Here is a 57,671-nt window from a genome sequence, read left to right on the forward strand (position 1 = left end):
CCTTGGTCTTGCAGATGACACCACACAAGTGAATCCGAATGGTGGTGCGATTGCGATTGGTCATCCACTCGGTGCTTCAGGTGCACGTTTGGTGACAACGGCTCTCAATCAATTAGAACAAACGGGTGGTACTTATGCCCTGTGTTCAATGTGTATTGGTGTCGGTCAAGGCATTGCGCTGATTATTCAGCGCGTGGAAGGCTGATTCAAAAAGTTAAATGAGTTAAATAAAAAATACATGAAGGAATAACATATGCCCATTTTAACCACGCCTGAGCTGCAACTACATTATCAAACCTTTGGTGATGCCAGCAATCCTGCTTTGGTATTTTCCAATTCTTTAGGCACCAACTATGGCATGTGGCAGCAGCAATTTAATGCATTAAAGGATCAGTTCTTTGTGGTGTGTTATGACACCCGTGGTCATGGTGCTTCATCGACGCCAACAGGTCCGTATAGCCTGCAACAGTTAGGTGAAGATGTGATTCAGTTGCTGGATCATTTACAGATTGCAAAAGCGGCCTTCTGTGGGATTTCTATGGGAGGCTTAACTGGTCAATGGCTGGCGATTCATTATCCTGAGCGTTTTAGTCATGTGGTGGTGTGCAATACCGCAGCCAAAATTGGTCAGGAACAGGCGTGGCTAGATCGTGCAGCCTTAGTCAAAGCCCAAGGTTTACAACCGATCGCGGATACAGCAGCATCGCGATGGTTTACAGCTCCCTTTATCCAAAGTCATGCTGCAGTGGTGTCTAATCTTCAAAACGACTTGGCAGCTGGCAGCGCCGAAGGTTATGCCAACTGTTGTGCGGCTTTGGCTAAAGCGGATGTGCGGGAGCAACTGAAAGATATTAGCGTACCGATGTTGATTGTTGCGGGGCAACAAGACCCTGTGACGACGGTTGCGGATGCAGAGTTTATGCAAAATCAGATTCCGAACAGTCAGCTGGTGGAAATTGATGCTTCGCATATTTCTAATGTGGAACAGCCAATAGCATTTAATCAGGCCTTACAGCAGTTTCTTACATAAGATTAACCTATGTAAAAAGCCTCACTGCTAGAGGCTTTTTGACTCGTCAGTTTTAAATTGAATAGATCACTTACAAAATTAGGATTTGCAGAAAAGTGAGTGAATCTTGTCTCTTTTCTATCAGCACTCAAGCTTTAATCTTAAGAAAACAGCCATTATGCTTAGGCTATTTTAGCTTCAATCACACCGATTGCCTTTAACAACTGTAATTCATGTTCCGATTTAAATTGAGACAATACGGACATGGTATGTTCTCCTAATTGCGGCGGTGCATGATGATATTCCACAGGTGTTTCTGACAATTTAATCGGCGAACCAATCATCTGAAACTCTGGATTGAGCGAATGTTGAATATTGACCAGCATTTCCCGATGTTGAATCTGAGGCTCTTGTAAAGCTTCAGCAACAGAATTGATTAACCCAACAGGCACTTTAAAGGCATGAATCGCACTCACCCACGATTCTGCATTCTGCTGTAAAAAATGAGTGGATAATAATTGAATCAATATTCCACGGTGCTGTATTCGATCCTGATTTTGATTGAAACGACCATCTTCCAACAATGAGGTATAACCAATTGCAATACAAAAATCTTTAAATTGCTTATCGTTACCACAAGCCACAATAAATTCTTTATCTTTTGCTTTAAATGTTTGATACGGGACAATATTGGGATGACTATTCCCCATTCGTTGTGGAGATACGCCCGTGGTGAGGTAATTCATGCCTTGATTGGCTAAGCCTGCTACCTGCACATCCAATAATGACAAATCAATATGTTGCCCTCGTCCAATCTGCTGACGAGCCAATAACGCAGCCTGAATAGCAATTGTGGCATATAAGCCAGTTTGAATATCCACCACGGCAACACCCACTTTTTGAACCCCTCTCCCTGAGCTTTCTTCTTCACCCGTGATACTCATCAATCCAGACATGCCCTGAATGATAAAGTCATAGCCGGGTTCGGCCGCACGCGGTCCTGTTTGCCCAAAGCCTGTAATCGAGCAATACACCAGATTTGGATTAAGCACACTCAAAGTCTCATAATCCAGCCCATATTTTTGCAATGAACCTGCTTTATAGTTTTCTATGACGACATCAGCAGTTTGCACCATTTCATGCAGGATTGCTTGTCCTTCCGAGCGTGTGATATCAATCGCAACTGAATATTTATTGCGATTGGCTGACTGGTAATAGCCTGACTCACGGGTAGGCTGACCTTGAGCATCACGCATCCACGGCGGTCCCCACATACGCGTATCATCACCACATTGCGGACGCTCTATTTTAATCACTTCGGCACCCAAATCTGCCAGAATTTGCCCACACCATGGGCCCGCCAAAACTCGACTCAAATCCAAAACACGGATTCCCTTTAACGCACCCATTATTCGCTCCTCAATCTTGCATCTTTATATTATTTCTAATTTTTTAGACAAACTTTCCCTCAAGATGCTCTTGCGAGCATCCTGTTTTTGAGCAAAAGGAATTGTTTAAATTAGAATGCCGCAATCCCTGTCTGTGCTCGACCTAAAATTAGTGCGTGCACATCATGAGTTCCTTCATAGGTATTTACAACTTCCAGATTGACCAAATGACGTGCGACACCAAACTCATCACTGATGCCATTCCCCCCCATCATGTCACGGGCTAAACGTGCGATATCTAAGGCTTTACCGCAGTTATTACGCTTGATGAGAGAAGTTCCTTCAACCGACGCAATGCCTTCGTCTTTCATACGTCCAAAACGTAATGCCACCTGTAAACCTAAGGCAATTTCGGTTTGCATATCGGCAAGTTTCTTTTGAATCAATTGATTCGCAGCCAAAGGGCGACCAAACTGTTTACGATCCATCGTGTATTGATGTGCAGTATGCCAGCAGAACTCTGCTGCGCCCATTGCACCCCAAGCAATCCCGTAACGGGCACTATTCAAACAAGTAAATGGACCTTTTAATCCGCGCACTTCTGGAAAAGCATTCTCTTCTGGCACAAATACGTTATCCATGACAATTTCACCTGTGATAGATGCACGTAAGCCAACTTTGCCATGAATTGCTGGTGCTGAAAGCCCTTCCCAGCCTTTTTCTAAAATAAAGCCGCGGATGTCACCCACATTGCCCTCTTCAGATACTTCTTTTGCCCACACCACAAACACATCGGCAATTGGGCTATTGGTAATCCACATTTTGGCACCCGATAAGCGATAGCCACCTGCAACTTTTTTAGCGCGTGTGATCATACTTCCTGGGTCTGAACCATGATCAGGCTCGGTCAAACCAAAGCAACCAATGTATTCGCCTGATGCAAGCTTAGGCAGGTATTGCTGCTTTTGCTGCTCTGTACCAAATTCCTCAATAGGTACCATCACCAATGAACTTTGTACGCTCGCCATAGAGCGATAGCCTGAATCCACACGTTCAATTTCACGCGCAATTAAGCCATAACTGACATAATTCAAACCCGCACCACCATATTGTTCCGAAATAGTCGGACCCAATAGACCAAGCTCACCCATCTCGCGGAAAATATGAGGATCCGTTTTTTCATGTCTAAACTGTTCCAGCACACGTGGCATCAACTGTTCCTGACAATACGAATGTGCAGCATCACGAATCATACGTTCTTCTTCAGTGAGTTGCTGCTCAATTAAAAATGGATCTTTCCAATCGAATTGTACACGTGCCGATTTTTTATTCACCATTTGGTTCATTGCATCCTCTGCTTTATGTTTTTATCTAAAACAATGTTATGTGTGAAAAGGAAATAATTCAAACGATGAATTCGCATACAGATATGCAGAAAACGCATATCTTATTTCTTGTTCACATCTTTATAAGCGCATAAAGTGGTAAAAATTAGATTCATGCGCTATTTTGAGATTATCTGAACAGCATGTTTTATGCTGTTTTTAAATATCACAATAATCTAGTCATGAGTATGAGAAGAAAAATTCCATCCATGCAGAGTCTGCTCTGCTTCGAATCTGCGGCCAAACATGCCAGTTACACGCATGCCTCGCAAGAACTATCGATGACCCAAAGTGCCATCTCGCGCCAAATCCAGCAATTGGAAGAATTTTTAGACATTCAACTGTTTACCCGTACCCGACATGGCATGGAACTGACTGTTGCCGGAACGCAATACTATGACGCGATAAAGCCCTATTTAATTGGCTTAGAAAAAGCAACACAAGAAGTCATGTCGCATAAAGGTTTAGGCGGTACGCTCAAGCTTGGGGTCGTCCCAACCTTTGCGACACGTTGGTTACTCCCGAAATTGCACGTCTTTAATGCACGTCATCCCGAAATCACCATTAATTTAGAGACCAGCACCAAACCTTTTTTGTTTAATGAACAGATGTTTGATGCAGCCATATATGCAGGTACCGAGCAACAAATTCATCATTGGCCAGGCATCCAAACCCATTTTTTAATGCAGGAAGATGTCGTTGCCGTTTGTTCTCCAAAGCTGATTGAGAAATACTTTCCCAATGCAAAAAAACTGAGTCCGTACAGTTATGATTTAACTCCAGAGCAAATTGCACAACTGCCCTTATTACAGCAAACCACACGCCCGACGATCTGGCAGGAATGGTTTGAAGCTCATCACATCCAGCATGCGAAAGCCGATGCTGGTCAGCGCCATGAATTGTTCTCCATGCTCGCTGTTGCAGCATCGCATTCCATGGGCGTTGCTTTAATTCCTCAGATGTTGATTGAACAGGAACTGAATAACCAAGTACTGGTTATTGCCAGCAATAGTCTATTACCGAGCAATCGTGATTATTATTTGGTTCATTCGAGTCAGCAACCTTCATCAATTTTGAATAAATTTGTTGATTGGATACAACATGAAGTAAAGTCAATTTCAGTCATGAATGCTGATACGGCTCAAGCAACACGATGAGGGAATGCTATGCAAAACTTAGTGATATTTTCAGGTGCAGGTATGAGTGCAGAAAGTGGCATTCAAACCTTTCGCGATCATGATGGTCTTTGGGAAAATTATAATATTGAGGATGTTGCCACGCCTGAAGCATGGGCAAGAAACCCACAATTGGTTCAAGACTTTTATAATCAACGTCGCAAGCATATTTTACAAGCTCAGCCAAATCCTGCACATCAGTTGATAGCTCAATTACAGCAGCACTATCATGTCAATGTCATTACACAAAACATTGATGATTTGCATGAGCGTGCAGGGAGTGACAATGTCTTGCATTTACATGGCAATATTCGTCTCGCCAAGAGTTCGGGACCCCATGCTGAATATTCAACAGAATTTTATCCAATACAAGGTTGGGAACTTAATTTAGAAAAAGATCTTTGCCCCGAGGGCTATCCACTCCGCCCACATGTGGTCTGGTTTGGTGAGGCCGTACCCGCCTATGCAGAAGCACAAGAAATTGTGCAACAAGCAGATATTTTTATTGTGATTGGTTCCAGCTTGGAAGTTTATCCTGTTGCAGGATTAATTCATGAAATTCCACAGCACTGTCAGGCATATTATATTGACCCCAAAGCGCATCGACCAAGTATGCCCACACAGTATCAACTGATTGCAAAAACGGCGACAGAGGGCATCCAACAAGTATTTGATGTGTTAACCGCTTAAATAAGCACTCGGAATACATTTAAATAATTCCGAGGCTTGTTTTAATTCAATCCTACGCACCGTATTGCTGTTTCAGATATTTCACAATTTTTGCCGATTCAAACATCTTCACTTGGGTATTCGGATCGACCAAATATGGCACTTGAATGTCACGTCCCATCAATTCGACCACCTTTTCACGCTTGCCTTCTTTAATTGGAATATATTTGCCGGGTTTCAAGCGTAATACCGCAGGTCCCATATCTTGCCAGCGCTCTTTGGCAACATTATGAAAGACAAATGGCAATTCGAGTTCAGTCAGTACCCCACGCACCACACGTGTAAATGGACTGGCTTCAAAGCCCCATAATTCAAGCATTTGTTCAGGTGCTGCACGATCAATAATTCTTTTATCAATCCAAACACCCCGCGCGCCATTAATCAACGTTCCTGCCAAAGCCACCACAGGCAACTTTGGATAATGTGCAAATTTTTTCGGAGTCTTGCCTGTACGCCCATAATGTTTAAACAGATGATGAATAATCTGCTGTGACTCATACATGTGCGTCGACGTATTTTCATCAATCAAGAATGGAAACTGCGTTTTCCCACCCTGTTGTTTTACAATTTGACGATACTTTGTTCCCCCTTTTGGACAAGGATAAACCTCATAATCCAAATTAAGTAAAGTTAAAACTTCTCGCACACGGCGACAAAATGGCGAACCTTCAAATTCATAGAGTTTTAATGCTTTCTCGGGCTGTTTGGGAAATGCCGTACCCGACACACCTCGACCACCTTCAGCCAAAGAAGAAGCCAAGGCTTGAATGACTTTAATTTGATGGTTCACCATATATTGTCCTTATTCTCGTTTGTCTTATAATTCAACCAATTGTTCTTTAGCCACCACAATGCCGTTGTTATCGGCATAAATATATTCGCCAGATTGGATGGTCACACCACCAAAATAAAGTGGAATATCTGTTTCGCCTATGCCTTTACGGTTACTTTTTTGTGGAATTGCAGCCAATGCATGCACACCCAAATCTAGTTCTGCAATTGCATCTACATCGCGTACACAACCATATATAATCACCCCATTCCAGTGATGCTTCACAGCAGATTCAGCAATCAAATCTCCCATGAGTGCGCAACGCATTGAAGCACCGCCATCCACCACAAGAACCTTACCTACACCATCAGTCGCCAATAACTCTTTCACACGGGAGTTATCTTCAAAACACTTTACAGTTACCACTTGACCACCAAAGCTTTTGCGTGCGCCATAGCTTTTAAAGAATTTACCATCCATTGATGGCGTCACCACCTGAAGTTCTTTTTCAGGATTATCATCCAACAAATCACAAGTTACAAAAGGAACAGTTGCCACTTCTCTCTCCATTATTTGGCTTTTTGTATACGTAAATTATCATAAATTTCAAACTTTTCAGTTTGAGATTGGGCTGCCACGACCATAGTATGAGCCACTTGTTCTGCGGTCACTGGCTTATATTTAAAAGAATCAGGTACTAAATGCGACATCTTCTGATATAAACGTTGCGTTGCCCCCTCTAATACGCGTTGTTCAGATCGCTCACCTAATAAGAGTGAGGGTTGCAGTATAGAGGTCTTGTACAACGCCAACTCGCGAATATGCTGTTCAAGCTCCCCTTTCACCCGATTATAGAAAATCGGCGATTTTGCATTGGCTCCTAGTGCACTCACCAACAAATAATGTATTTCTTTTTCTTCCAGCAAATCGGCAAAGTGGGCATTAATTTCATAATCAATATTATAAAACTGTGCTTTAGACCCTGCTTTTTTTAACGTTGAGCCTAAACAACTAAATGCATGAGTATGACCTTGGATATCTTCATCATTGAGCATTAAAGAATCTTCAAGCACAAATTGATGCACTTTTTCCATCTGACTTAATTGCACATCATAATGTCGTACGACTGCCGTAATTTGTTCGCAACTGGCTAATTCATTTAATTGTTTTATTAAGGCTCGACCAACTAAACCTGTTGCGCCAATCACTATTGCCTTTTGAATCGGATTTATCATTTTTTGATCATTCTCCATGGTTTATTAGTAATCTAACGTTTTCTTTAACATTTTTCTGCATCTAAAATGTTGTCAAAGCATGTCAAGACTTGACTTCGTAGTCGTGTTTAATCAAAATATGGCACTTGTTTACGGGCTGGTGATAGTTCTACTGATGTTGGTTTTCAGTTTGAATTGCAGCCCGCCCAGACCAATCTAATTCAAGGAGTGCACGAGTGGCAAACTCTGCTCAAGCAAAAAAACGTGCTCGTCAAAACGTTAAAGCACGTAAACACAACGCAAGCTTGCGTTCTATGGTTCGTACTTACATCAAACGCACAGTAGCTGCTATCGCTGCTGGTGACCATACTGTTGCTACAGAAGCTTACAAAAAAGCTGTTCCTGTAATCGACCGTATGGCTGATAAAGGCATCATCCATAAGAACAAAGCTGCTCGTCATAAGAGCCGTTTAAATGCACAAGTTAAAGCTTTAGCTAACTAATTTGCTGTATTGAAAAAAGCCCATCAGGGCTTTTTTTACGTCTGTAGATTTATCTTCAACCTATTCCATTCAAATATAATGTTTCACCGACCAAAGCCCCTCCACCAAGCATTGTGAAGGAGCCATCAACTTAATTAACCAGTACAGCCAAATTCTTTGGTTTTAAATAAGATAAAATAAGATTGTTATTTGGAACCAGCATGCTCCACTTTTGGTTTGCTCCATTGGTACATGAGTAACGAATCAAATCAGCACGATTATCCACCAAATAGCCTTTGTTCAAATCAAAACACTGACTTCCCTGACGAATCGACTGGGTATCAGCCATCATGCTCCAAATCTGACTGCTTGACTGCGTTGAACACGTCGCCAGTGTAATTTTATTGCCACTACCATTACTGGTTAAACATTGATCTATAGCCCATTTACTATGAATACGCCCTAAAGCATCTAAAATCCATTTTTCAGAGTCATCTCCTGTACAAGCTGTTGGACCACTAATATAAGGGTTATATTGACCTGCCGCTGTTTTCTCTACTTTTAAGCAATTGGTTTTATTCAACAAGGTACTTTGCTGATTCAATAAAGTATCCGTTTCCAAACCCAATTGCTGAATAAATGCCACCAATGCTATTTCTGCATCCGTCTTTTCCGCTGCCAAAACTTGAGCGTACACATTCATCCAGCGATTTAAACGATAAATTTTTTGCTGCTGGCTTTCGTACAGCGCAAGCACTTGCTGTGCGGGAACAGAGAGTTCTGCTCGATTGTTTCGATATGCATCATACAAGAGCTGCTCATTCGCAGATAAAGCCACGATTGCTTGTCCACTTTGCGCAAGCAATGCCTGCTCTAGGCTTGGAAGCTCGACTTTGCGTAAAGCTGCATAACCACTTTCACGACCAATTTTTACTGCTGGCTGAATTGCATCGGTATATGTTGGGATATCGATACTAGATAACAACTTTTCAGCTTCATTGGTCTTTTTACAATATAAATCTACATGCTGAGGCTGATCTGAAATCGCAAGATTGACATGCAATTTATTGGCAGGGCTGTTCGTGGCATCCATTCGATTTGGCGCCAATGCAATGGTTTGACTACCATGTGCTGAAACTACCTTTAACCAACATGCGGCTTGTGTTGCAGCCGTAGTGACTTCAGGTAGAGTAAATACATTACCCCAGTTACTCCGCGCAGCAGGATACAATAGACCTACCTGATTTACGGGATCATACCCACCCAAAATGGTATATACAGGCACACCAAATAAGCGTGGCTTGAGATAATTCCCATCCGCTCGGTTATACCAAACTTTACTAGAACTTGGCACTCGAGGTTGTGCAACTTCCATCTTTCGCGTGGTGGCATTCCATTTTAAATAACCTGTGCTCGAATTTACATCCCACATATAGCGGTTAAAGTGTGGTTGTATCTTGGTTGATGTACTGTATCCCGTATAGTGGGTATATCGTGAAATTGAGCTAGCCGTTGCACCGCCCGCCATAGCATCCCAACCATAAGGATAAAGTTTTAGGAAATTAGGAACGCCATTCGCACCATCACCTAAACTGGTTGATTTCCAATTAAGATTTCCGCGCATTTTATCGCGAAATGAAATATAGCCCCAGCCACTGTCCGCATGATGTGCTGACCAGAAATAATTGGTCGGCTGACCTTCAACCGATACCGAACCAGGGTAATGTCCTAAGCCATAATGATGTCCAATCTCATGACTAAACTCATTGCCAACTGAATCAATTAGCGTCAGCATGCCATTGCCACCGCTTAAACCATGGGTTTGATCACCATTGCTATATTTGCCACGCGCATGATGCACAATCACACTTTCGGTTAGCTGAGGTTGCTCTTGACTCGCCATGGAGGCACTGGTCACACCCCAATTGGCTAAATTAATACCTACACTAAAAGTAGATTTTGATACATTTTCCCGCATATCCCCTGAATAAACACCACCCTCTACAGCACTATTGGTGTCATAAATCGTGCCATTCGCGACCATCACTCGACTAAGTTTCATATCATCGTATTTAGCGACGGTCATTTCCGCAGCAGGAATGGTTTGGAAGTAATCCGTACCTGCCTTTTCAGGCTCAAGCAACATATAGTGTCCTGTAGAAATAGGCGGATCAGTTAGTAAACCAAGTCGGATATTGTTTAAAACTAATTCACCCGGCGGTGCAAAATCAATTTGTGACTCTAATAATTCACCTGTACGCCCACTTCCATCAATCAATTTAAGCTTCAGCCCAGATTGAACTTCATCCCAATTTAGCTTGGTCGACCAAGCTCGTTTGCTATACAAGACTTGCGGACGTTGGTCTTGATTACTTTGATCTGAAAGTGGAATTTGCGATGGATCATTTAATTTTACACGGCGCACCAATAATCCATCTTGATAGATCTCAAGCTCAAGCTGCTGTACATCCCCCATTTCAGCCGTCGGAGTAACTAATAGTAAAGCTTCCCGCTCCGATGTGAGTCGAGGCATATTTTTCGTCTCATTTCCACTAGGATCAACCACATGTGCCTGTGCAAATTGCACCATAGCTTGTAATGTTCCCGTTAAATCAGAACGGATTAGACGCGTTGAAGAATTCGCATCATAATCATAAAAACCCAGCGTCTCCTCATCCAGTACATCTTTGCTTGGTTCAGGGTACAAGGGCTGGTTTGGCGTGGTATCTATAGATGAATCAGGATTTGAAGTACCCTCACCAGCAGAATCCCCTCCGCCACCACCGCAGGCAGTTAATAAAATAGAAGCAATACAAACACTTAAAATGTGCAAAGGGTAATTCATCACACTTTTCACAAAAATCCCCAATTGTCATTAATTTAAATAGGTAAATGTAAAATAAATCATTTAAAAACATAATGTTATCCAAATTATGATATATTATATTTTTATAGAATACAAAAAATTAAGAATAATGAAGGACATACCTGCTTATCACAAATATAAAAAATAAAACCTTAGCTGGTTATTATTTTAATGATGCTGTTTAAACTGCCGAATATTGAGTTCATGCAATTCGCCACGCCAAATCCATTTGAGTTTCGAATCTAAAAATTCATCACCTTCAAACCAGACAAATAAACCTTCCATCATTTGTGGCCAATCTTCTTGTGTAATCACATTACGACCAGAAATCACCGCAAGAATAGCCGCAATAATCGTATCGTGACTTACCGCCAAACTTAGACCACTATGCTGCTGGGGATGGGTGTTATAAATCAGCTCCAGCACATCCACTACCCCATGAATTGGATGCTTCATTCCGGGCAGTGCATTATTCACAAAGCTATTAATAAAGCCCAATGCACCTTGTTCACGAAAATAAGGACCTGCCTGCTTAATATCCAAAACAAAACTGCCAGGCTCAACCAGTAGGCCTTGTTGCACAATCTCAATATGATGGGTATTACTTTGCTGACTCATGGAATCTGCACCCTGAATCATCAGGGCAGCGGTATCAACACAGCGTTGAATGGGACTGGAAATACAATGCTGAATAATACGGTCGGTTTGACCAATCAGATGTGCTCCCCATGCCTGAGCCAAATCTCTACCTTGAGAAGTTAATTGTAAATCATAACCCGCTAAGCCCTGCCCACTGACCATCTCGCGTAGAGAATGTCGCGTAAACAATGTAACTGGTGTGCTAGTATCAGGCAATAAATCAATTGCTTTGAGCATACTGCGCGGGAGTCTTTCTAATGCCATGATATCTTCATAGTTTTTTGGTATTTACACTGTACCATTTTAACCTGTTTGCCTAATGCTTGCTCAACATTCTTGCCAATACTTCTAAAGCCAATACCTGCATTTCAGCGGTTCGATAGGCAATAAAGCCCTTATTCAGCAAACTGTCACGCTGATTATATAAAAATGGACGTCCTTTAAAGTCTACGAGTCCACCCCCAATGCGCTCAAGCAAACATTGCCCCGCACTGGTGTCCCACTCACTGGTAGGATGAAATCGCGGATAAATATCAATCTTATGTTCCAGCATCATACAGAACTTGTAAGCACTTCCTGCCTTAAACACACTGTATTCCGTGATGCTTTCTAAGACTTGCAGATACTCATGATATTGACCTTTTTGCTGTGAACTTTGACTAAGACCTATCTTAACCGTATCTGTTTGCTGCTGTTCTGAACTATAGATAAACCATTGTTGGGTCTTTATATCCAATTTCAGTGGCATGCCTTGCACTGGACAGATATACATCGATTGCTCGCCAGGAATCGCTAGAATGGCAAATATGGTCTGTGCACCATCTACCAAGCTTAAATTAATGGTGAATTCAGGTCGCTGATGCAAAAACTCTTTGGTGCCATCCAGCGGATCAAGCAACCAAAAACGTTGCCATTGCTGACGTAGACTATACTCACCTTCTTCCGACAACAATGGAATATCAGGACTATAGTCCGCCAAAGCCTGTGTAATAAATTGATTGGCTCTAAAATCTGCTTGCGTGACAGGCGATGCATCATGCTTATGTTCAATATTAAAATGTTCACCTGAACAATATTGCTGAAATTCCTGATTCAGGATTTCACATGCCTGCGTCATCATTGGAACCAGTTGCAAGATCATTGCATCTTGCGGTTCATCTGTTTTTATAAACATAAACTGCCTTTAATAAGCATCATCAAGAGATGCTGATTTATTACTTGCCGCACAGCATTTTCTTTCCTGCGCTGAGTGACTTCATTGCATGTCGTTTCTATATTTCATCATACGCTTTGTAATGCGAATTTGCACAACGCTAAGCCTTAATCGTATTACTCAGGAATGTGTAAAATTCACAGAGTCCTGTTAAATATAATATTCCCACGCATTCTGCTGTGCCAAAAGCTTGATGAAAGGTCCTATGGTTCTTGCCGTCAATAAAGTCGGATTAAATTCTTCGGCATACTGCTGTTGAAAGAAGGCCCTGATACTCGGGTTAATCGGCGCAAACTTCATTGCCCATTCGGGAAATAAGCGCTCAACCTGTTCTTCAAAATACAGAATCTGACACCTCTTATGCCGTGAGTCTTTTAAAATGCGGTCAAAGTACAAATTACTGACTTTAGATTTCTCACCCTCTAGACACTGAACAAAATATCCATTGCCATAACACAACACCCCAGTAATTTCATGCGAAGCATTATGATCAACAGAGGTCGTTAAAATATTCATTAATTCAGGCTTAAATACATCATCATTCTGAGTAAATTTACTTACATAAAGCAGCCGTACACATCCCACCATGATCAATATTGCCTATAATTATCATTAGAATAGATTTAAATACTTAAGAATCAGGTTAATTATTTTACCAAAAGGTAATTTATCACTATGCCGTATTTTCATAAACTAGGCAATTCTACCAATGGATTGCATCAATTGACTATCAAATCTCAATACGTAAAGCATCCATTATTCTATTCATGACTTTGCTGTTATAGTAAAGCCTGATTTCATTCAGCTCACCCATTATGCAGAGCTGATACTCTCCATTACTCCCAAAGACTGTTAGGACTGTTAAATGGTTAAACCTATTGTGATCTTCGACATGGATGGCACATTACTCGATCTTGCCTATGACGATTTGATCTGGAACCAATTGCTGCCTATTCGTTATGCCGAAACACATCAATGCACCCTTGAACAAAGTCAGGCGACTTTATTTGAGTTTTACCAAGAACATAGCCACACCTTAGATTGGTATTCCTCCCGCTTTTGGTCAGCAAAAGTCGGGGTAGATGTATTGGCTTTACAACAAGAGCATCAACATAAAGTCAGCCTACGTAGTGGTTGTATCGAGCTACTCGAATATCTAAAAGCCAACCAGTATCCATGCTGGCTTGCCACCAATGCCGACTGCGCCAGTTTAAAGTTCAAATTAGAACAAACTGGCATTGCTGAATATTTCGATGTGATTGTCAGCAGCGAAACCCTTGGTCATGCCAAAGAGTTTCCAGCCTTTTGGGAAGAACTGCACCAACAACATCCTTTTAATATTTCTCAGGCGTATTTTATTGATGACACAGAGAAAGTTTTACTGGGTGCACAAAAATTCGGCTTACAGCATTTAATTAGTATTCAACAGCCCTCATCTATAGGATTAGTCCGTGACGAATCCCCTTTTCCAATGTTAAAACATTTGACGGATTTCATCCCTTTACTGGAACAAGCCAAGGAACACAAGCAATATGCCTAAAGCAGAGCAACATTTAGCTGCTGAAACCATGCGTATCGACAAATGGCTATGGGCTGCACGTTTTTTTAAAACACGTAGCATCGCCAAATCTGCCATTGAGGGCGGCAAAGTCCATTTTGACGGTGAACGCGTCAAAGTCTCTAAAGAAGTTCGCGTCGGAATGGAACTCACCATTCAACAGGGTTTTGAAAAGAAAACTGTGGTCATCAAAGCCATTTCAGGGGTGCGTGGTCCTGCGCCAGTAGCTCAACTGCTATATGAAGAAACTGAAGTCAGTTTAGCAAAAAGAGAATTGCTTGCATCACAAAGAAAGTTGCATAATCTTGCTCGACCTGATCATCGTCCATCTAAAAAAGATCGCCGACAAATCAGTAAATTTAAACAAGAAAATGATCAACAATTTGACCAGTATTGGTCATATAATGATGATTAAATCAGTCGCGTCATGTTGTGTCGCACTAGATACAACAGACATAGAATAACAGGAATAATTCTGTCACTATACTGAAGTGGAAAACGTTTGTAATGCAATACATCCACTTTAGTTAGAAATGAAGTGACATAGTTTTGAGGTCGTGAGATGGATGAGAATAAAAGCAAGGCGCTAAATGCTGCCCTAAGCCAAATTGAAAAACAATTTGGTAAGAATACAGTAATGCGTCTTGGGGATAATACCGTGCAAGCCGTTGAAGCGGTTTCCACAGGTTCATTAACACTAGATATCGCACTCGGTATTGGTGGCTTACCTAAAGGTCGTATCGTCGAAATTTACGGTCCTGAATCTTCGGGTAAAACAACCATGACATTACAAGCAATTGCACAATGTCAAAAAGCTGGCGGTACGTGTGCCTTTATCGATGCTGAACATGCGCTTGATCCACAATATGCGCGTAAGCTTGGCGTTGATATCGACAATTTACTCGTCTCTCAACCAGACAATGGTGAGCAAGCACTCGAAATTGCAGACATGCTGGTTCGCTCTGGCGCAATCGACCTTATCGTTGTCGACTCCGTGGCCGCACTTACCCCACGTGCCGAAATTGAAGGCGAAATGGGTGACTCACACATGGGCTTACAAGCACGTTTAATGAGTCAGGCGCTACGTAAAATCACAGGTAATGCAAAACGCTCAAACTGCATGGTGATCTTCATTAACCAAATCCGTATGAAGATTGGTGTGATGTTCGGTAGCCCAGAAACCACGACTGGTGGTAATGCATTGAAATTCTATGCATCTGTACGTTTGGATATTCGTCGTGTAGGTCAAGTGAAAGAAGGCGACGAAATCGTTGGCTCAGAAACCAAAGTCAAAGTTGTTAAAAACAAAATGGCTCCTCCATTTAAAGAAGCCCTGTTCCAGATTCTTTACGGTAAAGGTGTGAATCAGCTAGGTGAGTTGGTTGATCTTGCCGTTCAGCAAGACATCATCCAGAAAGCTGGCGCTTGGTATTCATATCAAGGCGACAAAATTGGTCAAGGTAAAAACAATGTGATTCGTCACCTTGAAGAAAACCAGCAATTAGCACAAGAAGTTGAACGCATTATTCGTGAACAGTTGCTAACTACTGGCGGTGTTGTTGAAGAAAAAGAGGAAGAAGAGCCTAACTTTTTGCTAGATGCATAAGTCATTTAAGCTCTCAACATATCGCTATTGCACCAAAACGCCCTACGGGGCGTTTTTCAATCAAAGATTAGAAATAATATGAATCCATCTAAATTTCCTAAACTACTCAACTATGAGAGTCTCAAGCAAGAATTTGGAACATCAGATGCCGAACAGACTCCAGTGCATGCATCACCGACAACTCAGCCAGCTCACGAAGACATAGAGACGGAGTCCCCACAAAATACAGGGCTCACAGACTCACGTTTGCGCTCTTATGCATTTGCCGTACTCACCCGCAAGGAATACTCCAAAGCAGAGCTAATAGAGAAACTAGCAACCTATGCAGCAAATCAAGAAGAAGTGATCAACCTTGTTGAAGAACTCTCAAACAATAATTATCAAAGTGACCAACGTGTTGCTGAAATTGTACTTTCCAGCCAAAAACGTAAAGGTAAAGGTCCGCAGCGCATTAAGCTGGCATTAAAAAACAAAAAAATAAACAGTGAATTGATTCAGGAAGAATTAAAAGAAATTGATTGGGCAGAACAAGCCTATCAACTTAAAATCAAGAAATTCGGTATAACCGTTGAAAGAGACCCAAAACTAAAAGCAAAGCAAATTCGCTTCTTACAGTACAGAGGATTTGATATGGATACAATTATGAAAGCAATTAGCAGAAAAGAAAGTGAATAATAAATAGAGATAAAAATTAAAGATTATAATTATGAAATGGTGGCAACCCTACCAGCAAAGCTTCGGCACATCACAATTCTACTACCGTTGCTACCTTCCGGTCCTGGCGGGGTTCGCAGAGTGTAATTGCGAAGTAACCGGCAGGGCTACCATTGCAAGAACAGAGTATAGAGATTTTTTACCAAGTTGCAAGCCCTTATCCTAGTTTTATGCACCTAAGCTATTCATTTGTCTATTTAAAATACAAAAATATGTATTTAGCACAATTTATATGCATATTAATTTTTGGGTTTACCTTAAACATACGACAAGATTGAAAACACTTATTGCATTTCAGTGCTTGAGCATTTTAAATGTGTTCAAGATGAAATGAATAAAGCCATATAAACACAAGGCTTTAAGCAAGTAATACAAAATGGATATGTTTTATGATGCAATTTAAGCATGCACTTTATGCACTCACTTTACTCAGCACCAGTTCTATTTTTGCCAACGTCCCAATTGAAACTCGCGGTTTAAGTCAAAGCGACTCTGGTTCCAACTATGGCTCAACTTCAACCAACACCCCTGTTGCAGAAACCAGTGTACCAACCAACATCAATTGGCAACTGATGCAGAAAAACCAGCAACTTGAAAATGATATTCGTAGCTTGCGTGGGCGCATTGAAGAACAAGAAAATACGATTGAACAGCTTAAAAATGAACTCAACAACCGCTATACCGACCTAGATCAACGCCTAGAACTTTTACAACAAAAGGTTGATCCTGAGAGCGCTACTCAAACGGAGGATAATCAACAGGATAGCTCACCCAGTACCAGCACAACCACCACTACAGCAGTAAATCCAGTCAATAGTAGCAGTCCAACAGCAACTCCACCTGTTACGCCTAGCACAGCAAGCTCCACTGAGTCTGCTACGGCAAATCAGCAAGCAACTGAGTTAGAGAAGGCAGCCTATACTGTCGCATTAGATGCCTACAAACAAGGTGGTGCCAAAAAAGCCATTGCACCTATGCAAAACTTTATTAAAAACCACCCAAACAGCATCTACATCAGCAATGCATATTTTTGGCTAGCAGAATTTAATTTGGCGATCGAGCCAACCAATTACACGGAAGCTAAACGCAATTACAATATCGTCGTGAATCAATATCCACAGTCATCCAAAGCATCTCGTGCGCTATATCAACTATATAGCATAGCAAAAGATGTTGACCGCAATACAGCTTTAGCCAATCAATACAAAGCCAAACTCTTAAAACAATATCCGAAAAGTGAAGAAGCTGGCTATTTGAAGAAATAAAAAAAGACACCATATGGTGTCTTTTCTTATGATACAAAACTTAACGCACAATACCGCGTTCAGATTGTTCAAGAGAGTCAAGTAACAATTGAGCTTCAGCAACTGTAGGTAAAATTTCCTGACGAATTCGCTCAACAGCCTCAACCGTAGTCAAACCCTCTTTATAAATGAGTTTGAATGCTGTACGTAGACCTTGAATTACTTCTTTAGACCAACCTTTACGACGCATGCCTTCAACATTCATGGCAAAGGCATGTGCTGGATTACCCGAAGCCATGACATAAGCTGGAACATCTTTCACGATCAAAGACGCCCCGCCCACCATGCTGTATGAAGCAAGCTTACAGAACTGATGAATACCTGAGTTTCCACCAACAATAACGTAATCACCAATATGAACGTGTCCTGCAACACCGACGTTATTGGCAAAAATATTATGATCACCCACCATACAGTCATGCGCAATATGGGTATTCACCATTAATAAGTTATGACTGCCAATCTTAGTTAAAGACTGATCTTGCACCGTACCGCGATGCAAGCTGCAATGCTCACGAATCGAGTTGTGATCGCCAATTTCCAACCAAGTTTCTTCACCTCGGTATTTCAAATCTTGGCATACTTCACCAATACTCGCGAACTGGAAAATTTCGTTATTCTTTCCAATACGCGTGTATCCTCCAACCACAACATGTGAATGAAGTTTTGTTCCTGCACCAATTGTGACCTGCGGACCAATAATACAATACGGTCCAATCTGCACATCTGAAGCAATTACTGCTGATGAGTCAATAATAGCGGTTGGATGAATTAATTCGTTATTGCTCATGCCTGCTCTATACTTTCTGATGATAAACCATGATTTCTGCGGTTGTAGCAACAACACCATCTACAGTAGCAATACAGTTATATTTGTAAATACCACGTTTTTGCATAATCAATTCTGATTTTAATACAAGTTGGTCGCCTGCAACCACCTGTTTTTTAAATCTTACCTTCTCTGCACCCGCAAAAAGGAACAAAGAACCTTCACTTGGCTTCTCATTGTTCATAATAAAGCCAAGAATACCCGAAACTTGAGCCAAAGCTTCAACAATCAACACACCCGGCATAATTGGATAGTTCGGAAAATGTCCTTGTAAGAACTCTTCGTTGATTGAAACGTTTTTATAACCAACAATCCCATTATCAGTTACATCAGTAATACGATCAACCAATAAGAATGGATAACGGTGTGGTAAATATTCACGAATTTGCTGAATATGCATTGGCAATTCTGGTTTCGTAAATGGTAGTAAAGTCGACTCAGTCATCATAATTCTATTTACGCAATTTAAAAGTTGATTCAAGGGACTCAATTTGAGTCTGCATATGATCAAGTCGTTTGACTAATTGGGTCAATGGCACATCTGCTAATTGTCTGAACCGCACAACTGTCCGCTTCCACTGTGGTGTTGCAAATAATCCTGTTCCACCAGAATAACTTCCAGCTTCGCAAATATTATTTGTGACCATTGACATTCCTGTAATTGTTACATTATCAGCAATTGTGATATGCCCTACTACACCACAAGCACCTGCAAGGATACAGTTTTTGCCAATCGTAGTACTACCTGCAATTCCACACTTCGCTGCAATTGCAGTGTTTTCACCGATCTTGACGTTATGGGCGATTTGCACAAGGTTATCAATCTTAACACCATGTTCCAAAATGGTATCATCCAAAGCACCGCGATCAATACTACAATTCGAACCAATACGTACATCATGACCAATAATTACTGATCCCAATTGCGCAATTCGATGCCATTTACCTTGATATGGCGCAAACCCAAATCCTTCGCTACCAATCACGGTATTGGCGTGAATACGCACTCGATCACCAATTTTACACGCACCCGTTAAAGTGACATGCGAATCAATGAAACCATCTTTGCCTATTTCGACATCATCATCAATACGCACATGTGCTTGAATAATGGTGTTATCACCAACCACACAATTTTCACCAATCACAACATAATGACCAATATAAGCACTGTCAGACACGATTGCAGAAGGATGAATTTTGGCTGTGCTCTCAATCCCCACTTCACTATGTTTTTTCTCAAACACATGAGTCAAGATGGCGAAGGCCAGATATGGATTCGGAACCAAGATAAAATTTTGATGGCTATGCAATTTTTCTTGTAGCGCTTTGGTGACAATTAAAGCCCCAGCTCGGGATGCTAATGCCTTTTCCAGATACTTCTCATCTGTAACAAAGGAGATATGCTGCGGAGATGCTGTATCCAGACTCGCTAAGCCCTGAATAACTAGGTCAGAGTGACCGAGACACTCACCTTGAACTAGGTGAGCGAGGTCTTTTAAACTTTTTTTGTTAAGATTCATGGATTACTTAATTGCATTAACCTTTTGAATCATTTTATCAGTTAAATCATACTTAGCGTCATAGGCAAGCGCAGAGTTTTTATTCAAAACTACATCTAAGCTATTTTCTTTACGCAATTGTTCAGCAACTTGCTTAATTCGAGCATCAAGTGTCTTATTCATGACTTGCAAAGATGCTTGTACTTTAGATTGTAAACCTTGCTGAATGCCATTTAATTCATTTAACTTGGTTTGATACTCTGCACTCATTTTCTGCATTTCAGCTTCAGAAAGTTTAGTTGCCTGAGCCTTTTGCTTCATTCCCTCAAGCTCTTTACCCAGCTGTTCTAAACGAGTGGTTTGCGGTTTAATCGACTGTTGCAGTGTTGCATTCTGTGCTTTCAGGTAAGTGCTATTTTCCACTACTTGCTCTAAATCCACCACACCATAGCCCGCAGCATGAACCATTGAACTGAGTGAAATACTAGCAAAAGCTAATGCCTTGATTATTTTACGCATTTATTAAACCTTATTCTATATTCTGTATAATTCGAAAGGATCGTACTTAGAAAGTACGACCAATTTCAAATTGAATCTCTTTAGTTTCATCACCAGGCTTATCATTCAATGGGAATGCATAGCTTAATGATAATGGACCAATCATGGTAATCCAAGTAAAGCCTACGCCCACGCTATAACGCATATTACCTAAATCAAAGCCATATTCATCTTTACACGTCTGTTTAGCAGCATCAGTCGTGAATACATCACATTGCGTATCAAACACTTGTGCGCCTTCAGCAAACAATACTGGACGAACTTGGCGCGTCCAATCCCCTTTAAATGGTAGAGGTAATGCCAATTCAGTACCAAATTGAACTAAGGCATTACCACCTACTTCTTCTGGTGAAGGGTCGGTTTGACCAGTTTCGGTATAATAAACGCCATCATATTTTGGACCCAAGGTACTGTTGTCATAACCACGTACCGACCCATAACCACCTGCATAGAAGTTTTTATAGAATGGCAGATCGTTACCATAACCCAATTTACCATAACCACGCAGCACAAAGTCCTTACCTAAAGGTAAAAATGCCTGTGCGTCATAAGTAATTTTTTGATATTCAACATCACTACCAGGCAATGCAATTTCAGCATTGACACGATGTGACTGACCCGATGTTGGGAATTGTGGACGGTTTAATGTGTTATACGACCAACCTAAGGTGAAGTTATAGGTTAAGAAATCACCTGTGAATTCTGAATTATATGGATCAGAAACACTTTCATCTGGACAGGTATAGTCATTATCTTCTGTTAAATCTACCAAACAATATGTCGCGGTATTTTTAACCTTACCGCCATGTGCCATTAAGTAATCACGCACATAGGTCGAAACATAAGGACCTGTGGTTACTTCGGTTGAGTCGATGTTTAAACCAGCACTAATACTTTGGTTTTCATCAATTGGATAACCAAAGTTAATACCACCACCCAAACTATCCGTTACGTAGTTGTTGACGTTGTAGTCACTATCCAACTTTGTTTTACGGTAGTACATGTTGTAGCCACGACGCACACCATCAATAGTAAAGTACGGATCGGTTACACTCAGGTTGTAGTAGTCTTGAGTCTCTGAACGTGATAGATCGATCGCAACACTGTTGCCCGTACCCATAAAGTTGGTTTGGCTGAGTCCGGCTTGGAATGTTACACCACCACTTTGTGAGTAACCTACCGCAAGTGTACTTGTACCTGAATGCTGTTCTTCAACATTTACATTCAAATCAACCTGATCAGGCATATTTGGAATACGGGTCGGTTTAATATCAACAGTTTTAAAGTAACCTGTACGCTCTAAACGCACTTTAGACAAGTCAATTTTTTCATTACTTGCTAAAGCACCTTCCATTTGGCGCATTTCACGACGCAATACTTCATCTGAAGTTTTGGTATTGCCCGTAAAGTTAATACGACGCACCGTAACTTGCTGACCTGGATTGATGTAATAATTAAGATCAACCACACGCGTTTCATTATTAATTTGCGGAACCACATTCACTTCAGCATAGTAATAACCCGCATTACCATATTTACGTAATAACAATTGCTTAACTGCATTTACTTTTTCTTGTGAATAGGTCGCGCCATCTTTATAAATTTGCATCGCCTTAAGTTCTTCAGGCTTGTACAACGCATCACCTAAGAACTTGGTCTCACCGAACTTAAATTGCTCACCTTCATTCACAGATACTTCAATGAAAATACGCTTTTTATCTTCACTTAAATTCAGACTAGAGTTGGTAATATCGAAATTGATATAGCCAGCATTCAAATATAAAGCACGTAATGCTTCTAAACTTGCCGCCATTTTTTCACGTGCATAACGGTCATTACGCGAAACAATTGAGCTCCAGCTACTTTCTTTAACAGCAAAAGCTTGCTGAATATCACTATCGCTGAATACAGTATTGCCAATAACATTAATATCGACAACTTTCGCTGCTTTACCTTCATTAAACTCAAGCAACAAATCTACACGGTTATTCGGCTTTGCAGTCGTCGTTACCTTAACATCAGCATCATAACGACCTTGTTGAACATATTGTTGCTCAAGCTCAGACTCAACAGTTTGAAGTGTCGATTTTTTTAACACCTCCCCCTCAGCCAAGCCCATTTTTTTCAAACCTTCTTCCAAAGCTTCTTTCGGAATAAGTTTATTGCCTTTTAATTCAATTTTAGAAATCAGCGGGCGCTCAACCACTGTAAAAACAAGTGTATCACCCTGTTTTGACGCCTTAATGTCATCAAACATGCCCGATGCGTACAAGGCTCGAATTGAATTCGAAATCGCTTGATCATCAACACGATCACCACTATGCACTGGCAACATGGTATACACATTGGCAGGAGTTAAACGAACGAGTCCATCAATTTTTATATCACGAACAATAAATTCATCCGCTGCATATACTTGTTGTACTGCTGCCATAGCACTAACCAGTGCCAAAGGCATAAATAAATGTGTGTGCTGCATGCCAGTCTTTTCCGATGTTAATTTCAAAGCACGTTGTTATAAACGCATAAAGTCATTAAATAATGCGAGGAGCATCATGCTACCCAGCAGTACCATACCAATTTTTAAACCAACCAATTGTATTTGTTCAGAAACAGGTTTACCACGAATCAATTCAATAAAGTAGTACACTAAATGTCCGCCATCCAGCATTGGAATCGGCAACAAGTTTAATATCCCCAAACTTACACTCATCAACGCCATGAATGAAATGAAAGTTTGCCATCCCATTTCAGCGCTTTGACCAGCAACTTTGGCAATCGTGATCGGACCTGATAGGTTTTCCAATCCAATTAAACCACGCACCATTTTTACCATAGAATTCAGGATCATGGTGCTAATTTGCCCTGTCTTATCTAACGCTTTACCAAAAGCTTCTACAGGACCATATTGAATGGTTTGTTTGTATTCTTCAGGAATAACCACCTTGCCTGGGTTATTTTGCACTCCAAGCACGCCAGACACATTACCCATGTTATCTCGCTTGCCTTGCGGCATGACTTCCAAATGCACCAGCTGATTTTGACGCAAGACATCAATTTTAAGTAGTTTCTCGGGCGATGCTTGCACCACCTCAACCACATCAAACCAGTCTTTCATCTTCACGCCATCAATCGCGACAATGCGGTCACCCTCTTTCATGCCCTGACGAATTGCCGCACCATCATCACTTAATTTCATGACTGTTGCGGGAATATATGGACGAAAAGGGATAAAACCCAGACTATCTAAAGGCGATTGATTTTGATCTTTCAAGAAGTTTTTAATTGGCAATTCAAAAGACTGGAGTTGTCCATTTCGATTAGCATCGATATGAATCACACCCGTCTCACCCGCACGATCAACCAGAGCAAAATTAAGTTGTTCCCAAGTCGTCGTCTTCGCACCATCAACAGCTGTAATCTTATCGCCAACTTGCATTTGTGCGGTTGCAGCTGGCGTGTTCAGCAAAACTTTACCGACACGTGTGTTTAACTGTTCTTGCGCAGGTAGAAACAATACCCAAAACAACAAAACTGCAAAAATAAGATTAATTAATGGGCCAGCAGCTACAATTGCAATACGTTTCCATGGATGCTGACGGTTAAAGGCATAAGGTAAATCAGCTTCTGCAACATTACCTTCACGTTCATCCAACATTTTGACATAGCCACCCAAAGGCAAAGCAGACAATTGATATTGAATACCTGACTTTTTAGATGTCCACTTTAATACAGTTGGACCAAAGCCAATTGAATAAACTAAAACTTTAACGCCGAGTTTACGTGCAACAAAATAGTGTCCGAACTCATGAATTGCAATGAGCGGCCCGAGCAATAAAATTGCCGCAACAATAATAAACAAGGCATTCATGTTAGCTTCCTTTACTGCTTACAAACTGCTGAGCAATTGATCTAGCAGTTGAATCGACTTGTAAGATTAAATCAATTGAATCCGCAGAACCATTTTCAACCTGATTCAATGTATGTTCAACCACTACGGGTATATCTGTAAAACGAATCTGCTTTTGCAAGAAAGATGCCACGGCAACTTCATTGGCTGCATTTAAAATTGCAGGCGCCAAACCACCCGCTTGCATCGATTGGCGCGCCAAACTCAATGCAGGAAAACGAGTAGTATCTGGCTCCTGAAAATCAAGACGATGATTTACAAATAAATCCAAAGCTGGAACATGAGTATCAATACGTTTTGGCCAAGCCAAAGCATGCGCAATTGGAGTACACATATCTGGATTCCCCATTTGCGCCAACGTTGAACCATCAACGTATTGCACCATGGAGTGAATAATACTCTGTGGATGAACCACAATTGTTACAAAATGTTCTGAAATTGCAAAGAGATGACACGCTTCGATGAGTTCAAGGCCTTTATTCATTAAAGTCGCTGAATCCACCGAGATTTTTTGCCCCATAGACCAATTCGGATGCTTACAGGCTTGTGCTGGCGTAACACCATGCAACTGATCTAAGGAATGATGAAGAAATGGACCACCTGACGCGGTAAGCAGAATACGCGACACACCCAGTTTTGGCTGCCCATTACGCTCTGCATTTAAATATTGTTCAGGTAAACACTGAAAAATCGCATTGTGTTCCGAGTCGACTGGCAACAATAAAGCTTGATGATCGCGCGCTGCTTGCATCATCAAGTCACCAGACATTACCAGTGCTTCTTTATTGGCAAGCAACACTCGTTTGCCTGCTTTAACTGCTGCCAAGGTCGGCAATAGACCCGCTGCCCCAACGATCGCCGCCATCACCACATCAACTTCAGGATGACAAGCTACAGCCTCTAAGCCAGCCTCATCAAACAAGATTTCAATCTCTTGAAGATCTTCCTGTAAAAAAAGTTGCCGCAATTCCTGTTCTTTTTCAGATGGAATCACCACAACTTTAGGTCGGAACTGCTTACAGATGTGTACCAGCTCCTGAATTCGACTAAATGCCGTAATCGCAAAGACAGAATAGTCTTCAGGATGCTGTTGCAGTATTTTTAAGGTACTCTGACCAATAGAACCCGTTACACCCAAGATACAAACAGCTTGTGACATTTACAAATCTACGCCAATAAGTTTTAACACATACATACCTGCAGCAAAAATTGGCGCTGCAGCTAATAATGAATCGATACGATCTAGAACCCCACCATGCCCAGGTAAGATGCGACCAGAATCTTTAATTCCAGCACGACGTTTGATCATTGACTCAAACAAGTCCCCAAGTACCGAACTAAACACCGTGACTATAGAGAGAATCAAAAACAAAATATGTTGTGCTAAGGTTAAATCCAGATACAGAATTTCAACCGCAATCACAATAATCATTGAAGTTAAAATCCCACCGTACAAACCCTCTACAGATTTATTCGGACTAACATCGGGTGCAAGCTTCTTCTTACCAAACTTACGCCCAACAAAATAAGCACCACTATCTGCACCCCAAACCAGCAAGAACAGGTACATTAACCACCATGGCGAACTAAACCATAGCGCAAAAATAGCGGTAACGGCTGCAGCAACCAGTACAAAACCCAAGAAATAAAGGCTATTGTTATACCAGCCATCATATTCTGGGTAATTTTTCACCCAATAAACACTGACTAACCAAGATAAAATAGAAGCACACCACAACAATAGTGCAATGTCTTTAAAATATAATGCCAAAGTTGCTAATGCCGCAGTCACTAGACCGTAGCACCATGCAAAAGGCTTGATGATTTGATTTGTTTTTCTAGGCATGAGCTTAAACCACTCATAACCAGCAACCCCAGCGGCAACAATCATCAGAATCAACATCGGATACTGTGATTGAGTGGCAAACATACAGCTCAGTACAACTGCCACCAATACCAATGCGGTAATAATCCGCTCTAACATTTATTAATTCTCAAATTTATCTTGTTGAATTTGCTCAGATGTTTTACCGAAACGACGCTCACGCCCTGCGAAGACTTCAAGTGCATAATCAAATTCTTGCACACCAAATTCAGGCCATAAAGTTTCAGTAAAATACAACTCTGCATAAGCTGCTTGCCAAAGCAAGAAATTCGACAGTCGATAATCTCCACCTGTGCGAATCAGCAAATCTACAGCAGGCAAATCAGACAAACTAATATGCTGCCCCATAAGCTCAGCATTAATCTGTTCAACTTCAAGCTTGCCAGCTTTTACTTCTTGAGCAATTTGCTGAGCTGCTTGCGCCATGTCCCACATACCACCATAACTTACTGCGATGGTTAAAGTCATTTGAGTGAACTTAGCAGTCCTTTGCTCGGCATGCAACATCAACTCACGTAAATGCGGAGACAAGCGAGAACGATCACCAATAAATCGCAAAGCAATTTCAAATCTTTCCATGCGCGGGATTTGCTCATGAATTGTTTCTTTCAACAAATTCATCAGCAAATCCACCTCAAACTGAGGTCTATTCCAGTTTTCACTTGAAAATGCAAAAACGGTTAAGGCTTGAATATTTCTTTTTCGACAATGCTCAACAATTGGATCAAGGACATTTTTACCCTCACGGTGTCCCGCACCCTTTTGCATTTGCATTTTTTTGGCAAAACGATTGTTGCCATCCATAATGATGGCAACATGTTTTGGAAGATGTGTAGCGTCTTCAGATGTGGTCATTAATCTTAGACCTTCATTAATTCAGCTTCTTTAGCAGCTAAACGCTTTTCAACTTCAGCAACGTATTTGTCTGTGATTTTTTGAATATCATCACCTGCACGGCGCTCATCATCTTCAGAAATTTCTTTTTCTTTCAACAATGCTTTGAGATCACCCAATACATCACGACGAATGTTACGAATAGCAACTTTTGCGTTTTCAGCTTCGTTACGTGCAACTTTCTGCATGTCACGACGTGTTTCTTCAGTCAAAGCTGCCATTGGTACACGAATCGCATCTGCAGTAATTGGATTAAGACCCAAATCTGATTCACGAATCGCTTTATCAATTGCCGCAACCATTGAACGCTCAAACGGCTGAACTAAAAGTGTACGAGAATCTTCTACACCAACGTTAGCCACCTGATTTAAAGGAACATCAGAGCCATAGTAAGGAACCATTACACCGTTCAGAATGGATGGATGCGCTCGTCCAGTACGAACCTTTGCAAAACCATGTTCCAACGAGTCAAGCGACTTGTTCATACGGTCTTCTGCGTCTTTTTTAAGATCGTTAATCATATGATCTTCCTTACTTAATTCTTAAAGATGTAATTACTAAAATAGCGAGTAGTATAAAGAGCTTTCAGGCTCACGTACATTAATTCGTAACGTGAGTCCCTTCTTTTTCACCCATAACCACAGAAAGCAACGCGCCAGACTTGTTCATATCAAATACTTGAAGCGGAACATTATGGTCACGGCACAAGCAAATTGCAGTTAAATCCATCACACCCAATTTCTCATCCAACACTTGGTCGAATGTTAAGTGATCATATTTAACTGCATCATCAAATTTGCTTGGGTCTTTGTTATAAACACCATCAACTTTCGTTGCTTTCAAGATGAGGCTCGCTTCAATTTCAATACCACGCAAGCAAGCAGCAGTATCAGTCGTAAAGAATGGATTGCCTGTACCCGCAACGAATACGCACACTTCACCTTGAGTCAGGTGACGAATTGCATCACGGCTAGAATAAGATTCCACCACAGTACCAATTGGCAATGCTGACATTAAACGCGTTTTAATGTTACGACGAACCAATGCATCGCGCATGGCTAAACCGTTCATCACCGTTGCCAACATACCCATTTGATCACCCGTTACACGACCAACCAAACCATCTTTTTGTAACTGGCTACCACGGTATAAGTTACCACCACCAACAACAATACCAACCTGCACACCCAAACCAACCAAATGTGCAATTGACAGTGACATTTGATCAAGTACTTGTGCATCGATACCCATGTCTTTATTGCCCGCAAGCGCTTCACCCGAAAGTTTTAGCAAGATGCGTGAATAGCGTGGATTCTTTGAATCTGACATTCCAAACTCCAAATTAACTTAATTTCTATTTTTCTATATATGGATTTACTTAAGCCGATTTCACTCGAATCAACTTTGCAAACAAGTCGTATTCATCTGCATCAGTAATTTCAACTTCAAGCAGATCACCAGCTTTAATCAGACTCTTGTCGATATCTTCCACAAAGACGTTGCCATCAATTTCAGGCGCATCCGCATAAGAACGTGCAACTGCAACTGGGAACTCTTCTTCAAGATCATCAACCAATACTGTCATGACTTGACCAATACGTTTTTGAAGTTTCGCAGCAGAAATTTCTTGCTGAACTTCCATAAAACGCTCATAACGCTCTTGCTTAATTTCTTCAGGCACATGATCAGGTAAATCATTTGCCGTAGCACCCTCAACTGGTGAATACGTAAAGCAGCCTACTCGATCTAGCTGCGCTTCTTTCAACCAATCTAGCAACATTTGGAAATCTTCTTCAGTTTCACCAGGGAAACCAACCACAAATGTTGAGCGAATCACCAATTCAGGGCACTTCTCACGCCATAACTTAAGACGCTCTAAAGTGTTTTCACTATGGGCTGGTCGCTTCATCAATTTTAAGATGCGCGGACTGGCATGCTGAAAAGGAATATCTAAATACGGTAAAATTTTACCTTGTGCCATTAAATCGATAACAGCATCTACGTGCGGATACGGATAAACATAGTGCAAACGCACCCAGATCCCGAGTTGACCTAAGGCTTCACACATGTCATAAAATTTGGTTTTAACAGGCTGACCGTTCCAGAAATCCAGCTTGTATTTGGTATCCACACCATAAGCCGAAGTATCTTGAGAAATCACCAATACTTCTTTTACGCCTGCACGTTTTAATGCAGCCGCTTCATCCAGAACTGAACCAACTGGACGTGAGACTAAATCACCACGCATGCTTGGAATAATACAGAAGGTACAACGATGGTTACATCCTTCCGATATTTTTAAATAAGCATAATGTTTCGGGGTTAGGCGAATGCCTTGCTCTGGTACCAAATCAATAAATGGATTGTGCTTTGGTGGCGCAGGCACATATTCATGTACCGCTTCCATGACATCCTGATAGGCTGCCGCACCTGTGACTTTAAGGACATTTGGGTGCATTTCACGAATTCTATCTTCGTCTTTACCTAAACAACCTGTCACAATAACTTTACCATTGGCGCTCATAGCTTCGCCAATCGCATCCAATGATTCTTGTACTGCAGATTCAATAAAACCACAGGTATTAACAACAACCAAATCGGCACCATCATAATCTGATGCCACATCATAACCTTCAGTCTTTAACTGAGTTAAAATTCGTTCAGAATCTACCAATGCCTTAGGACAACCTAAAGAAACAAAACCGACTTTGGGGGACTTCATGAATCTGCGCTCCACTAGAATCCGCGTATTGTAAGACTTTTCTATTCATAAAAATAGGTGGAAAGCCTACTCTTTCTGTAATGCACCAAAATTAATCCATTGTTTGCTTTATATATTTACATTTGCACCATTTTGATACATTTTAAAAGTTATCTACCCATAATCTTCGGCTTACAATTTTAATAAAGTCCAATTTCAGCGCATTTTCTTAATAAAGGCTCAACTTTGACACGCCGGATTTAAAGTTGGCGTGCATTTTGCTTAATTTGCATCAATTGCGTTCCAATATTGGACTATTAATTGCTTTTTGAAGATGCCATTGCGCCATTTTAACACAGGATACCCTCGCTAATGGATCAGCCACATACTATCGACTACCGCGTTTTGGTGGACAATTTGACCACCGCGATTTTGCTTGTCGACAGTAAACTTAATATTTTTTATTTAAACTCATCATGCGAGTCATTGTTTGATATGAGTTTATTGCGAGCAAATGGACAACCCGTCCTCAATTTGCTGCATATGCCTAACGATGAATTCAATACACAAGAAGCATTATTTAACACTTTAGCTACGGGTCAACCTTATACACGTCGTGAAGCCACCATCAATGTCAACTTTAAAGACATTCATGTGGATTACACCGTATCGCAACTGAATGCTGGTAAACCTTATCACCCTTTACTGTTAATTGAGCTGAATCCGATTGATCGGATGCTGAAAATTTCCAAAGAAGAAAACCTTATTCAGCAGCATCAGGTTGCACGCCAGCTCATTCGCGGGGTTGCTCACGAAATTAAGAACCCTTTAGGCGGGATTCGCGGCGCAACGCAACTTTTAGCACGTTGTTTAAACAACCCAGAATATTCAGAATTCACTGACATTATTATTAGTGAAGTCGATCGTCTGCGTAATCTAGCCGACACCATGCTCGGTTCACGTCAATTACCAAGCTATGAACCCGTCAATGTTCACGAACCTCTAGAACGCGTCCGCTCACTGATTGCCAATCAAACCAAAAAGAAAATCAAGATCACACGTGATTATGATCTTTCATTACCTGACGTAAATGCTGATCGCGATCAGCTGATTCAGGTCATGCTGAACATCAGCGTCAATGCCGTTCAAGCGATGATGGAAAATAAAGATTTCTTCACCGAACATCAACCTGAACTGGTTTTAAGAACTCGCATTCAGCGCTTGGTCACCATTAATGGTGTGCTGAATCGCTCTGCAGTTCGCGTTGATATTGAGGACAATGGACCAGGCGTTCCTGAAGAGATCTTGGAATCCGTGTTCTATCCACTTGTGACTGGGCGTGCCAAAGGCACAGGACTCGGTCTGAGTATTGCACAAAACATTATGCATCAACATAACGGAATGATTGAGTGCCAATCTGTTCCGGGAAAAACAGTATTTAGCTTATATTTACCTTGGGAGTCTAACCATGTCGCGAAATAAAATATGGGTAATTGATGACGATCGCGCCATGCGATGGGTGCTTGAAAAAACATTTAAAGAAGAAGGTTTTGATGTTACCAGCTTTGAAGAAGCACAATCTGCTTTAGATCAGCTTGCTAGCGATGCGCCTGATGTCATTCTGACGGACATCCGCATGCCGGGTATCGATGGATTAACCTTCTTAGCCAAAGTCAAAAGCAACTACCCAGACCTCCCTGTCATTATTATGACAGCGCACTCTGATTTAGAATCCGCAGTGTCAAGCTATCAAACTGGTGCTTTTGAATATCTACCAAAACCATTTGACATTGATGAAGCATTGGCGTTGGTCAATCGTGCCATCCTACATATTACCAAGCTGCAACAACAAGAATCAGCAAAAACAGCTTCTCCAATTCAATCGACAGAGATTATTGGTGAATCACCTGCCATGCAGGAAGTCTTCCGTGCGATTGGTCGCCTTTCTCAGTCCCACATTACTGTTCTGATTAATGGTGAATCTGGTACGGGTAAAGAATTGGTTGCGCATGCTTTACATCGCCATTCGCCGCGTAGCAGCAAACCATTTATTGCCTTGAACATGGCAGCCATTCCAAAAGACTTGATCGAGACCGAATTATTTGGCCATGAAAAAGGTGCATTTACGGGCGCCAATACGCAACGTCAAGGACGTTTCGAACAAGCCAACGGCGGTACACTGTTCCTTGATGAAATTGGGGACATGCCGTTTGAAACACAAACTCGCTTATTACGTGTCTTGGCGGATGGTGAGTTCTATCGCGTTGGTGGTCACATTCCAGTCAAAGTCGATGTCCGCATTGTTGCAGCAACGCACCAAGATTTAGAAAAGCTGGTAAATGAAGGTCGCTTCCGTGAAGACTTGTATCACCGTCTCAACGTGATCCGTATTCACATTCCAAAACTTGCGCATCGTAGCGAAGATATTCCTATGCTCGCGCAGCATTTCTTGGCGCGTGCAGGCAAAGAACTCGGGGTTAGCCCAAAAATCTTGCGCCCTGAAACACAAGAATACATGCAGCAATTGCCTTGGCAAGGTAATGTTCGCCAATTGGAAAATACATGCCGATGGCTTACGGTGATGATTACAGGTCGTGAGGTTTATCCTGAAGACCTGCCTTCTGAACTAAAACAGATTCCGATTGAGAAATCATCAGAACAAACTACCACTTCCAATTTCGACCGTATCTCGCTACATCATTGGGATGAATTACTGGGTCAATGGGCAATTCAAAAGCTCAAAAACGGCGAAATGAAGATTCTGGATATTGCGACACCAATGTTTGAACGTACATTGATTAATGCCGCACTACAACAAACGCGTGGTCGTAAACGTCATGCCGCTGAACTTTTAGGTTGGGGGCGTAACACCCTAACTCGCAAGTTGAAAGAACTTGGCATGGAAACCGCTGACGACGATATTGAAGAAGAAATTGAAGGCTAAACCTGCATATAAAAACAGCTCCTTTCATGGAGCTGTTTTTATTTAATTAGACTGCAAAACCTGTATAGCGATACATATTTTCCACACCTAATTCTGAACGCACCAAAATGGCTTGCTCAAAATCGACCTTCATGATTTCAGCATAGACATTTGCAGTTTCATCGTCATGAATTTCATCGACTGAACGCGACATTTTCTGTTCAAAACGGTCTGACACAAATTCAAAACCTAAATCCATTGCAATAAACAACGTATGTTCACAAGGCTGAATATATTGCTCTTCCGACCAATCCACAACAGCATGCTGACAAATTGGACAGCAGATATTACTGTCTTCTGAATCTATTTCAATGATTTGTTGGTACATCTTTTTTCAACTGTATTCTCTTGTTTGCAGTCTAAAGGATTCCATCGAAAATTTACATGAAATACCTACGTTTTAAAATTGACAATATGCAACATTAACTCTAAATTTTAAAAATCGTTGCATAAATGGAATTATAAATGTTATCTGATTTAGATGATTTTTATTGCTTTGCTTTAGTGGTGGAACACGGTGGTTTTAGTGCCGCAGAACGAGCGACTGACATCCCCAAATCCAAACTGAGTCGTCGCGTTTACAATTTAGAAGAACGTCTGGGCGTGCGACTGATTCAGCGAAGTTCACGCCATTTTGCAGTCACAGAAATTGGCATGAACGTCTATCGTCACGCACAAGTCATGATGAATGCCGCACAAGCAGCACATGACTTAGTCGACCATTTAAGTGTTGAACCCCGCGGTGTCATTAAAGTCAGCCTCCCTGTTTCGATTGCCCAAAATGAAATCACTAAAGTTTTGCCCGGCTTTTTAAAAAAATATCCAGAAATTAAAGTACAGCTTTTGGTCAGTAACCGACGTGTCGATGTCATTAATGAAGGCATTGATATCGCTTTGCGTGTTCGCTCCAATCTTGATGATGATCCGAGCCTGATCTTAAGAAAATTTGAACTGATTGAACAACACTTATTTGCCAGCCAAGCCTATCTAAATGAATTTGGTGAACTGAAGCAACCTGAAGACCTAGCAAAGCACCATATCCTCAGCATGGTGGATGAACATCTTGATCAACAGATTATTGTGCACGAAAACCAAAATCATCAAAAGAAAATTAAAGTCAATCCTGTAGTTATGGGTTCCGATTTAATGATGCTGGCGCAACTGGCGCGACAGAACTGCGGTATCGCTTTATTACCCGATTCAATTGCGCAAGATTACATCAAAACAGGTGAATTGGTTCGCGTCTTACCTGACTGGAAAGCACCGCACGGGATATTCCATGCTGTCTATCCATCACGTCGCGGACAACTTCCTGCAGTGCGGGTATTCATCGACTATTTAGTGGAACACCTCAGCCACAAATAAAAAACACTCAAAAAAAAAAGCTTATCCGAGGAGGATAAGCTTGAAAATCAAAATAAGAAACTACAGCTAGAATCTTGGAGTGCATTATATAAATTGCACAAAATTTCATCAAATATAAAAAAACGATTAATTCTTCTGACCAATATTCACTCGACCCAGAAAATATTTGCCTTCATTCTAATCACGATAGAAATTAGCTGTAAATAAACAATTAAAGTCAAAAAATTAGACTTAAGTCTAAATTCAACTTTCATTCAGCCGTCATTTGATTTCAGGATAATCACCTGTTCCTTCTGGCCATGGGGTTAACAGTTCAAAGCCAGTCTCGGTTACTGCAATCATGTGTTCCCATTGCGCAGAAAGTGACTTATCCACGGTCACAACAGTCCAACCATCTCTTAACTCTTTCACCGAACCACGACCAATATTCACCATCGGCTCAATGGTAAACACCATGCCTTTCTTGAGCTTCAAGCCCTGACCAGGTTGACCGTAGTGCAAAACGCTAGGTTGTTCATGGTAAACTTTACCGATGCCGTGTCCGCAGTAATCTTTTACAATACTAAAGCCTTCACGCTGCGCGACAGACTGTATCGCAAAACCAATATCACCTAATGTAGCATCAGGCTTCACCGCTTGAATACCCGCGAGCATAGCTTCATAGGTTGTATCTACCAGCTTTTTGGCTTCTGGCTTCACACTCCCCACATAGTACATTCGGCTGGTATCACCAAAATAACCATCCTTAATGATCGCAACATCAATATTAATAATGTCCCCATCTTCTAAAATACGGGTTGCAGATGGAATTCCGTGACAAACCACTTCATTCGGAGAAATACAGGTGGTTTTGGTATAGCCATAATAACCAATATTGGCAGGAGTCACATTTAAGGTATTCACAATATAATCATGGCAAATATCATCTAGATATTCTGTACTTACACCAGGCTTAACATGCTCGCCAATCATTGCCAAAACTTGTGCAGCCAAACGCCCAGACACACGTAGTTTTTCAATATCTTGCTCAGTTTTAATCACTACTGAAGAAGCCAGCATATCCTCACCCTCTTAAATGATGCAGGCATTATAATCCTTTTCATTTAAAAATGTTGCTTAACGCACCCACTCAGCCTAAGCACTTCAATCTTCAGACAAGCTGAAGGCAAAACATCTAAACGATTAGCCCAATACACGATGATTTTTTTTACAAATCTCTAAACATACTGTTTAGCATTTTTTCATCCATTTTCAGCAATATAATTCGACCATTAAATAAAACACAGAAAAAATTGTATAAAAAAAATTCATATTACATATAAAAAATTTTCCCAAGTCCTTATTTTTCTACTAGAATCGCCTGTTTTTAGTCAATGCATCTCCTGATATGACGAATCTTCGTACTCGAGATATTATTGCCTTGGGTTTTATGACCTTTGCTCTGTTCATTGGAGCAGGCAATATTATCTTTCCACCAATTGTTGCCCAACAAGCCGGTGAACACGTATGGCTTGCAGCTGCAGGCTTCCTTGTTACTGCCGTGGGTCTACCTGTAATCACGATTATTGCCCTTTCACGCGTTGAAGGCTCAATTCAACTCTTGAGTTCTCCACTCGGTAAAGTAGCAAGCTTAATCTTAACCGTTGTCTGTTATTTGGCTGTAGGACCCCTCTTTGCTACGCCACGTACTGCAACAGTTTCTTATGAGATCGGCTTCTCATCTTATTTTGGCACTTCAGCAAATAGCCTGTTTATTTATAGTGTTATCTATTTTGCTATTGTGACGCTCATTTCACTCTATCCAAACAAACTCTTGGATACGGTTGGACATTTCCTTGCACCAATTAAGATCATTTCTCTTGCTGTGCTCGGTATTGCTGCATTTTTAATCCCAGCAGGTTACATCCCTCCTGCAATTAATAATTATGTCGCCAGCCCTGTTTCTGAAGGCTTTGTGAATGGCTATCTCACCATGGATACGCTCGGCGCACTGGTTTTCGGTATTGTGATTATTCATGCCATCCATTCACGTGGTGTAACCGACAAAAAGTTAGTGACCAAGTACGCTGTGATTGCAGGTCTAATTTCAGGTGTCGGCTTAACACTGGTTTATCTCAGTCTGTTTAAACTCGGTCTTGGAAGCCACGAAGTTGCTCCAAATGCAGCCAATGGTGCGATTATTTTGCATGCTTATGTACAACATGCATTCGGAGATCTAGGTTCAATCTTCCTCACTGGTATGATTTTCCTTGCCTGCATGGTAACTGCAATTGGTCTGACTTGTGCTTGCGCAGAATACTTCTCAGAATTAACTAAAATTCCATATAAAATTTTAGTCTTTGTTTTGATTGGCTTTTCGCTACTGATCTCCAACTTAGGTTTGACTAAACTGATTGCAGTTTCTGTCCCTGTATTGTGTGCGATCTATCCGCCCGCAATTGTGGTAATTATGTTGAGCTTCTTTGCAAAATTCTGGAAAAATCCACCAGCCATTATTGCACCAGTCACAGCAGTATCTTTTCTTTTTGGTATTTTAGAAGGTCTTAAAGCAGCAGAATTGAATGCTTTTTTACCAGAATTTGTTCAACATTTACCTTTAAATGAACAAAACCTTGCATGGTTAATTCCATCTTTGTTGGTCTTAGTTATTGCAATGATCTGCGACAAATTTAGAAAATAATCTTTCGATTTGTAATTAAAATCCAATTTTACCCAAATTAGATTTTATATGTGACCAATAAATGTCGATTTTACCCAAATCTACCTTTATTGTTTACTTTTCGCAGACATGCAATAACATGCCCTGCATGTGTCTCTCTTCCAACAGCTCTCGTTTGAATTTCCCATAATTTGGTCTGCTTTTTGCTTTATTCGACTTAAGCACTATTAAGTTTTTTCGTAGATCGAATTAGGCTAGGTGTTAGGCGATGAAGTTCATATTTTCAACATTTGCATCCCGACAAATGTGCTAACAAGTATTACCAAAAAAAATATGAACCATTCATAAAATAAACAATTTCCCATATATTTTTTTATATAAGTAATAGTTTTTCGACAAAATAAAGGTATTAGCTATTGAAATACCCCTAAATTCGAAGTACAACATTACTAACCAATCCGACTAAAACACTTAGGTTTTAGTCAAATTCATAGGAGGGATGGAGATGTTATCATTACATTTCAATAAGCAAGTCTTCATTAACGCTCTGAAGGCAAATAAAAACATGGTCACCTATTTAAGCACCACCGTGGCCTTGATGCTTACTTTGCTATTTCATGGATTAATTCAAGGACATCTAAAAGCCGAATATTTTGCCTACGCGCTTTTTGTTTCTGCCGCCTTTTATGGCTGGGCCGCCATAGACCAGAAAGTCCGTGCCCAAAAGAAATCCAAGACCATCGATTAAACTGATGGATGATTATTCATCCATCTTCAAAACCAAATTATAATTATTAAAAAAGATATAGCCCTGTTCCCAAGATCAACATTCCTGTCGCAAATAACTCACTCAACACCAATAAGCACATACAAAAGGTCATCACACTTTTTGGCAAAATTCGCTTTCCTAGCCGATGTGGCTCTTTAAATTGATTATTCGTATCTCTAAAAAAGCCATGCAGAACATAACTTAAAATTGAAGCACTAAAAAAGAATAAGTTCAGTAAAACAAAGACCAAATTCCACAACGCTGACCAGACTGAAAATGCAGCCAAGACTGCTAAAATTAAACTTGCAGGTGCATATAACAAGCTACTTCGATGCGCAATATCCACATAATAATGCGCTCGTGCTTGTAGCGATTTCCTGATCTGCCAGTATTTCCAAACTCCTGTAAACATACCCACCCATAAAAACAAGCCACTAAAAATAATCGCCAGCTTCACAGCAACAGAAAAATACAAAACCATTCAACAGCCCTATTTAACAATTTTCTACGCTTATCTGACTTATAAGTCATATTTTTTACAAGTTTCTTTTTAGAACTTAGCTAAAGTATTGTGAAATAGTAATTGAAACTTCACTCATGGATACTCAAGTTAAATCCTTATACATACATTGCGCGGATGGTTATAAATTAAGTGCAAAGCTTTACCCAAGCCAAGTGAATTCCGACAAAACCGTACCCATCTTAATCTGTCCCGCCACAGGTATTGTTAAGGAATTTTATCACTCCTACGCCGAGTGGCTGAGTAGCATAGGCTATAGCGTCATGAGCTTTGATTTTAGGGGCATTGGTGCTTCATTGCATGGTCCATTGCACCAATCTGAAGCCAGTATTGTCGATTGGGGACAACTCGATATTACCGCTGCAATCGATTGTCTATTAGACCAAACTAAAGCGTCTCAAGTCATTCTTCTGGGTCATAGTGCAGGTGGGCAGCTACTTGGCATTTCCCCAAACTACCCCAAGGTTGCCAAAGTGATTGCTGTATCGGGCTCCACAGGGCATATACGTGGCTTAAAAGGTAAGACTAAATTCCTCGCCCCAATCATGTTCCACTTACTCTTCCCAATCTCCAGTAAGCTAAAAGGATTTGGTGCTACCAAAATGATTGGTATGGGGGAAAACCTGCCTAAAAAAGTTGCCAAACAATGGGCTGAGTTTTGTGGGACACAGGGCTATGTCATGCATGCTGTTAAAAAGGAACGACTACCGAATTATCACGATCAAATCACTTGCCCCATTACAGCAATTTGGGCATCAGATGATGAAATTGCCACCCAGCCCAATGTACAAGCACTACTCAAACTTTACCCCAATGCCAAAACATCCATGATTGAGCTAAAACCTCAACAGTTTCAACATAAAAGTATCGGACACATGCAGATGTTCCGAAAATCACATCGCAACCTTTGGCATGTGATTGAACAGCAACTACGTAACTAGTTTTTCCATCAAGCTGTGCAACACTCCAATCTGGCTTGATGGACTTTTTATTCAATAAAAAAGCCCGAACTTCGGGCTTTTTTAACAAACTTAATTAATGGCGATACATAATCGTGACATATTTAATGCGATTATCTTCTAGTTCCGTCACTTCGAAGTGGACACCTTGATAGTCTAACTTCGTACCGACTTGAACATCGCCTTGGGTTTTATCTAAAAGCAAACCCGCAACACTCATATAACCTGCATCATCTTCCACTAAATCCAGCATACCCAGCTCTAGTTCTAACTGATACAAATCTAGCATGCCAGAAGCTTTCCAAGTTTCATCGTTAATTTTAACCAGATCTAACTGTTCATCTGCGTCTGGGAATTCACCCGCAATCGCTTCAAAAACATCGAGAGGTGAAATTAAGCCTTTCACATTGGAAAATTCATCTGTCACAAGAACCAATGAACCCTTAGACGTTCTTAAGGTATTAATCGCATCAATAACTTTCATCTTCTCAAAAATGAAAATTGGACGTTGACGCTTAATTAATGCCTTGAGTGCTTCTTCACCATCATCAAGCACATCTAATAATTCTTTGGCACGTACCACACTAATCACCTTGTCCAAGCTACCGCGGCAGACTGGAAATAGACTATGTGGCACTGCAAGTACCTGCTCACGGATTTTTTCAGGCGTATCGTTTAAATCAATCCAAGAGATTTGATTGCGCGGCGTCATAATCGATGCAACCGAACGCTCTGCCAATGTCAGAACACCACCAATCATATAGCGTTCTTCGTCGGCAAATGCCTCATGTGCTTCAATTTGCTCAGCACCCAATTGCGATGACTCCACTTTACCACCCATGAGTTTTAAGATGGAATCCGCAGTACGATGACGCAAAGGAATCTTAGATTCATGTTTCGCTACATTACGTTTTGAGTACTGATTAAATGCTTCAATCAAGATGGCCACACCAATACCCGAATAGATATACCCTTTCGGAATATGGAATCCAAAACCTTCAGCAATCAAGCTAATCCCGATTAATAACAGGAAGCTTAAACACAGAATTACCACTGTAGGATGACGGTTTACAAAACTGGTTAATGGCTTAGATGCAAATAACATCACAATAACTGCGATGGTCACCGCAGCCATCATCACATAAATATTGTCCACCATACCAATTGCAGTAATAACAGAATCTAGTGAGAAAACTGCATCCAATACAATAATCTGCGCTACAACAGCCCAGAAGCCCGCATATACAACAGATGAAGTGGATTTAATCTCTGGCTTGCCTTCCATTTTCTCATGCAATTCAGTGACAGCCTTATACACAAGGAACAGTCCACCAAAGAGCAGAATCAAATCACGCCCCGAGAAGGATAAATCGGCAATTTGGATCAGTGGTTTGGTCAAAGTAACCAACCAAGAGATTACGGACAATAGTCCTAAACGCATAATTAATGCAAGAGAAAGACCAATAACACGTGCTTTATCACGTTGTTCTGGTGGAAGTTTATCTGCCAAAATAGCAATAAATACTAGGTTATCAATACCTAAAACAATTTCTAATACAATTAGGGTAAGTAAACCAACCCAAATTCCAGGATCTAATAAGAATTCCATTATTTATTCACCTCGATTAAATCAAGGCTTGATTTCAATAAACTAGACCTGCACGGCGACGGATCCATGTATAACCTCTTTTCAACAATAGATTGTTTTATTATGCACACTCTCCCCGTTTTGTAATTACTTTTTTTAATTTTTTTACAAAATCAGAAATTTACATTTGATTTTGAGAAAAGATTAAAATATGATCTTCAGATACAATTTAACTACATTGAGCAGATTGATTTTAACAAAACAAGAAAACCGAGCAGTCATAAATCATTTTTGATTATTTTTAATAGGGATCTCATTACAATAAGACATTGTTATATAAAAATATTTAAATAATTCATCTGTCAATTTTTATTTTAGATGTGAGACGTATCGGTATCGCCTAGTTAATAAAGAGAGTTTTCAAATGATTTTTTTTCACTAAAATGTACACCCGAACGGATTTGCAGGTCGTTTTTTAAACAAATCAAGTAAATTGAATTGCCTATCCCAACCGAATTCTTGTGTAAGATCCTGATGCTACAAGCAGTATAGAGCAATTGCGTATCAGCTTAATCCACACAAAAAGAATGACTTAACTCATAGCAGTGCGTATTGCAATTTTAAATTCGCACTTAAAGGAACACGATTTAGTCAAATTTAAATAGAAATACACATCTTGTTGATTTCTAATTGACTATTTCATCACAGTTATATTGCTTATCATGAGATAATTCTCATAAAATTAAGCAATATAAAAATAAATGACGGGAATCACATATGACTAAAAAGTATGCGAAATTTTTACCTACGACAGATGACTTCAGCCTAGATAATTTTCCTTTTTTCTGGGTGACACAGGTTTATTCGCAGCACGTACAAAAGGTCGATCAAGTCCTCAAAAAGTATGGCTTGGATAATTCTCGTCGTCGCATCTTACTTGCCTTAAAATCCAAACCCAATGCGAGCGTATCTGATCTTTCAGATATGGTGGTTTCCAAAATGTCGACAACCACTAAAATTGTATATCGCCTTAAAGACGAAGGTTTAGTCGACACCTATTCATGTGAAGATGATGCACGCATTACCCGTGTAATTCTCACAGAGAAAGGACATGAAATGGCGCACAAGATTAATGATTTAACCAGCGCAGTCCTAGAACAATCTTTTGAAGGGCTAACTCCTCTTCAAATTGAAAAAATGATGGATAGCTTGAAACATATTTTCAACAACTTAAATCGATAATATTTATGCTTTACAAAACAGGTCTTTCATACCGAAAGACCTGTTTTTATTTCAGTATCTAAATACTATCTACTTTTCAATCTCAACTTTTAATTTCCATTTGCAGATTCTTACTCAAAATTCTCATACAAGTTTGCAAATAAAAAAGCCTCCATAAGGAGGCTTTTTTAACAAAGGCAGCTAACTTAGTCGCCAGTGTAACCTTTTAATTTTAAACGCGCAGCATGCAACAATGGCTCTGTATAACCTGAAGGCTGTACACCACCTTTGAAAATAAGATCAGAAGCTGCTTGGAAAGCGATGTTGTTATCAAAGTCTGCTGCCATTGGTGTATACAATGGATCATCAGCATTTTGACCGTCAACAATCTTCGCCATACGCTTCAATACTTCTTCAACTTGGTCACGCGTTACAATACCGTGACGCAACCAGTTCGCAACGTGTTGAGAAGAAATACGCAATGTTGCACGGTCTTCCATTAAACCGACGTTATTGATATCTGGAACTTTCGAACAACCAACACCTAAATCTACCCAACGAACCACATAACCCAAGATCCCTTGACAGTTATTTTCAAGCTCATTGTTAATTTCTTCAGCTGACCAGTTTGTATCTGGAGCAAAAGGAGGTGTTAACAAATCGTCTAATGAAAGCATTTCTTCAGTTTTCAACTGATCTTGACGCGTTTTCACATTCACTTGATGGTAATGCATTGCATGTAGTGCAGCACCTGTTGGAGATGGCACCCAAGCACATGATGCACCCGCATTTGGATGAGCGGCTTTAGTCGCCAACATGTCTTTCATGCTGTCTGGCTTCGGCCACATACCTTTACCAATTTGCGCCTTACCTTGCAAACCACATTCTAAACCAATTGCAACGTTACGGTTTTCATAAGCAGCAATCCATTTTTGAGTTTTAACAGCTTCTTTACGAACAACTGGTGCAGCTTCCATAGAAGTATGGATTTCATCACCAGTTCGGTCCATAAAGCCCGTGTTAATAAAGATTGTGCGGTCTTTAGCAGCAGCAATACAGTTCTTCAAGTTTACAGATGTACGACGCTCTTCATCCATAATCCCGATTTTTACAGACTTCGCAGGTAGACCAAGCGCTTGTTCTGCACGCTCAAAAAGCTCAACTGCAAATGCAACTTCTTCTGGACCATGCATCTTCGGCTTAACGATGTACATCGAACCTTTACGAGAGTTTTTATTCTCGTTTTGACCACGAATATCAGCAATGGTAAGCAATGGTGTTACCAATGCATCCATGATGCCTTCAAAAATTTCTTCGCCATCTACAAGTACCGCAGGGTTCGTCATTAAATGACCCACGTTACGAAGAAGCATCAGTGAACGACCATGCAATGTCGTAGTACCACCAATTAGGTTCTTAATGGTACGGTCTTTGTTCAATGTGCGAGTAACGGTTTTACCATTTTTCTCGATAGACTCTTGCAAATCACCTTTCATTAAGCCTAACCAGTTACGGTAGCCTTCAACTTTCTCTTCTGCATCAACTGCCGCAACAGAATCTTCTAAATCCTGAATCGTGGTGATTGCTGCTTCAAGTACCAAGTCCTTAACACCAGCAGCATCGGTTTTACCCACTGGGCTGTTTGCATCAACTTCAATAATAGCATGCAAACCATTGTTCAATAGAACAACTTCGGATGGATTAGTTTCTTCGCCATTAAAGCCAACAAATTGTGCTTCATGAGCTAAACCTGTTGTAGAACCATCTTTAAGGGTTACAACCAATTTGTTATTTTCCACTGCATAACGTGTTGCATCAGCATGCGAACCTTGTGCAAGTGGGAAAGTTTCATCTAAGAAATTCTTAGCAAATGCAATTACCTTGTCGCCACGTACAGGGTTGTAGCCTTTACCTTTTTCTGCGCCACCTTCTTCAGAGATCACATCAAAACCGTAAAGTGCATCGTAGAGTGAACCCCAACGTGCGTTTGCAGCATTTAAGCAATAACGTGCATTACGTACTGGTACAACCAATTGTGGTCCTGCCAATAATGCAATTTCTTCATCAACATTTTCTGTGCTGATCTGGAAATCTTCTACTTCTGGTACCAAGTAGCCAATTTCTTTTAGGAAAGCTTTGTAAGCTTCTAATTCAAATGTGTTGTTGCGGTGCCATTCATCAATTTTAGCCTGAAGATCTTCACGCTTTGCCAAAAGCGCTTTATTTTTTGGGCTAAGATCGACAACGACTTGCTCAAAGTTTTTCCAGTATGTTTCGCTGTCCAAACCAGAACCTGGTAAAGCTTCATTCTCGATGAAATCGTAAAGTTCTTTAGCAATCGCTAACTTACCTTTTTGAATACGTACAGTCATTGTCTTTCCTGATATTGCTACTTTTTATAACAAGAGATTCTAGTATACCGATTTATACTTTGCTGAATAGTAATATCACATTCCTAAATAGTAAGCATTTTCTTGAAAATAAATATTGACATCATCAAATAAAATGCTGATTAGTTTGTATTATTACTTCCATGAATACTCTATTTACAGTTTATTAAGTTTTAGAAATGTCGAAATTAGACTTAAGTTCAGAACATCTATCAAACTCATCCCAATTACTTATTTTCATTTCTTGTTTGATCTGACGCATTTTCCATATACAAGCAAAAATGTTGATTTAACATACAATACTTTCGCCTATAAAAAAACGCCATTTAATGGCGTTTCTTTGCTTATTCGTTAAAATCTTTGGCAGATTTCTCAATCAGTCGGTGTTCAGAATGCAAATAATCATCAGATTGCATTTCCAGTAAGCGTGAACGCGTACGTTCAATTTCAAATGCCAACTTTTCACCTTGATAAATATCAATGATCGTATCTTCCGAAGTCAGCAATAATTTGACTCCGCGGTCATAAAACTCATCAACCAAATATATAAATCGACGCGTTCCTTCAGAGAGATAATCCGTCAAATGCGGAACATTACTCACCAAAACCGTATTATAGATATTCGCAATTTCAATGAAGTCAGCTGGGCTACGTGGTTTTAAACACAACTCAGAAAACTCACACCACAATACATCTTCAGTATGACCAATGGTTTCTACCAAACGACTGTTAATGACAATCGGCTCTTGTGACTGATGCTGTGTTTGAGTCAATGCCGTAAAACGCTGAGCAATCCAAACTTTATGATCATGCGTTAAAGGATGCTTAAACAATTGTGCCTGCTTTAATACACGCAAACGGTAATCCACACCTGCATCCACATTCAAAATGACGCAGTTTTTCTTCACCATCTCAATGGTTGGAATAAAACGGTCACGGTGAATACCATTCTTATATAAACCATCTGGAGCAATGTTTGATGTCGCAACTAGCGTTACACCACGGCTAAACAATTTCTGGAATAAATCACTCAGAATCATTGCATCGGTAACATTGGTCACAAAGAACTCATCAAAACAGATAATCACCGACTCTTTATAAATTTGGTCCGCAACAGCATCCAAAGGATTACGCTGACCAGACAATTTATTCAGCTCACGATGCACATATTGCATGAAGTGATGGAAATGCATACGTGTTTTACGACGGAATGGAATCGAGTCATAAAATTGGTCCATCAACCATGTTTTACCGCGACCAACACCACCCCACATATAGACGCCCTGCGGAGAAGTCTGACGACGAAAGCGACGAAATGCTTTTTTCGATGCCTTGTAGCGCTGAATCAGTTCCTGCCAGACACGATCTAACTCATGCACAGCTTGTGCTTGCGCTTCATCAGGCATAAATTGCCCAGAAGCCAAGGCTTGCGCATAACGTTCAGCTGGTGATAAAGGTGCAAAGGCAGTGCTGTGAAGATTTAAATCCGACATATCTTGATTACTATTTTGGTCTGACGAAAGTATAACGAAAATTAGGGAACAATAAATAAAACTTTGGCATGAGTATCCGTACTACTTGGAATATTGCCGAGGACTACGTCCAAACCAGCGTTTAAAAGCATGGTTAAATGCCGCTGGTTCAGAATAACCCAATAATTCAGCAATCATTTCAATGGTGTACTCCTGATATTCAATCAATCTCAACGCCTTCTCTTTAATCAACTGCTCTCTAATCTGCTTATAACTGCTATTTAACTGTTGTAACTGATGCCTCAATGTACGCTCAGGAATATGCAAGGCTTGTGCTGTTTCTGCCATGGTTGGTATTGCACCCTGCTGTAAATCCAGATAATCCTGAACACGCTCAACCAAATCGGGTACAGTAGATTGCTGTGCCAAACGTTTCATTTCAGCCTGACACTTATAATCATAAATTCGAAACGTCATTTGATCTGCCGATGGAATATGAATATCCAGTACAGCCTCATCAAACCAAAACGCTGCATAAGGTTGTGAAAACGTAATATCCGAACCATAGTAGGCCTGATACATTGCGAGAATGTCAGGATCTTCAGGTGGATCAAATGGTAACTCTACCTTAAGCTGAGGCACACTCAGCCCCATCTTTTTATACAGCTCTTGAATAAATTTATAAGTCCCTGCCAATTCTGATTGCGCACGAAACATATTTAATTCATCTACCAGATCATCCGCCTGATAACACAACGCGACCTTATGATTTTGAAATTTAAGACTAAGTTTTGCTGTTAAATGGGTTAAGGGCTGATATGCAATCACTCGTTCTAAAGCAGTTCGAATCGTGTCGCTCGTGACCAACAACATCAACAATGGACCATATCCTGCCAAAGCATAATGCTGCCCAATATATAAACCCTGTTCAGTGGAAACTTGCTCGGACAATACTTTTAAAACATCACGTTCTAATCGCGGATGAATTATTGCGGTAGGGTCCAACGCATCGACACGCAAGCCAATCCCTTGTAACTGCTGATCAACATCAATCCCAGCTTTACGCATCGCTTGTATTAAATACATAAGACTGAGAATGGATCTTTTCATATTTGTGACAATATTGGTGTGAATCCATTTTTTAACCCAATTTAGTGCATTTGAAAATTGCCGAATCTATCAAACTACAATCGTATAAAAATATGTATCCAATCTAGTTAATCTCTCCATAACAAAAAATGCAATCTGACGCACAAGTCGCTGCAACGATGGCACAGTTAAGTTATGATGCTGCAACTGCAAATTAATATTCTTACCATGCAAGCCCTGATCCTGATTTCACAACTCCTGCTTTGCCTCGCAGCAGGCTATCTATTCGCAAAAAAACTACCGATTTACTTAGTCCAGTTTTGCTTTAAAGTTTTACCTTATTTTTCCTACTTACTCTTGATTGGCATTAGCATGGAATTCACCCATGCATTACAAGATATTCATGGTTCTTCGGAGATTTTAACCAGCGCAACCACACTGGCTTTCCTGACGACTATTGGTTCATTTTTATGCTGTTTCGCACTGTATAAATTCATTGGGATTCAACCCACTTCAGGTAAAATTTCGCTCGACCTTTTACTCAAATCTTTTATCAGTATTTCCTATGCATGCTTAGCCCTAGCCGTCGGTTTCGTACTTGCAAAATTATTCGAAAACTATGGCTTACCCATCCAAGTGAACACTTGGTATCTGTTACTCGCATTTATGTTCCTAATTGGGCTTGATCTTGCCTTTAGCCCCTTAGATCGTTCTTGGTTAAACTTGAAAATCCTGCTCGTTCCAATTGGGTGCATTATCGGTTCAATTATCGGCGCTTTAATTGCCAGCATATTCCTTCAACATCTTCAACTCAAAGACCTGATTATGCTCTCGCAAGGGTACGGGTTCTATTCCATGAGTGGCATTGTAGTTTCAGAACTAAAAAGCCCTGCGCTTGGCAGTATTGCGTTAATTAATGATTTATTCCGAGAGATTATTGCAATTATTCTGATGTATTGTATTGGCTGGCGTTACCCCCGCTCTGCGATTGCCTCAGCCGCAGCAACTGCCATGGATGTATCATTACCTATGGTCAAACAGGCTTGTGGCAATGACTTCATTCCACACGCAATGGTGAGTGGTTTTATTCTCTCTATTCTGGCACCCATCGCTGTAAGTGTTCTTGCCGCACTTTAAGCGCAAGACACCCCCTTGGTATTAATGTTAATAAGTTAACACCAAGGGAAATAAATAAAATTGAGCCAGACATACTACAAATCTATATCAATATGACCAACTAGATCTACGACTGCATCAATGACAGCTGATCCAATATCCAACAAATCAATTCCAGATGACCAATCAGCAGAAGACTCTTCTTTCTTTTCTTCAATTAGCTGCGTTTTCTCTAAAGTGTTCTGCAACTCAGCAACCTACTCTTCATCACTCGACCCATCAAGCTCAAATAATTTTTTATTTATCATCTATCCACCTTCTTAATATTCAATTCATAAAAAAAGCCCTTCATTCGAAAGGCTTTCAATCATTTATTAATCATCTTAAAGCGTAGCCAATATATCTTTTAACGTTTGGCGTGGATTGTCAGATTTCGTGATTGGGCGCCCAATAACCAGGTGTGTAGAGCCATCTAACATCGCTTGTTTTGGTGTCACAATACGTTTTTGATCATCTGCATTTGCACCTTCAGGACGAATGCCAGGGGTTACCAACGCAAAATCCTGTCCCAATAAATCACGCAGCATCTTGGCTTCTTGTGCAGAACACACTACACCATCCAAACCTGACGCTTGCGTTAACTGTGCCAAACGTTTTACTTGCTCGAATGGTTCGATATCTAAACCAATATCACGCAAGTCTTCGCGACCCATTGAGGTTAAAACAGTCACAGCGATCAATTGTGTTGCATAATTGCCTGCTTTTAAACGCTCTACACAGGTTTCCATCATTTTACGACCACCTGATGCATGCACGTTCACCATCCATACGCCTAAATCAGCTGCTGCGCAAACTGCTTGAGCCGTGGTATTTGGAATGTCATGAAATTTCAAATCCAAGAAAACGTCAAAGCCTTCTGCATGCAAAGCTTTAACAACAGCTGGACCTTCATGGGTAAATAACTCTTTACCAACTTTTACTCGACATAATGCAGGATCTAACTGCTCTGCAATGTTCAACGCATCAATTTGGCTTTTAGCATCTAATGCAACAATGATACTCAAGAGAATTTACCTTTAGTCAGACAAAAAGAAAGCCCATTATAATGGGCTTTTATTATCGTTTGTTACATCAAATACAGTTTTTTCATGCCTTGCATTTGCAGCAGCCTCAGCAGCAGCCAATTGCGCAGCTTGAATTTGTTCTTTGCGTAGGTGATCAATATCCTTACGTAAGCGCTTAATCTCCCAACTTGTTTGAAACACACGGAATACTTGCACGCCAAGTAATAATCCCACTACCACACCTAATGCCAGAGTCAACAATAAAACTAAACCCAAACGCATTGCAGGGACTTGTGTAAACAACAAATCAACCGTGACTTCAGTACCATTCTGTAAAACCAAAGCCAACGAGTAACCAAATAGAATGATTAATATGGCGACCAATACATAACGCATATACACCCCACTTTTTATTATTATTGATTTATAGCTTCATTCACCGCATCACGTAATGCTTTACCAGGTTTGAAATGTGGAACCGCCTTTGCAGCAACTTCAACAGACTTTCCTGTTTTAGGATTGCGACCAATGCGTGGTTCACGATGATGTAAGGCAAAACTACCAAACCCGCGAATTTCAATACGACTATCAGACGAGAGTGCTGCAATCATTTGATCAATCATGATCTTAACTGCTTCTTCAACTAAAGGTTCCGCTAAGTGCGGGTTTTTTAGAGAAATACGCTCAATTAAGTCAGACTTATTAAGTGCTTCAGTAGTCATCTGCGACCTCTTTAATTATCAAGCTACTTGTACCTAAACTGATAATAACCTGTTTAAATACAAAACGGTAGCGCAATAATTAAATACTACGCTACCGTTTACAGTATTTGTGTAAAAAGTATTAGTTAAATTACATTAACAATACGATTTATACGACCTACTTAGTGGTTCATTTGAGCTTTGATCAAGTCACCAATAGTCTTAGGACCATTGTCTTGAGATGCAGATGCAGTCTTCAAGTTAGCAACAGCTTCTTTCTCTTCAGCTTCGTCTTTCGCTTTGATAGACAAGTTGATAGAGCGAGATTTACGATCAACGTTGATGATCTTCGCTTCAACTTCTTGACCAACTTCCAAGAATTTAGTTGCATCTTCAACGCGGTCACGGTTGATTTCAGAAGCCTTTAATTGAGCTTCTACTTCGTCAGCTAACTTAACAGTAGCGCCTTTAGCGTCAACTGCAGTTACAGTACCTTTAACCAAAGCACCACGTTCGTTAGCAGCTAAGAAATCGTTGAACGGATCGCTGTTCATTTGCTTGATGCCAAGGCTGATACGGTTGCCTTCAGCGTCTACAGACAAGATAACCGCTTCAACAGTGTCACCTTTCTTGTAACGACGGATAGCTTCTTCGCCTTGTTCGTTCCAAGAAATATCAGACAAGTGAACTAGACCGTCGATACCACCTGGTAAACCAATAAAGATACCGAAGTCAGTGATAGATTTGATCGTACCAGAAACTTTCTCGCCCTTGTCGTGGTTCTTAGCAAACTCTTCCCATGGGTTAGCACGAGTTTGTTTGATACCAAGAGAAATACGACGACGTTCTTCATCAACCTCAAGAACCATAACGTCAACTTCGTCACCAATCTGAACAACTTTAGATGGGTGGATGTTTTTGTTCGTATGGTCCATTTCTGAAACGTGTACTAAACCTTCAACGCCTTCAGCGATTTCAGCGAAGCAACCGTAGTCAGTTAAGTTAGTAACGCGAGCTTTAACGATAGAACCTTTAGGGTAACGGCTCATGATCGCTAACCATGGATCTTCGCCTAATTGCTTAAGACCTAAAGATACGCGGTTACGCTCTTTGTCAAATTTAAGTACTTTAACAGTAACTTCTTGACCAACTTCAACAACTTCTGATGGGTGCTTGATGCGTTTCCAAGCCATGTCAGTGATGTGAAGAAGACCATCGATACCGCCAAGGTCAACGAATGCGCCGTAGTCAGTAAGGTTCTTGATAGTACCTGTAACTGTTTGACCTTCTTCAAGCTGAGCAAGAAGAGCTTCACGGTCAGCTGAAGATTCAGCTTCCATAACAGCACGACGAGATACAACAACGTTGTTACGTTTTGCATCAAGTTTGATTACTTTGAATTCTAACTCTTTACCTTCAAGGTGAGTCGTGTCACGGATAGGACGAGTATCTACCAAAGAACCTGGTAAGAACGCACGAACTGGACCGATGTCAACAGTGAAACCGCCTTTAACCTTACCAGAGATAACACCAGTAACGATTTCGCCATCTTCAAAGATTTTTTCAAGTTTAGTCCAAGTTTCAGCACGTTTCGCTTTTTCACGTGATAAAACAGTTTGGCCCATACCGTTGTCAAGAGCTTCAACAACAACATCAACTGTATCGCCAACTTGAACTTCAAGTTCACGTTGTTCGTTTAAGAATTCAGCACGGTCAACAACACCTTCAGATTTAAGGCCAGTGTCAACAGTTACCCAGTCAGAGTCGATGCTTACTACAACGCCTTGGATGACAGCACCCTTTTCAACGTTGAGGTTTAATTCGCTTTCTTCAAAGAGGGCTGCAAAAGATTCGGTCATGATATACCCGATAAAGTATGCGGTCTTGGATCAGACAAGGCCGTTTTAGTTAAGCGTCTACATAGTCCGTTATAAACTGATCAAGCTATGCTTTCGCTAAAAATTTCTTTACTTCACTAATTGCTTATCGATATATTGAGTCATCAGATTAAACACTTCATCAATGTTTAATTCAGAGCTATCAATAATCAAAGCGTCGGCTGCGGGTTTGAGTGGAGCGACTTCGCGTTCCATATCTCGTTTGTCGCGAGCTTCAATATTAGCTAAAATGTCGTTTATTTTAACATCCAGCCCCATACCCTGCAACTGTTTTACCCGACGCTCTGCTCGGGATTGCGCTGAAGCCGTTAAATAAATCTTCGCTTGTGCTTCTGGAAAAATCGTCGTTGCCATATCTCGACCATCCGCAACCAAGCCTGGCGCTTGTGCAAATGCACGCTGACGGTCAAACAATGCCGTTCTAAGCACAGGAATTGCTGCGACTTTTGATGCGAATTCTCCTACACGTTCTGTTCGAATGGTTTGAGTGACATCTTCACCCTCTAATAAAATTTGTGTTTCATTTGGAGTGGTTACGAATTTTATGTCTAAATTTGTTGCAATTTCAGCACAACGATCTAATTGCTGATCCAGTACATCTAATAAGTTCTGCTTATGCAACGACAAACCCAATAAACGGTATAAAGCACCTGAGTCCAATAAATGGAACTGGTAATGTCCTGCCAGCTTTGCCGCAAGAGTGCCCTTACCTGAACCACTTGGCCCATCGATGGTAATAATATTTACTGTCATTGCTATTCCGTTTTACCTTATACAGATTTTGCGAGTTTAGAAAAGCCTAGTTTAATCGCTGATTTAAGCTGTGCAAGGATTAATTTATTGACAAATGGAACACGTGCCTGCAATTCAATCGTATAAGTCACCAATGTTGACTCAGGATTTAATGCCTCAAATTCGATTATGCCAAGATGGTGTTTAATCAATGGATTTTGAATAATTTTATATTCAATTCTTTGATTTTCCTGCATTAGCGTAATTTGTTCCTTCAATGGTTTTACAGGTCCCAAACCCAATCGTCTGACGGAGCTCAAACCATCTGAACGCTGAGGATCTGCCGAATCAACCACTCTCTCCACCTGAATGGGTGCAAACGCCACATTATAAGTTGCGTGCTTTGCTAATAAGTCAAAGACTTGCTGCACAGGCGCATTAAATTTCTTTTGTACTTGAATCGAATTCATATATTCATCTCAATTTGACAATTATTATTGTCATCAAATTCTACATGAAATTTGATCAATTATTTTAAACCGTCAAGTTTTTGTTGTATTTTCTGTTCTTTCTTTTGCAGTCGTCGCATTTTAAAGAAATCACCCAATTGCTGAGAACACTGTGCTTCTAGACACCCACCAAGCACTTCAAATTGATGATTGTAGTAACCTGTTTCTAATAGCTTTCGAGCACTGACCAACGAACCCGCCTTAGGCTCAGTCGCTGCAAATACCACACGTGCAATCCGCGCATGAATTAAAGCACCCACACACATGGTACAAGGTTCTAAAGTGACATATAAAACAGCATCAGCAGGAAGCCGATAATTTTGAAGATTGTGACAGGCTTGACGGATCGCCTGAATTTCAGCATGTGCTGTCGGATCCATCAGAGAAATGGGCGCATTATGCCCAACACCCAAAATTTGATTTTGACTCACCAATACCGCACCGACAGGAATTTCCTGTTCAGCGGCAGCCAATGCAGCCTGCTCAAAAGCAAGCTGCATCCAGTATTCATCTGAATAAATTTCAAATTCGGACATTGCTTTAGACAATCACACCATACTGTTTAAGAAGCTGATTCCAACTTTCAATGGTTGTTACAGGTGGATTAGAAGATAAAATACCTTTTAAAGACATATCCGTTCCCGCACTCCATTCTGGCGCCAAATCTTTATCCACCAGACGAGCGCGTACACCTTCAACAAAATCAGCATGGCGGATTTTCCAGTCAGAAATTTGTGTTTCCAACTCAAACACTTCATTCCAAGAATGGATTTGCTTGCCCCACTGCCACAACAACCAAGTTAAAGCTGCGGTTGCTGGAGAGCCTTTTTGCAAGTTTTCGCTGGCTTGACGCAACCAATCACTACGCGCATCACGTAAGCCAATAATCGACTCATAGTCATGCTCGAAATTCACACCACGGCAAACACTTTGAATGACATCTAATGAATTTTGTAATGGACCAGGCCCTACAGGACGATGCAGACTATTTAAAGTGTCATCAATTGCGCGGAAATCACCCGCTGGGTAATGTCCCCAATCAATATTAATCAGCTTATCCAACACTTTGTCGCGATGCGCATCACAGATATGCGTTGCCCAACCAATACTATAAGCACCTGCCGCTGTCATGATTGAACCCGTTAAACCTGTAAACAAGCCAATCGCACCACGGTCAGCCAAGAAACGGGTCGCCCCCACATCTGGATATAAACCAATATTGATTTCTGGCATTGCCAAACGTGAATACGGTGTCACCATACGGAATGGTGCCGCCATAAACAAACCTAGACCACCACCCATCACATAACCCTCACCCCAAACCAATACAGGTTTAGCGTAGTTATGTAAAAGTAGATCTAAGGCATACTCTTGCTCAAAGAATTTATTTGCTGCATCAACTTCAGAATTAATCACCAATTGACGCAATTTACGTACATCACCACCCGCACAAAATGCTTTCGGTGTGGTTGAGTCCAGCCAAATTGCTTTGACGCGATCATCGTGGTGAAAGTCCTGAAATACTTCCAATAACGCTGTAACAATCGATTCATCTAAAGCGTGTAACGACTTAGGGCGATTTAAACGGACAATACGCCAACCATTAATCGCTTCTTCTACAAGAACGTCTGGGTGATAATTTTTTAATACGGGAGAGTTTGTCATGCGTCCAGCTGCCAATCTATCGGCTCAATGCCATTATGTTTGAGATAATTATTTGTTTTAGAAAAAACCTTACATCCAAAAAAACCACCACGGTTTGCAGCCAAAGGAGATGGATGTGCTGCTTTTAAGATGAGGTGTTTGTTTGGATAAATTCTTTGTCCTTTACGTTGAGCATAGGCGCCCCAAAGAATAAATACAATGTGTTCTCGCTGTTCATTCAATACATCAATCACATGATCGGTAAAATTTTCCCAACCACGTTTTTGGTGCGAAGTCGGTTGCCCCGCCTCTACAGTCAACACACTGTTTAACAACAACACCCCTTGTTCAGCCCAATGGGTCAAGTCACCATGTCGCGGGATTTCTACACCTACATCCGCATGTAATTCATGAAAAATATTACGTAAGGAGGGTGGCAAGGCAATCCCTTTTTGCACAGAGAAACTCAAACCATGTGCCTGATTGGGTCCGTGATACGGGTCTTGACCCAAAATCACAACCTTTACTTGCTCTAAAGGTGTGGTATTAAACGCATTAAAAATCAAACTGCTCGGTGGATAGATTTCTTTCTGCGCTTGCTTTTCCGACACCAAAAAATCTCTTAACTCATCCATTTGCGGGCTGAGCAAGAAATCACTGAGTCCATATTTCCAACTGGCATCAAGCTGAACTTTATCCAACTTGTGTAGTTGTTGATCGGTATAAGACATGCTTATTTCCTAATCCCTTAAAATTCTTTCTTAATTTGTAAATTAAATTTTTACTTGTAAATCCACGCTTGGATTTTGGAATTTAAAACCTTGTTTCAGCTTTTGATACATCTGCGGATCTGTCCATTCCGACTGTACTTGCTCTGAAAATACAATCTCATCCAAAGACAAAATACCCATCTGCGCATTTTCAATATCTTCTAAAAAGCTTTGTGCATAACCTGTGTCTGTTTCATGCACGATCACAGAATAAACCTCTACATCACCTTCACCATTTTGTGTTTCGGTCGATGCAAGAATTTGCTGAGCCAAGAAGAAAAAGATTCGCGAGAATTGTTCTGCAGATGGTGAAACAGGCAATGCCACCCAACGTGCGCTGAATTTTTGACACGCTTGAATATATTCAGGATCATCATGCTGCCAAAAGCAGATGGCATGATCAAAACTGTCAAAAATGTCTTTGATAAGCCCTTTAAGCAAACCAAAGTCATATACCATTTGACCATGATCCAACTTCGAAGCTTTAAGTAATAATTCAACTTTATAACTATGCCCATGAATCGAACGCTTACAGCGATCCGATGTGCAGTTTCGCACAATATGCGCATTTTCGAACTTAAACAACTTACGAATTAACATGTGTCTGAATGGTATGAATCGTCAATAAAATAATGCTAATTATAGAACAAAAGTGAACTAAAGCGCATTAAATTTACCATTTATCACGATCGGTCTTTTCTGATTGCCTTATTCAGGTGCAAGCGAACGATAAAGCACATGCACTTTTTTATCTTCTCTGAGCAAATAGGTCTGAAATTGACGCTTTCTTTCGCTCAACATGACCTCAATTTTGGCCTGAAAGTAACTAGATTTCACACCAAGTAATGCATTTAAAGCGGTTTGATTTTCATTTTTGGCTTGAGAGAATGGCTCTAGACTCCACAATTCATCGACATTTGAAAAATGTTCCATATTCTGCTGTCTTTGCTCCAATACAGCCTCTACTGTTTTGAAATCCAAACTTTCAGCTAAACTCGCCAATACAATTGCAGGTGCTGTGTTGATATTCACTTTGGCATCTTGAACTGCAATAGCACTCACATAAGGCGCGATCTGCAAATACTTTTCACCGTCAAAGCCGCGTACCATTTTAAGCTCTTCAACCGCATGAAATTTGCTATTTGCAGGCAAATAAGCATTCCTCAAGCCTCGATAATAGCTATCCTCTGCGCCCATTGGGCCTATGGTTTCGTTGTCTGCATCCTGCCAATCAATCACTGCTTCGCTCAATTGCGCATTTAATCCGACATTCGTAAGTAATCGTTCAAACCACTCCTTTGCAACGACGTTCACTTGCCCTGAGTCATCCACAAGACTGTTTAAATTAAACTTACCGGACTCATCATAGAGTTGACCTGTAACATAACCATCTTCAACTGGGAATGCAGGCATAGGCTTCGCCCAGTTTTCCTGTAGATAATCGACATCACCTGCATTTTCTGCATCTTCCACCAATAACTCAGAAAAAAAAGTTTCAGCACTTTTGGCATACCATAACGACTGGTTCTGGCGCATCAAATATGCGGTATTTTCCGCAGTAAACTTTTGGCGCTGTGCAATTGTTGCAGCAAGAATGGTTGCCAAAGCCACCATGACCAAAATTGTAATTAATGCGATACCCTTTTGTTTCTTCATTTAGCATCTCATCATGAACAGCAACCTACACCCGAAGTGCTTAACTATTTTGTTTTTTGTCTAAATAATCTGTATTCAGCAAGCTAAAAATCCATTCATACGCTACGCCATTCACTGTTAAATTAATTTTTACGCCCTTAGGTAAGCGTTTCTTGATCAAAGCCTCATCAGATTGCCCAGACATCTCAGGCCAAGCGGAAGCTTCGTTTGGATTCAGCACGACCACCTGAAAT

Annotated in this window: 58 protein-coding genes, 1 other RNA gene and 1 pseudogene (1 of these 60 running past the window's edge); 18 read left to right on the top strand and 42 right to left on the bottom strand. The window is 40.7% G+C overall.

Going from position 1 to position 57,671, the window contains the following annotated elements:
- Positions 1–205, top strand: a pseudogene (locus tag ACWQ4X_RS11585) (acetyl-CoA C-acyltransferase); the annotation flags it as partial.
- A 48-nt stretch (positions 206–253) separates the two neighbouring features.
- The gene (gene pcaD, locus ACWQ4X_RS11590) at positions 254–1,030 is read left to right on the top strand and encodes a 3-oxoadipate enol-lactonase (protein WP_457903739.1); all 777 of its coding nucleotides are present in this window, start codon (positions 254–256) and stop codon (positions 1,028–1,030) included.
- Between the two features lie 161 nt (positions 1,031–1,191).
- Here pcaD and ACWQ4X_RS11595 read toward each other — a convergent pair whose 3' ends face one another.
- Positions 1,192–2,418: a CaiB/BaiF CoA transferase family protein gene (locus ACWQ4X_RS11595; RefSeq protein ID WP_457903740.1), complete on the bottom strand. Its 1,227-nt coding sequence runs from the start codon at positions 2,416–2,418 to the stop codon at positions 1,192–1,194.
- A gap of 110 nt (positions 2,419–2,528) precedes the next feature.
- A complete protein-coding gene (locus tag ACWQ4X_RS11600) occupies positions 2,529–3,743 on the bottom strand; it encodes an acyl-CoA dehydrogenase (RefSeq protein WP_457903741.1) in 1,215 nt (404 codons plus the stop codon).
- Positions 3,744–3,970: 227 nt separating this feature from the next.
- On the opposite strand from ACWQ4X_RS11600, the gene ACWQ4X_RS11605 reads away from it, so the two are divergent.
- Both ACWQ4X_RS11605 and ACWQ4X_RS11610 read left to right on the top strand, forming a co-directional pair.
- Positions 3,971–4,939, top strand: coding sequence for a LysR family transcriptional regulator (locus tag ACWQ4X_RS11605; protein ID WP_457903794.1), 969 nt, complete (start codon positions 3,971–3,973; stop codon positions 4,937–4,939).
- Between the two features lie 9 nt (positions 4,940–4,948).
- Positions 4,949–5,647: an SIR2 family NAD-dependent protein deacylase gene (locus ACWQ4X_RS11610; protein WP_457903742.1), complete on the top strand. Its 699-nt coding sequence runs from the start codon at positions 4,949–4,951 to the stop codon at positions 5,645–5,647.
- Between the two features lie 52 nt (positions 5,648–5,699).
- Here the strand turns inward: ACWQ4X_RS11610 and ACWQ4X_RS11615 are convergent, their stop codons facing one another.
- From ACWQ4X_RS11615 to ACWQ4X_RS11625, 3 genes are read right to left on the bottom strand one after another with little or no spacing between them, the layout of a single operon-like run.
- Positions 5,700–6,479, bottom strand: a complete 780-nt coding sequence (locus tag ACWQ4X_RS11615) for a glutathione S-transferase N-terminal domain-containing protein (RefSeq protein WP_457903743.1) — start codon at positions 6,477–6,479, stop codon at positions 5,700–5,702.
- A 24-nt stretch (positions 6,480–6,503) separates the two neighbouring features.
- Positions 6,504–7,016, bottom strand: coding sequence for a ribonuclease E activity regulator RraA (gene rraA, locus ACWQ4X_RS11620; protein WP_457903744.1), 513 nt, complete (start codon positions 7,014–7,016; stop codon positions 6,504–6,506).
- A gap of 11 nt (positions 7,017–7,027) precedes the next feature.
- Entirely contained in the window at positions 7,028–7,693 is a 666-nt protein-coding gene (locus tag ACWQ4X_RS11625) for an NAD(P)H-binding protein (protein ID WP_457903745.1), read from the bottom strand.
- Between the two features lie 215 nt (positions 7,694–7,908).
- Here ACWQ4X_RS11625 and rpsT point away from each other — a divergent pair, with 215 nt between their 5' ends.
- On the top strand, positions 7,909–8,175 hold the full coding sequence (gene rpsT / locus ACWQ4X_RS11630) for a 30S ribosomal protein S20 (protein ID WP_100242464.1): 267 nt from the start codon (positions 7,909–7,911) through the stop codon (positions 8,173–8,175).
- Between the two features lie 130 nt (positions 8,176–8,305).
- Here the strand turns inward: rpsT and ACWQ4X_RS11635 are convergent, their stop codons facing one another.
- From ACWQ4X_RS11635 to ACWQ4X_RS11650, 4 genes are all read right to left on the bottom strand, one after another.
- The gene (locus tag ACWQ4X_RS11635) at positions 8,306–10,999 is read right to left on the bottom strand and encodes a M66 family metalloprotease (RefSeq protein WP_457903746.1); all 2,694 of its coding nucleotides are present in this window, start codon (positions 10,997–10,999) and stop codon (positions 8,306–8,308) included.
- Positions 11,000–11,188: 189 nt separating this feature from the next.
- Positions 11,189–11,923, bottom strand: coding sequence for a histidine phosphatase family protein (locus ACWQ4X_RS11640; RefSeq protein ID WP_100242462.1), 735 nt, complete (start codon positions 11,921–11,923; stop codon positions 11,189–11,191).
- Positions 11,924–11,975: 52 nt separating this feature from the next.
- On the bottom strand, positions 11,976–12,833 hold the full coding sequence (locus tag ACWQ4X_RS11645; protein WP_457903747.1) for a 3'(2'),5'-bisphosphate nucleotidase CysQ family protein: 858 nt from the start codon (positions 12,831–12,833) through the stop codon (positions 11,976–11,978).
- A gap of 189 nt (positions 12,834–13,022) precedes the next feature.
- Positions 13,023–13,457 carry a BLUF domain-containing protein gene (locus ACWQ4X_RS11650; protein WP_457903795.1) on the bottom strand — a complete coding sequence of 145 codons (435 nt, stop codon included), beginning with the start codon at positions 13,455–13,457 and terminating at the stop codon, positions 13,023–13,025.
- Between the two features lie 280 nt (positions 13,458–13,737).
- Between ACWQ4X_RS11650 and ACWQ4X_RS11655 the strand changes: the two genes are divergently transcribed.
- From ACWQ4X_RS11655 to ACWQ4X_RS11670, 4 genes are all read left to right on the top strand, one after another.
- Entirely contained in the window at positions 13,738–14,412 is a 675-nt protein-coding gene (locus ACWQ4X_RS11655) for an HAD-IA family hydrolase (protein ID WP_457903748.1), read from the top strand.
- Positions 14,405–14,845, top strand: a complete 441-nt coding sequence (locus tag ACWQ4X_RS11660) for an RNA-binding S4 domain-containing protein (protein ID WP_100242459.1) — start codon at positions 14,405–14,407, stop codon at positions 14,843–14,845. Before ACWQ4X_RS11655 ends, ACWQ4X_RS11660 begins: the two co-directional genes overlap by 8 nt.
- A 147-nt stretch (positions 14,846–14,992) precedes the next feature.
- On the top strand, positions 14,993–16,036 hold the full coding sequence (recA, locus tag ACWQ4X_RS11665) for a recombinase RecA (protein WP_100242458.1): 1,044 nt from the start codon (positions 14,993–14,995) through the stop codon (positions 16,034–16,036).
- Between the two features lie 78 nt (positions 16,037–16,114).
- Positions 16,115–16,711: a regulatory protein RecX gene (locus tag ACWQ4X_RS11670; protein ID WP_457903749.1), complete on the top strand. Its 597-nt coding sequence runs from the start codon at positions 16,115–16,117 to the stop codon at positions 16,709–16,711.
- Positions 16,712–16,757: 46 nt separating this feature from the next.
- Here the strand turns inward: ACWQ4X_RS11670 and ffs are convergent.
- An RNA gene (gene ffs / locus ACWQ4X_RS11675) (signal recognition particle sRNA small type) lies at positions 16,758–16,854 on the bottom strand.
- A 285-nt stretch (positions 16,855–17,139) separates the two neighbouring features.
- Here ffs and ACWQ4X_RS11680 point away from each other — a divergent pair.
- Positions 17,140–18,015 carry a YbgF trimerization domain-containing protein gene (locus ACWQ4X_RS11680; protein ID WP_457903750.1) on the top strand — a complete coding sequence of 292 codons (876 nt, stop codon included), beginning with the start codon at positions 17,140–17,142 and terminating at the stop codon, positions 18,013–18,015.
- A 40-nt stretch (positions 18,016–18,055) separates the two neighbouring features.
- Here the strand turns inward: ACWQ4X_RS11680 and lpxA are convergent, their stop codons facing one another.
- The 12 genes from lpxA to rimO all read right to left on the bottom strand — a co-directional run bounded on the left by lpxA (position 18,056) and on the right by rimO (position 30,354).
- Positions 18,056–18,844 carry an acyl-ACP--UDP-N-acetylglucosamine O-acyltransferase gene (gene lpxA / locus ACWQ4X_RS11685; RefSeq protein WP_142768895.1) on the bottom strand — a complete coding sequence of 263 codons (789 nt, stop codon included), beginning with the start codon at positions 18,842–18,844 and terminating at the stop codon, positions 18,056–18,058.
- A gap of 7 nt (positions 18,845–18,851) precedes the next feature.
- Positions 18,852–19,328 carry a 3-hydroxyacyl-ACP dehydratase FabZ gene (fabZ, locus tag ACWQ4X_RS11690; protein ID WP_100242454.1) on the bottom strand — a complete coding sequence of 159 codons (477 nt, stop codon included), beginning with the start codon at positions 19,326–19,328 and terminating at the stop codon, positions 18,852–18,854.
- A gap of 7 nt (positions 19,329–19,335) precedes the next feature.
- Complete coding sequence (gene lpxD, locus ACWQ4X_RS11695; protein WP_142768896.1) at positions 19,336–20,406, bottom strand: UDP-3-O-(3-hydroxymyristoyl)glucosamine N-acyltransferase; 1,071 nt, start codon at positions 20,404–20,406, stop codon at positions 19,336–19,338.
- Positions 20,407–20,409: 3 nt separating this feature from the next.
- Positions 20,410–20,904 carry an OmpH/Skp family outer membrane protein gene (locus tag ACWQ4X_RS11700; RefSeq protein WP_142768897.1) on the bottom strand — a complete coding sequence of 165 codons (495 nt, stop codon included), beginning with the start codon at positions 20,902–20,904 and terminating at the stop codon, positions 20,410–20,412.
- Positions 20,905–20,950: 46 nt separating this feature from the next.
- Entirely contained in the window at positions 20,951–23,422 is a 2,472-nt protein-coding gene (gene bamA, locus ACWQ4X_RS11705; protein WP_142768898.1) for an outer membrane protein assembly factor BamA, read from the bottom strand.
- 36 nt (positions 23,423–23,458) lie between these two features.
- Positions 23,459–24,814 carry an RIP metalloprotease RseP gene (gene rseP / locus ACWQ4X_RS11710; protein ID WP_457903751.1) on the bottom strand — a complete coding sequence of 452 codons (1,356 nt, stop codon included), beginning with the start codon at positions 24,812–24,814 and terminating at the stop codon, positions 23,459–23,461.
- 1 nt (position 24,815) lies between these two features.
- Positions 24,816–26,012, bottom strand: coding sequence for a 1-deoxy-D-xylulose-5-phosphate reductoisomerase (gene ispC / locus ACWQ4X_RS11715; protein WP_457903752.1), 1,197 nt, complete (start codon positions 26,010–26,012; stop codon positions 24,816–24,818).
- On the bottom strand, positions 26,013–26,837 hold the full coding sequence (locus ACWQ4X_RS11720; protein WP_142768901.1) for a phosphatidate cytidylyltransferase: 825 nt from the start codon (positions 26,835–26,837) through the stop codon (positions 26,013–26,015).
- 3 nt (positions 26,838–26,840) lie between these two features.
- Positions 26,841–27,593, bottom strand: coding sequence for a polyprenyl diphosphate synthase (gene uppS / locus ACWQ4X_RS11725; protein ID WP_457903753.1), 753 nt, complete (start codon positions 27,591–27,593; stop codon positions 26,841–26,843).
- A 5-nt stretch (positions 27,594–27,598) separates the two neighbouring features.
- The gene (gene frr / locus ACWQ4X_RS11730; protein ID WP_142768903.1) at positions 27,599–28,153 is read right to left on the bottom strand and encodes a ribosome recycling factor; all 555 of its coding nucleotides are present in this window, start codon (positions 28,151–28,153) and stop codon (positions 27,599–27,601) included.
- Between the two features lie 79 nt (positions 28,154–28,232).
- Entirely contained in the window at positions 28,233–28,961 is a 729-nt protein-coding gene (pyrH, locus tag ACWQ4X_RS11735; RefSeq protein WP_100242445.1) for a UMP kinase, read from the bottom strand.
- A 49-nt stretch (positions 28,962–29,010) separates the two neighbouring features.
- On the bottom strand, positions 29,011–30,354 hold the full coding sequence (rimO, locus tag ACWQ4X_RS11740; protein ID WP_457903754.1) for a 30S ribosomal protein S12 methylthiotransferase RimO: 1,344 nt from the start codon (positions 30,352–30,354) through the stop codon (positions 29,011–29,013).
- A 351-nt stretch (positions 30,355–30,705) separates the two neighbouring features.
- On the opposite strand from rimO, the gene glnL reads away from it, so the two are divergent.
- Together glnL and glnG are read left to right on the top strand one after the other, a co-directional pair.
- Positions 30,706–31,815: a nitrogen regulation protein NR(II) gene (glnL, locus tag ACWQ4X_RS11745; RefSeq protein WP_457903755.1), complete on the top strand. Its 1,110-nt coding sequence runs from the start codon at positions 30,706–30,708 to the stop codon at positions 31,813–31,815.
- A complete protein-coding gene (gene glnG, locus ACWQ4X_RS11750) occupies positions 31,802–33,277 on the top strand; it encodes a nitrogen regulation protein NR(I) (RefSeq protein WP_457903756.1) in 1,476 nt (491 codons plus the stop codon). The genes glnL and glnG overlap by 14 nt, the downstream gene beginning before the upstream one ends.
- 46 nt (positions 33,278–33,323) lie before the next feature.
- Here glnG and ACWQ4X_RS11755 read toward each other — a convergent pair whose 3' ends face one another.
- Positions 33,324–33,644, bottom strand: a complete 321-nt coding sequence (locus ACWQ4X_RS11755) for a hypothetical protein (protein WP_457903757.1) — start codon at positions 33,642–33,644, stop codon at positions 33,324–33,326.
- Positions 33,645–33,781: 137 nt separating this feature from the next.
- Here ACWQ4X_RS11755 and ACWQ4X_RS11760 point away from each other — a divergent pair, with 137 nt between their 5' ends.
- The gene (locus tag ACWQ4X_RS11760; RefSeq protein WP_457903758.1) at positions 33,782–34,681 is read left to right on the top strand and encodes a LysR family transcriptional regulator; all 900 of its coding nucleotides are present in this window, start codon (positions 33,782–33,784) and stop codon (positions 34,679–34,681) included.
- A 261-nt stretch (positions 34,682–34,942) separates the two neighbouring features.
- Here ACWQ4X_RS11760 and map read toward each other — a convergent pair whose 3' ends face one another.
- Entirely contained in the window at positions 34,943–35,740 is a 798-nt protein-coding gene (gene map / locus ACWQ4X_RS11765; RefSeq protein WP_457903759.1) for a type I methionyl aminopeptidase, read from the bottom strand.
- Positions 35,741–36,068: 328 nt separating this feature from the next.
- Between map and brnQ the strand changes: the two genes are divergently transcribed.
- The gene (gene brnQ / locus ACWQ4X_RS11770) at positions 36,069–37,361 is read left to right on the top strand and encodes a branched-chain amino acid transport system II carrier protein (RefSeq protein WP_457903760.1); all 1,293 of its coding nucleotides are present in this window, start codon (positions 36,069–36,071) and stop codon (positions 37,359–37,361) included.
- A 484-nt stretch (positions 37,362–37,845) separates the two neighbouring features.
- On the top strand, positions 37,846–38,088 hold the full coding sequence (locus tag ACWQ4X_RS11775; RefSeq protein WP_457903761.1) for a hypothetical protein: 243 nt from the start codon (positions 37,846–37,848) through the stop codon (positions 38,086–38,088).
- 46 nt (positions 38,089–38,134) lie between these two features.
- Here ACWQ4X_RS11775 and ACWQ4X_RS11780 read toward each other — a convergent pair whose 3' ends face one another.
- Entirely contained in the window at positions 38,135–38,590 is a 456-nt protein-coding gene (locus tag ACWQ4X_RS11780; RefSeq protein ID WP_457903762.1) for a hypothetical protein, read from the bottom strand.
- A 116-nt stretch (positions 38,591–38,706) separates the two neighbouring features.
- On the opposite strand from ACWQ4X_RS11780, the gene ACWQ4X_RS11785 reads away from it, so the two are divergent.
- Positions 38,707–39,570 (top strand): alpha/beta hydrolase family protein, encoded by an 864-nt coding sequence (locus tag ACWQ4X_RS11785; protein ID WP_457903763.1) that lies wholly within the window; start codon positions 38,707–38,709, stop codon positions 39,568–39,570.
- Between the two features lie 94 nt (positions 39,571–39,664).
- Here the strand turns inward: ACWQ4X_RS11785 and ACWQ4X_RS11790 are convergent, their stop codons facing one another.
- The gene (locus ACWQ4X_RS11790; protein ID WP_457903764.1) at positions 39,665–41,197 is read right to left on the bottom strand and encodes a TerC family protein; all 1,533 of its coding nucleotides are present in this window, start codon (positions 41,195–41,197) and stop codon (positions 39,665–39,667) included.
- Between the two features lie 756 nt (positions 41,198–41,953).
- On the opposite strand from ACWQ4X_RS11790, the gene ACWQ4X_RS11795 reads away from it, so the two are divergent.
- A complete protein-coding gene (locus ACWQ4X_RS11795; protein WP_142768912.1) occupies positions 41,954–42,418 on the top strand; it encodes a MarR family winged helix-turn-helix transcriptional regulator in 465 nt (154 codons plus the stop codon).
- 185 nt (positions 42,419–42,603) lie between these two features.
- Here the strand turns inward: ACWQ4X_RS11795 and ACWQ4X_RS11800 are convergent, their stop codons facing one another.
- The 3 genes from ACWQ4X_RS11800 to ACWQ4X_RS11810 all read right to left on the bottom strand — a co-directional run bounded on the left by ACWQ4X_RS11800 (position 42,604) and on the right by ACWQ4X_RS11810 (position 47,369).
- Positions 42,604–44,769 (bottom strand): malate synthase G, encoded by a 2,166-nt coding sequence (locus tag ACWQ4X_RS11800; protein ID WP_457903765.1) that lies wholly within the window; start codon positions 44,767–44,769, stop codon positions 42,604–42,606.
- 362 nt (positions 44,770–45,131) lie between these two features.
- Positions 45,132–46,280: a cell division protein ZapE gene (zapE, locus tag ACWQ4X_RS11805; protein WP_142768914.1), complete on the bottom strand. Its 1,149-nt coding sequence runs from the start codon at positions 46,278–46,280 to the stop codon at positions 45,132–45,134.
- A gap of 81 nt (positions 46,281–46,361) precedes the next feature.
- A complete protein-coding gene (locus tag ACWQ4X_RS11810; RefSeq protein ID WP_457903766.1) occupies positions 46,362–47,369 on the bottom strand; it encodes an AraC family transcriptional regulator ligand-binding domain-containing protein in 1,008 nt (335 codons plus the stop codon).
- Between the two features lie 207 nt (positions 47,370–47,576).
- On the opposite strand from ACWQ4X_RS11810, the gene ACWQ4X_RS11815 reads away from it, so the two are divergent.
- A complete protein-coding gene (locus tag ACWQ4X_RS11815; RefSeq protein ID WP_457903796.1) occupies positions 47,577–48,485 on the top strand; it encodes a lysine exporter LysO family protein in 909 nt (302 codons plus the stop codon).
- A 74-nt stretch (positions 48,486–48,559) separates the two neighbouring features.
- Here ACWQ4X_RS11815 and ACWQ4X_RS11820 read toward each other — a convergent pair whose 3' ends face one another.
- The 13 genes from ACWQ4X_RS11820 to ACWQ4X_RS11880 form a co-directional block, all read right to left on the bottom strand.
- Complete coding sequence (locus ACWQ4X_RS11820) at positions 48,560–48,712, bottom strand: hypothetical protein (RefSeq protein ID WP_457903767.1); 153 nt, start codon at positions 48,710–48,712, stop codon at positions 48,560–48,562.
- Between the two features lie 135 nt (positions 48,713–48,847).
- The gene (pyrF, locus tag ACWQ4X_RS11825) at positions 48,848–49,528 is read right to left on the bottom strand and encodes an orotidine-5'-phosphate decarboxylase (RefSeq protein WP_457903768.1); all 681 of its coding nucleotides are present in this window, start codon (positions 49,526–49,528) and stop codon (positions 48,848–48,850) included.
- A gap of 36 nt (positions 49,529–49,564) precedes the next feature.
- Positions 49,565–49,924, bottom strand: a complete 360-nt coding sequence (locus ACWQ4X_RS11830) for a lipopolysaccharide assembly protein LapA domain-containing protein (RefSeq protein ID WP_044740024.1) — start codon at positions 49,922–49,924, stop codon at positions 49,565–49,567.
- A 20-nt stretch (positions 49,925–49,944) separates the two neighbouring features.
- Positions 49,945–50,250 carry an integration host factor subunit beta gene (locus ACWQ4X_RS11835; RefSeq protein WP_100242426.1) on the bottom strand — a complete coding sequence of 102 codons (306 nt, stop codon included), beginning with the start codon at positions 50,248–50,250 and terminating at the stop codon, positions 49,945–49,947.
- Positions 50,251–50,411: 161 nt separating this feature from the next.
- The gene (gene rpsA / locus ACWQ4X_RS11840) at positions 50,412–52,088 is read right to left on the bottom strand and encodes a 30S ribosomal protein S1 (RefSeq protein ID WP_016167693.1); all 1,677 of its coding nucleotides are present in this window, start codon (positions 52,086–52,088) and stop codon (positions 50,412–50,414) included.
- A gap of 108 nt (positions 52,089–52,196) precedes the next feature.
- A complete protein-coding gene (gene cmk, locus ACWQ4X_RS11845) occupies positions 52,197–52,880 on the bottom strand; it encodes a (d)CMP kinase (RefSeq protein WP_457903769.1) in 684 nt (227 codons plus the stop codon).
- A gap of 17 nt (positions 52,881–52,897) precedes the next feature.
- Positions 52,898–53,329, bottom strand: a complete 432-nt coding sequence (locus tag ACWQ4X_RS11850; RefSeq protein ID WP_457903770.1) for an SRPBCC family protein — start codon at positions 53,327–53,329, stop codon at positions 52,898–52,900.
- Positions 53,330–53,388: 59 nt separating this feature from the next.
- The gene (gene tadA / locus ACWQ4X_RS11855; RefSeq protein WP_457903771.1) at positions 53,389–53,904 is read right to left on the bottom strand and encodes a tRNA adenosine(34) deaminase TadA; all 516 of its coding nucleotides are present in this window, start codon (positions 53,902–53,904) and stop codon (positions 53,389–53,391) included.
- A 4-nt stretch (positions 53,905–53,908) separates the two neighbouring features.
- Positions 53,909–55,033, bottom strand: a complete 1,125-nt coding sequence (locus ACWQ4X_RS11860; RefSeq protein WP_457903772.1) for an enoyl-CoA hydratase/isomerase family protein — start codon at positions 55,031–55,033, stop codon at positions 53,909–53,911.
- A complete protein-coding gene (ung, locus tag ACWQ4X_RS11865; RefSeq protein ID WP_457903773.1) occupies positions 55,030–55,743 on the bottom strand; it encodes a uracil-DNA glycosylase in 714 nt (237 codons plus the stop codon). The genes ACWQ4X_RS11860 and ung overlap by 4 nt, the downstream gene beginning before the upstream one ends.
- 42 nt (positions 55,744–55,785) lie before the next feature.
- Positions 55,786–56,382: a 6-pyruvoyl trahydropterin synthase family protein gene (locus ACWQ4X_RS11870; RefSeq protein WP_457903774.1), complete on the bottom strand. Its 597-nt coding sequence runs from the start codon at positions 56,380–56,382 to the stop codon at positions 55,786–55,788.
- 108 nt (positions 56,383–56,490) lie between these two features.
- Positions 56,491–57,438: a type II secretion system minor pseudopilin GspK gene (gene gspK, locus ACWQ4X_RS11875; protein WP_457903775.1), complete on the bottom strand. Its 948-nt coding sequence runs from the start codon at positions 57,436–57,438 to the stop codon at positions 56,491–56,493.
- A gap of 40 nt (positions 57,439–57,478) precedes the next feature.
- Positions 57,479–57,671, bottom strand: partial view of a type II secretion system protein GspJ gene (locus tag ACWQ4X_RS11880; protein ID WP_457903776.1) — the 3' end only. Its footprint extends 434 nt past the window's final position; 193 of the gene's 627 nt are visible here — the last part of the coding sequence; the start codon falls outside the window, past its right edge; its stop codon occupies positions 57,479–57,481.

The sequence above is a fragment of the Acinetobacter sp. NigerLNRRAM0016 genome (assembly GCF_054112845.1).

Bases quoted from the DNA above. Each gene is read 5' to 3' on its own strand.
- ACWQ4X_RS11635 (WP_457903746.1), bottom strand. From the start codon at position 10,999: ATGAATTACCCTTTGCACATTTTAAGTGTTTGTATTGCTTCTATTTTA.
- pyrH (WP_100242445.1), bottom strand. From the start codon at position 28,961: ATGTCAGATTCAAAGAATCCACGCTATTCACGCATCTTGCTAAAACTT.
- ACWQ4X_RS11780 (WP_457903762.1), bottom strand. From the start codon at position 38,590: ATGGTTTTGTATTTTTCTGTTGCTGTGAAGCTGGCGATTATTTTTAGT.
- ACWQ4X_RS11645 (WP_457903747.1), bottom strand. From the start codon at position 12,833: ATGTTTATAAAAACAGATGAACCGCAAGATGCAATGATCTTGCAACTG.
- ACWQ4X_RS11595 (WP_457903740.1), bottom strand. From the start codon at position 2,418: ATGGGTGCGTTAAAGGGAATCCGTGTTTTGGATTTGAGTCGAGTTTTG.
- ACWQ4X_RS11850 (WP_457903770.1), bottom strand. From the start codon at position 53,329: ATGAATTCGATTCAAGTACAAAAGAAATTTAATGCGCCTGTGCAGCAA.
- ACWQ4X_RS11810 (WP_457903766.1), bottom strand. From the start codon at position 47,369: ATGAAAAGATCCATTCTCAGTCTTATGTATTTAATACAAGCGATGCGT.
- tadA (WP_457903771.1), bottom strand. From the start codon at position 53,904: ATGTCCGAATTTGAAATTTATTCAGATGAATACTGGATGCAGCTTGCT.
- ACWQ4X_RS11755 (WP_457903757.1), bottom strand. From the start codon at position 33,644: ATGTACCAACAAATCATTGAAATAGATTCAGAAGACAGTAATATCTGC.
- ACWQ4X_RS11720 (WP_142768901.1), bottom strand. From the start codon at position 26,837: ATGTTAGAGCGGATTATTACCGCATTGGTATTGGTGGCAGTTGTACTG.
- ACWQ4X_RS11785 (WP_457903763.1), top strand. From the start codon at position 38,707: ATGGATACTCAAGTTAAATCCTTATACATACATTGCGCGGATGGTTAT.
- pcaD (WP_457903739.1), top strand. From the start codon at position 254: ATGCCCATTTTAACCACGCCTGAGCTGCAACTACATTATCAAACCTTT.
- lpxA (WP_142768895.1), bottom strand. From the start codon at position 18,844: ATGAGCAATAACGAATTAATTCATCCAACCGCTATTATTGACTCATCA.
- ACWQ4X_RS11660 (WP_100242459.1), top strand. From the start codon at position 14,405: ATGCCTAAAGCAGAGCAACATTTAGCTGCTGAAACCATGCGTATCGAC.
- ACWQ4X_RS11790 (WP_457903764.1), bottom strand. From the start codon at position 41,197: ATGGAATTCTTATTAGATCCTGGAATTTGGGTTGGTTTACTTACCCTA.
- ACWQ4X_RS11870 (WP_457903774.1), bottom strand. From the start codon at position 56,382: ATGTTAATTCGTAAGTTGTTTAAGTTCGAAAATGCGCATATTGTGCGA.
- ACWQ4X_RS11670 (WP_457903749.1), top strand. From the start codon at position 16,115: ATGAATCCATCTAAATTTCCTAAACTACTCAACTATGAGAGTCTCAAG.
- ACWQ4X_RS11835 (WP_100242426.1), bottom strand. From the start codon at position 50,250: ATGACTACTGAAGCACTTAATAAGTCTGACTTAATTGAGCGTATTTCT.
- recA (WP_100242458.1), top strand. From the start codon at position 14,993: ATGGATGAGAATAAAAGCAAGGCGCTAAATGCTGCCCTAAGCCAAATT.
- glnL (WP_457903755.1), top strand. From the start codon at position 30,706: ATGGATCAGCCACATACTATCGACTACCGCGTTTTGGTGGACAATTTG.
- ACWQ4X_RS11815 (WP_457903796.1), top strand. From the start codon at position 47,577: ATGCAAGCCCTGATCCTGATTTCACAACTCCTGCTTTGCCTCGCAGCA.
- ung (WP_457903773.1), bottom strand. From the start codon at position 55,743: ATGTCTTATACCGATCAACAACTACACAAGTTGGATAAAGTTCAGCTT.
- gspK (WP_457903775.1), bottom strand. From the start codon at position 57,438: ATGAAGAAACAAAAGGGTATCGCATTAATTACAATTTTGGTCATGGTG.
- rimO (WP_457903754.1), bottom strand. From the start codon at position 30,354: ATGAAGTCCCCCAAAGTCGGTTTTGTTTCTTTAGGTTGTCCTAAGGCA.
- brnQ (WP_457903760.1), top strand. From the start codon at position 36,069: ATGACGAATCTTCGTACTCGAGATATTATTGCCTTGGGTTTTATGACC.
- fabZ (WP_100242454.1), bottom strand. From the start codon at position 19,328: ATGACTGAGTCGACTTTACTACCATTTACGAAACCAGAATTGCCAATG.
- map (WP_457903759.1), bottom strand. From the start codon at position 35,740: ATGCTGGCTTCTTCAGTAGTGATTAAAACTGAGCAAGATATTGAAAAA.
- ACWQ4X_RS11860 (WP_457903772.1), bottom strand. From the start codon at position 55,033: ATGACAAACTCTCCCGTATTAAAAAATTATCACCCAGACGTTCTTGTA.
- ACWQ4X_RS11655 (WP_457903748.1), top strand. From the start codon at position 13,738: ATGGTTAAACCTATTGTGATCTTCGACATGGATGGCACATTACTCGAT.
- glnG (WP_457903756.1), top strand. From the start codon at position 31,802: ATGTCGCGAAATAAAATATGGGTAATTGATGACGATCGCGCCATGCGA.
- frr (WP_142768903.1), bottom strand. From the start codon at position 28,153: ATGATTAACGATCTTAAAAAAGACGCAGAAGACCGTATGAACAAGTCG.
- ACWQ4X_RS11605 (WP_457903794.1), top strand. From the start codon at position 3,971: ATGAGAAGAAAAATTCCATCCATGCAGAGTCTGCTCTGCTTCGAATCT.
- rpsA (WP_016167693.1), bottom strand. From the start codon at position 52,088: ATGACCGAATCTTTTGCAGCCCTCTTTGAAGAAAGCGAATTAAACCTC.
- ACWQ4X_RS11760 (WP_457903758.1), top strand. From the start codon at position 33,782: ATGTTATCTGATTTAGATGATTTTTATTGCTTTGCTTTAGTGGTGGAA.
- lpxD (WP_142768896.1), bottom strand. From the start codon at position 20,406: ATGAATCTTAACAAAAAAAGTTTAAAAGACCTCGCTCACCTAGTTCAA.
- ispC (WP_457903752.1), bottom strand. From the start codon at position 26,012: ATGTCACAAGCTGTTTGTATCTTGGGTGTAACGGGTTCTATTGGTCAG.
- ACWQ4X_RS11640 (WP_100242462.1), bottom strand. From the start codon at position 11,923: ATGGCATTAGAAAGACTCCCGCGCAGTATGCTCAAAGCAATTGATTTA.
- bamA (WP_142768898.1), bottom strand. From the start codon at position 23,422: ATGCAGCACACACATTTATTTATGCCTTTGGCACTGGTTAGTGCTATG.
- ACWQ4X_RS11795 (WP_142768912.1), top strand. From the start codon at position 41,954: ATGACTAAAAAGTATGCGAAATTTTTACCTACGACAGATGACTTCAGC.
- ACWQ4X_RS11610 (WP_457903742.1), top strand. From the start codon at position 4,949: ATGCAAAACTTAGTGATATTTTCAGGTGCAGGTATGAGTGCAGAAAGT.
- ACWQ4X_RS11700 (WP_142768897.1), bottom strand. From the start codon at position 20,904: ATGCGTAAAATAATCAAGGCATTAGCTTTTGCTAGTATTTCACTCAGT.
- ACWQ4X_RS11600 (WP_457903741.1), bottom strand. From the start codon at position 3,743: ATGAACCAAATGGTGAATAAAAAATCGGCACGTGTACAATTCGATTGG.
- ACWQ4X_RS11625 (WP_457903745.1), bottom strand. From the start codon at position 7,693: ATGATAAATCCGATTCAAAAGGCAATAGTGATTGGCGCAACAGGTTTA.
- ACWQ4X_RS11775 (WP_457903761.1), top strand. From the start codon at position 37,846: ATGTTATCATTACATTTCAATAAGCAAGTCTTCATTAACGCTCTGAAG.
- zapE (WP_142768914.1), bottom strand. From the start codon at position 46,280: ATGTCGGATTTAAATCTTCACAGCACTGCCTTTGCACCTTTATCACCA.
- uppS (WP_457903753.1), bottom strand. From the start codon at position 27,593: ATGACCACATCTGAAGACGCTACACATCTTCCAAAACATGTTGCCATC.
- ACWQ4X_RS11830 (WP_044740024.1), bottom strand. From the start codon at position 49,924: ATGCGTTATGTATTGGTCGCCATATTAATCATTCTATTTGGTTACTCG.
- rseP (WP_457903751.1), bottom strand. From the start codon at position 24,814: ATGAATGCCTTGTTTATTATTGTTGCGGCAATTTTATTGCTCGGGCCG.
- ACWQ4X_RS11800 (WP_457903765.1), bottom strand. From the start codon at position 44,769: ATGACTGTACGTATTCAAAAAGGTAAGTTAGCGATTGCTAAAGAACTT.
- cmk (WP_457903769.1), bottom strand. From the start codon at position 52,880: ATGACAGTAAATATTATTACCATCGATGGGCCAAGTGGTTCAGGTAAG.
- ACWQ4X_RS11615 (WP_457903743.1), bottom strand. From the start codon at position 6,479: ATGGTGAACCATCAAATTAAAGTCATTCAAGCCTTGGCTTCTTCTTTG.
- ACWQ4X_RS11680 (WP_457903750.1), top strand. From the start codon at position 17,140: ATGATGCAATTTAAGCATGCACTTTATGCACTCACTTTACTCAGCACC.